Origin of the sequence: Streptomyces sparsogenes (genome assembly GCF_001704635.1) — a bacterium.
In the GTDB taxonomy this organism is placed as follows: domain Bacteria; phylum Actinomycetota; class Actinomycetes; order Streptomycetales; family Streptomycetaceae; genus Streptomyces; species Streptomyces sparsogenes.
On sequence record NZ_MAXF01000036.1, the window covers coordinates 1 to 41,855 of the forward strand.

The following is a 41,855-nucleotide window of genomic DNA, read 5'->3' on the forward strand; positions in this document are numbered from 1 at the left end:
AGGGCGCCCCAAGACGGGCCCTAGCAGCGGGCCCAAGCGGCCGGGGGCCTGGGCAGGAGGGGACGAGCGGCCGGCTCGGGCAGCGGGGGCGAGCGGCCGCACGTCGGGCAGGCCACCGCCGGGCATGGCCCCGCGCCCGGCGGCCCCGCACCCGGCGGCCCAGCACCCGGCGGCCCCATGCCGGGCATGGCCCCGTGCCGGGCGGCCGCGCGCCACGCGGCCCCGCGCCCAGTGCGGCCGCACGCCCGGCGCGCTGCCGCGCGCGGGAAGGGCGCACGGTAGGGCGCAACGCGGCGCGTGGCGACGGCGCGCGCACCGGTCGATGCGGCGCGTGCGCCCGGATTCGCGCCCGGCCGCCGTATCGTGCCGGAGCGCGACCCCACCGGTCCCGCGTCCGGTCCCCGCCCACTCCCGCATTGAAGGCCGAGTCTCTACCCTCGGTGACAGCCACCCCATCCGTCGAATCACCAGTACAGCCACCGATTCGGGCCGAGTCGCTTCCCGGTCCCCCACCTGTTTCCAGCCGGAAGGCGCACGCCATGCACCGGGCACTGATCGTCGTCGACGTCCAGAACGACTTCTGCGAGGGCGGCAGCCTCGCGGTCGCGGGCGGCGCGGATGTCGCCGCCGCCATCACCGACCTCATCGGGGAGGCGACCCCGGGTTACCGCCATGTCGTCGCCACCCGTGATCACCACATCGACCCGGGGGACCACTTCTCGGACCACCCCGACTACGAACGCACCTGGCCGCCGCACTGCGTCGCGGGCACCGAGGGCAGCGGCTTCCACCCGAACTTCGCGCCCGCCGTCGCCTCCGGAGCGATCGACGCGGTCTTCGACAAGGGCGCGTACGCGGCGGCGTACAGCGGCTTCGAGGGGGCCGACGAGAACGGCATGCCGCTCGCGCGCTGGCTGCGGGAGCGCGGGGTGACCGAGGTGGACGTGGTGGGTATCGCGACCGACCACTGCGTGCGGGCCACGGCCCTGGACGCGCGCCGCGAGGGGTTCGCGACGCACGTCCTGCTCGATCTGACCGCCGGGGTCGCCGAGACCACCACGGAGCGGGCCCTGGAGGAGCTGCGCGCGGCGGGCGTGGAGCTGTCGGGCAAGCCGGTGGTCTGAGGGCCGCTCGTTTCGCTCGTTTGTGGTGAGTATGGGACAGCGCCGTGACATCGGCGTGTCGCTGTCCCATACTCACCACAAATCGGCCGGCCCGGGCCTACGCCGTCGCGGGCGGCCGCAGCAGGGCCGCGATGGGGTGCCACAGCTCCCCCACCCCGTAGGGCGCCGTGCGCCACACCAGCCCGTCCGGGTGGTGCAGCACCGCCGTCACCTCGTCCGGGGTCGGCGGCGCGCTGTTCCCCCGCAGGTAGACCGCCCGCAGTCCGAGGTTGCGCAGCCTGGTCAGGGCGCGCTGGCGGTTCACGGCGTGCACCAGCACCCGTACGCCGCCCTCGCCGAGCGGTCGCGGCAGGGTCAGTGCCACGACCACGCTGCCGCCCGGCAGCTTGGTGAATCCTCCATCGGCCATGGGTCCATGTCCCCCGTGAGACGTCGTGTCAACAAGAAAGGTCGTAGGGGCATCTAAACGCGAACGGCCGCCGCCCGCTAGAGGGCGACGGCCGCTACCGCTGTGACCTGCGACGATGGCAGATCCGTCGATCTTAGGAGGCGGACCGGGAGACCTGCACGGTCATCGTGGAGGTGCCCGGGAACTCCTTCAGGATGGAGATCCGGGTGTTGGTGTCAGCAACCCGCACCCCACCCGTCGGGTTGGATTCGTACCAGTACGTACCCTTGTGATCGTCGAAGACCGGCGTGCCCCGCTTCGCCGGGACCTTCGCGGCCACACCGTTCTTGTGGAGCGTGAAGCCGTCCGTCGGGTACCAGCTGAAGGGCGAGTCGTAGGTCTGGACGCGGTTGCGCATCAGCGTGCCGTCGGCCCAGGTGTGCGGGGTGGCGTGCGCGTCGACGGGCAGGATCTGGCCGTAGCCGGGGTGCTCGCCGACGTTGTTGTCCGGCTGCGAGGTGTCCCACAGCCAGATCAGCAGGCCGTTCTGGTACGGGAAGTGCTCGACCCAGTCGGGCCGGCTGCCCAGCCAGCCGAAGTTGTACGGGCCGGTCTTGAGGGTCTTGTCGTAGGACACGTACTGGCGGTTCTCGGCGATGTAGTACTGCGGGTAGTCCTTGCTGAAGGACGCCCCGATGCGCGAGAAGCCGGCCGTGGTCCAGCCGTTGTCGTCGCCCTCGGCGCCGTCGGTCAGCACCGGCGCGCCGTCCGCCGTGAGGGTGATCGCGTCGGCCGCGAAGCCCCTCCCGGCGACGCCGCCGTCCGTCTGGTAGCGGAAGCGGAGCTGGATCTTCTTGCCCGCGTAGGCGTCGAGCGGGAAGGACAGCTTCTTGTACGCGCCCGAGGCCCCGGTCAGCGCGGGCTTGTCGGCGGCGTCGCGCGGAATGGCCTTGCCGTCCGCCGTGCCGTCCACCGGCGTCCAGTTGGCGCCGCCGTCCGTGGACACCTCGGTGTAGAGGTAGTCGTAGTTCTCCTCGATGTCCCACCAGCCCTTGAGGTCCAGGCTCGCCTTGGACTTGCCGGTGAGGTCCACGGACCGGGTCAGGGTGTTCTTGAGGTCGTCGCCCATGCCGCTCCACCACTGCTTGGAGCCCTCGGCGGGCGTGACGACCTCGGTGGTCACGGCCTTGTCGGGCAGCTGGACCACCAGCGCCTGCGGGTTCTTGGTGTTGTACTCGGCCGGCCCGAGGGTGTACCGGGACCTGGTGCCGGCCTTCGCCGTGTCGTAGTCCAGCCAGCCGAGCTGCAGCTTGTCCCAGGCGCTCATGTCGCCCGGCAGGTCGCCGATGGCGTCCTCGCCGGTGCCCAGCCAGGAGCCGGCGGACATCAGCGACCAGAAAGCGACCGCCGACTCGCCCTTGCCGGTGGTGTCGTACTCGTCCGGCAGGCCCAGGTCATGGCCGTACTCATGGGCGAAGACGCCGAGTCCGCCGTTCTCCGGCTGCATGGTGTAGTCGCCGACCCAGATGCCGGTGTCGCCGATCTGCGCGCCGCCGGCCTTGTTCCCGGCCGGGCCGGTCTGCCCCGCGTTCGTACCGTACGCGTACCAGCGGTGGGCCCAGATCGCGTCCGTGCCCTGGGTGCCGCCGCCCGCCGACTCGTCCTCGCCGGCGTGGACGATCTGGAAGTGGTCGATGTAGCCGTCGGGCTCGTTGAAGTTGCCGTCGCCGTCGAAGTCGTAGCGGTCCCACTGGTCGTACTTCGCCAGGTCCGCCTTGATGTCGGCGTCGCTGCGGCCGGCCGCCTTCTGGTCCTTGGCCCACTGGTTCACGCCGTCGCGGATCAGGTCCCAGGCGTTGGCGCAGTTGGTGTCGCCGCAGTAGTTGGAGCCGTAACGGGCCTCGTTCCAGTCGACTTTGACCCAGTCGGAGACCTCGCCGTCCACCGAGTAGCGGCCCGAGGACTGCTTCTCGTAGTACTTCTTCAGCGACTCCTTCCCCTTTTCGGCGGAGAAGTAGAGGTCCTGGAAGTGCTGCCGGTTGTAGTCCTTCTGCCAGGCGGTGCTGTTGTCGTCGGCCCGGTCCGGCTGGGGGATGGTGTTGTGCGCCGGGCCCGGCTGGCCGCCGTACTTCTTGACCGGCGGCTTCGGGCCGTCCGGGCCGTCCGGGTCGTACATGGTGGTGTCATCCACCTTGTCGCCGAACTCGACCAGGATCGTGAAGATCTTGTCGGTCTTCTCCCGGGCCAGCTCGACGTACTTGTCCTTGCCGAGCTTCACCACCCGCGACGCGCCGCGCCGTTCGGCCTTCGCGTCGCCGGATATGACCTGGCGCAGCGCCTCCTCGCGCTGAGCCTCCTGCTGCTTGCTGTAGGGCCCGGCCAGGTCGTGCTCGACATCGGTCTTCGCGGGCGCCGGGTCGCGGCGTTCGACACGCGTAGACGAACCCTCGTCCGCCTGGGCCGCACTCGTCGAGAGCGCCGCCGCGCCGAGCGCGGCGACCACGGTGGCGATGGCGGCCGCTCTGGCGGCCCTCCGTTGACTGTTCACTCTTCTCCAGTCCTCCCCAGTGACACCAGTGCGGGACATTTGACCGGAGAGGCAGGAGAAAAGACAGCCCTTGACTTGGACAGAGGGGACAAGTAGGTTTCCGGGCCCACCTCTACCGGATACCGGACGCCAACGGGCCCGCCGATCTCACCAGTTGGAATCGAGCACGGCTGTGTGCGCCCCTGCGCCCCCCGTGCAACGGCGCCGTGGGTCAGGTCACGCTTACTCGCGTTTCCCCTCGGGCATTCAGCACCGTAGAGTCATTTTGCCGGTGCACATCCGTGCGACTCCTGCCCCCCGCATAGTCGATGTCTCGAGGACGGATCCCGCCATGCCGCGCCCGACTCCTGCTCAGTTCGCCTACGGTTCGGCCACCGTCGTCTTGTCGACCTTCGCCATGCTGCTGCTGTCCCAGACGCGCGCGGGCCTCGGGGTCGCAGTGATCGCCGTGGCGGGGCTGGTGCTCGGACTCCTCGTCGCCGTCACGGTCCCCATGCCCGGCACCCCCCGCGCCGACCGGGCGACGGCGGCCCGTACGAACCGCGCGTCCCGGACCCCCGCACACGCACATGCCGAGCCGCTGGAGCCGCGGGTCAGCGAGCACTCGCTGCGCGGCTGAGGTCTCGGTCCTCGTCCGGCTAGGCCGCCACCACGACGGTCTTGGCCACCTTGTCGTGCAGGCACTGGCGCAGCGGCTGGTCCCAGGTGCACCACAGGACGTTGACCAGCCAGAACACGGTGCCCACCACCAGCGGGACCAGCATCCCCGGCAGCACGTACACCACGGCCCGCACCCAGCCCTGACCGTGCGGCACATCTCCGTCCGACAGCATCGCCACCCGGATGCGCAGCGCCTTCTTGCCGAGCGTCTGGCCGCTGCGGGCCAGCATCACGCCCTCGTAGACGAAGTAGACCGCCATGGTGATCACCAGGGCGAGGATCACCTTGGCCACGTCCTGTTCGCCCGGGTGGTCATAGGCGTAGGCGAGCGCGCCGGTCGCGGTGAGCGCCACGGTCCAGATGACGCCGAGGATCAGGGTGTCGACCAGCCGGGCGGCGAAGCGCTGACCGGGGGTCGCGGGGGGCGGCATTCCTTCGGGGCGGGTGTCGTGCTGGTACGAGAGCTGGTCGGGGGTCATGCCCCGATTACACCAGCAGGCGGTGGACGGCGGACAGCGCGGGGGCGGTGGGGCGGGCGGGCGGGCGGTCGGTCGGGCGGGCGGTGGGCCGGGCGGCGGATCAGGACGGGACGGAGACCACGACCGTCTTGGCGACCTTGTCGTGCAGGCACTGGTGGAACGGCCGGTCCCAGGTGCACCACAACACATTGACCAGCCAGAAGATGAAGCCGCAGCACGGCACGATCTCCGGCAGGGCGTAGGTGCCGGCGCGCAGCCAGCCCGGCTGGCCGGCCGGGATCTCCCCGTTCTCCAGCATGGCGACGCGGATCCGCATGACCTTCTTGCCCACCGTCTGGCCGTACTTGGTCAGCATCAGCCCCTCGTAGACGAAGTACACCAGGGCGTAGACGATCGTCATGGCGGTCGCCTCGTTGTTGTTGTTCACCGGGTCGTAGTCCCCCACGAGCACCGCCATCACCAGGCCCACCGGGATGCCGATGATCAGCGCGTCGACGATCCGGGCGACGAGGCGGCGGCCGCGGTTCGCGAGCGGGGGCATGCCCGCGAGCGGGTCGGCCGCCCCGTGCTCGCCGCCGTATGTGCCGCCGTAGGGCGAGCCGTACGAGGGCGGCGGCTGCCGCCCGGCGAACCGGTCGCCCTCCGGCTGCTCGGGCCGCGGCTCCTCCGGCCGGGGCTCCTCCGGCCGGGGTTCCCCGGGGCGGGGCTCGCCGTCCCGGGGCTCGTGGGGCCGGGGATCATCGGGCCCCGGCGTCGGCTGGTCGGTGCTCATGGCCCGAGTCGACCCCGGAGCCGGGGCAGCCGCATCCGGCGCGCTCCGTTCGGGCGACCGGGATGCACCGTACGTGTCAGCGCCCCGTACGGTGCCCGCGACCCGGCGGGCCGGGCCCGGCCCGGCCCCTCAGCCGCGACCCGCCACGAAGGTACGCGCCGCCTTGTCGTGCCAGCACTGCCGCCACGGGCGGTCGAACAGGCACCACAGCACATTGAGGACGCCGACCGCCAGCAGCCCGAGCACCCCGTACACCAGCCAGCGGCGCAGCGCGGCGCCGAACGAGGGGGTGTCGTGCTCCTCGATGTCCAGGACCCGCAGCCCGCACAGCTTCTTGCCCAGCGTGCCGCCCCACTTGGCGGTCGGCAGCGCCTCGTAGATCACGCCGACGAGGAGCAGCAGGCCGAGCACCGCGCCGAGGTAGGCGCCCGTGGTGCCGTCGAGCCAGTAGACGGTGACGGTCTCGCCGGTGAGCTTGGCGCGCTCCACCTTCTCGTCGAAGTGGTCGCTCGCCTTGGTCCACAGCGGGTACGCCGCCGCGCCGACGACGCCGAGGAGCACGGCGGAGTCGATGAGCCGGGCCAGGAGGCGCCGGCCGAGGGCGGCCGGCCGGCCTTGGGTCTGGGCGGCCCGCAGGAACGGGTTGTCGACGGGGGGCTTCCACGGGATGACGCCTTCCGGCGGGCCGCCGGGGGCGGCGCCGGGTGCCGGGGTCGTGCCGGGCGCACCGGGCCCGGGCTGCTGGGCGAGCTGCCGCACCTGCTGCTGCCAGCCGGGCTGCGGCTGTTGCTGCTGGGGCTGCTGGGGTTGTGGCTGTTGCTGGGGTTGTTGCTGCTGGGGCTGCGGGTGCGGCTGTTGTGGTGGCAGGGGCTGCTGCTGGGGCCGGGCTCCGGGCGCACCGCCCTGCGCGGGGACGCCGCCGGGGGGCGCGGCGGGGCCGCCGGCCGGCCCGCCCTGCGGGGGAGGGCCACCGGGAAGCAGGACGCCGCCCTGCGGGGGCAGCCCACCCGCGCCCTGCGCGGGAGCGGCCCCGCCGGGCCGGCCGGGAGCCGCCGCGCCGCCGCCCTGCTTGGCCGCGCCGCGCCCGAGGGCCCGGATCGTCAGCGTGCCGTCGTCGCGGGTGGGTGCGCCGCCGCTCGGCGCGCCCGCCGCGGGACCCGCCGCCTGGCCGCCGCCCGCCCCGGGGGCGGCCCGGCCGGGCCGGACCGCGCGGATGGAGATCGTGCCGTCGCCGCCGGTCGTACGCCCGCCGCCGGGCGCGGCCGCACCGCCGCCCGCGCCGGGGGCCGGCTGCCCCGAGGGCAGTTCGGCGGCGCGCCGCGCGGGCGGCAGCGCCTGGGCGGACGCGGGCGCGTCGGCGCCGACGGGGCCGCCGGAGCCGGGGCCGGTCACGGCCTGGCGCGGATCGGGCACCCCCGGCCCGGCGGGTCCGCCGGAAGCGGGGCCGCCGGCGCCCGCCGGGTCCGCGCCCCAGGAGACGCGACGGTCCTGGTCGCCGCCGAACCCGGACTGCCGGGACGCGTCGGCCTGCCAGGCCGAGGCGGGCTCCGGCCGGGAGCCGTGCAGCCGCTGCGGGTCGTTCCAGTCCATGGCGGCCGGGACCGCGCCGCCCGCCCCCGGGCTCGGGGCCGAGTTCGGGTTCGCGGCCGGCGGCACCGGCTCGGGCCCCCGCCCGCCCCGCGCGTCCCCCCGTACGTCCATCTCGCCGCGCGGCCGCAGCTCCGGCAGCGCCCGCCCGCCGTCCCCCTGCTCTCCGCTCCGCCCCGCGGCCGGGGGCTCCTCGTCCAGGAACATGGGACCGGTCTCGTCCGGCACCGGGGCCGTGACCTGAGTGTGGGTCACTCCGGGCGGCGGCGCGGGCATGGCCTCGCCGTCACTCGGCGCGGGCTGGCTGGTGCCGGGCACCCAGGCGGCGCCGTTCCAGTAACGGATGTAGCCAGGGATGGACGGATCAGGATAAAAGCCAGGAATGGAGCTGCCGTCCGCGGATCCTGAGGTAGGGGCGCTCATGATCTCCGATGTCCCGTATCTGCTCGGCCGTGCTGTGCTGCGCCGCGCCTGTGCGGTGCGTCGCGGTGGGGGGCGACAAGCAGTCTGCCGTACGAGGGCCGCAGTGCAACACGGAGCGCGCTGTCAAGGTCTATCAGACCGGCCCGCGGCCCGTACCCGCCCTCGGCACTCACCACTCTCCCGTGCGAGCGCGCCGCCGCCGTACGAGCGGATCCCCCGCGCCGTACGAGCGGGTCACCGATACGCGTCGGTGGGCGGCGGGGTGATGGTGTGGGTGGTCAGCTGGGGGTCCTCGCCGGCGGCGTCGGCTATGTCCACGCAGCGGGCGAAGCGTGTGCCGCGGTCCCGCATGTGGGTGATCAGGGCCCTGAGCGCTTCGGCCCGGCCCGGGCGTCCGGTGAGGGAGGGGTGGAGGGTGAGCATGAACAGGGCCTGGTGGCGGGCGTGGGCGTCGGCTTCGTCGCGCCACATGGTCAGGACGGTGTGCGGTGCCTGGATGATCGAACCGACGTGGGGGTCGGGCAGGAACGCGTACTGCTCCCAGTCGTCGAGCGACCAGTGCGGGGGCAGCTCGAGGAACTGGCCGCGGGGGGTGGTGACGCGGTAGGGGCGGTCGTGGCCCATGAGCGAGGAGTCGTACAGGCCATGTTCCGCGACCAGTTCGCAGGTCGCCGCGTTGGCCTGCCAGTTCGCCGCCCGGTATCCGGCGATGGGGACCTTTTGCCGGGCGAAGACCTCCAGGGTCCGGGTGAAGTCCGCGCGCTGTTCGGCGTCGGTCATGTCGGTCGGCGAGCGGTGGGCGTAGGTGTGGTGGGCGACTTCGTGGCCGTGTTCGAGGATGGTGGGGGCCAGTCGGGGGTGGTGTTCGGCGACCCAGCCGGGGATGAAGAACGTCGCGGACACCTCTTCCTCGCGCAGCAGCGCGAGCAGCCTCGGGACGCCGACGTCCAGACCGTACTGCTCGTGGGACATGGTGCTGGTGTGGGTGGCGTAGTGCCGGCCGCGGGCCAGGACGGGGGTGTGGGCGTCCACGTCGATGGTCAGGGCGGCGACGGTGCCGCCGCCGTGCCAGGCGGAGGTGGTGGGCATGGGCTGGGCTCCTTGCGGGCGGAGCCGCCCTGCGCGGTGGCGGGGGGCCGGCGCGCAGGGCGGGGCGGTGCTGGGTGGGGTCAGGGCCGGGGGGCGGGCTGCCGCTGCTGCCAGGCGGCGACGTTGGCGAGGGTGACGGTCGGGTCGAGCATGGCCGGGTCGAAGGGGTGGATGGGCCGGCCCTCGGCCAGTCTGCGAGGGTAGTCGGGGTTGGCGAGCGCGGCGCGGCCGAGGGAGAGCACGTCGGCGTGGCCGTCGTCGAGGACATGGGCGGCCAGGCCCGGGTCCGCCAGGCCGCCGTTGGCGATGACGGGCAGGCCGGTGACGCGGCGGGCCAGGGCAGTGAGGGTTTCGCCGGTTTCCAGGGTGGAGCCCTGCGCCCAGCCCGCGCCTTCGCCCGCGAGGTGGATGTAGGTGGCGCCGGCGTCGGCGACCGCGGTGAAGACGGTGACGGCGTCGGGGGCGCCGGCCCACCGGTGGTGGTGGTCGTTGACCTTGCCTTCGGACAGGCGTACGCCGACCCAGAACGCGGGGTCGTCGTTCTCCTTGCGGATCTCGCGGATGATCCGGGCGGTCAGCCGGATCCGGTTGGCGGTGGTGCCGCCATAGTCGTCGGTGCGGGTGTTGGTGTAGTCGGTGAGGAACTGGTCGAGGAGGTAGCCGTTGGCGGCGTGGACCTCGACGCCGGTGAATCCCGCGCGGCGGGCGCGGCCCGCGGCCGCGACGAAGCCTTCCACGACGGTGTCGATGTCGTCGCCGGTCATGGCGTGCGGCACCGGCCAGGGCCCCGAGCCGCCGTAGGCGGGCATCATCCGTCCTCGTGGCCGGACGGCCGAGGGGCCGGCGGTGCGCGCGCTGTACGGGTTGCCCTGGGAGAGGGCCCCGGCGTGCATGAGCTGCATCACGGGGTGGGCGCCGGCGTCGCGCACGGCGTGGGCGATGGACTGCCAGGCGTTCTCGTGGGCGGGGGTGATGACGCCGGGCTGGTCGAGGTAGCCCTGGCTGTAGTGCGGGTCGGTGTAGACGCCTTCGGTGATGACCAGTCCGAAGCCGCCGCGGGCGTAGGCGGCGTAGTAGTCGGCCATGTCGGGGGTGGGGGTGCCGTCCCCGGAAGCGGATATGCGCGTCATGGGCGCGACGGCGAGACGGTTGGGCAGGGTGGCGTCGGCCAGGCGGACCGGTTGCAGGGCCGGGTGGTCGCTCATGCGGGAACTCCGTTTGGTACTGGGGTGGTTCGGTGATGTCGGGAGGTGGCGTCAGGCGCCGGCGGGGCCGTCGGAGAAGACGGTGACCGACAGGGGGGTGGGGTCCCCGTCGTTGACCACCGGTGCGAGGTCCTGCGGGCAGGCGGAGAGCACGGCCAGGCAGTCGACGACGGCGGTGAAGGTGATGGAATCCCCCGGCCTGGTGGACGCGGGGCGCCGGACCAGTTGGTCCGCGTCCACCCGGACGTCCATGAAGACGTTGACGGGTTGGGGGATGCTGTCGGTGTGGATCCCGTGGGCGGCCAGCGCGTCGACGAGGTTCTGCGCGCAGGAGGCGTGCCGGGGCACCCCCAGCGCCCGGTAGCGTTCCGCGTCGCAGGCGGCGATGAGCATGTCGTGCCGGCCCGGCGAGGTGTCCTCGGCGAGGGTCAGGACGGGACGGCGCAGATTGGTGACGAACTGCTGGCCGACGGCGGGGAAGAGGCGGGAGGTCGCGGCCCGGGTGTGGGAGGCGCTCAGGTACTCGCCGGGGTCGTCGGTGCGGTAGACGAACAGGTCTCCGACCTGCCCGCCTTCCTGGTCGGTGATCCGCAGGTGCTGGCCGGCGGCGAGGGGGAACGCCTTCACGCCGCGCGCCGGAACGGTCACGGCGCTGGTGGTGGTGGCTGTCATATCGGGTACTCCATCAGGCGGTCCCGGCCGCCATCCAGGGAAGAACGACCACAGTTCCGGGGCAGTCGATGTGTGATCACACACCAGTGGGGACTTCCGGTGCGGCCGGTGTGCCGCCGCTGCGGGCCTTGCGGCGCTCCTGGCGCGCCAGGAGGTAGTGCAGACCGCCGGCGACCAGCCCGCCGGACAGCCAGGAGAAGTCGGTGTCGCCCAGCGCACGCGCCAGGGGGCCCTGCATGGCGGGGACCAGTCCGTACTGCCAGCACCAGCCCGCCACGATGCCCGCACCCAGCGCGGCCAGTGCCCGCGGGCGCCACGCCGGCCCGTCCTGCGCGTACAGGGACGCCACATCCACCCGGCCGCGGCGCAGGACGTAGTACTCCACGAGCATGACGCCGGCCCATGGGCTGATCCACACCAGGATGGACGCCATCCAGTGGTCGAACGACTCCGCGAAACTGGGGGACCGCATGAAGAGCAGCAGCGCGCCGGTGGCCACGGCCCCGGCCAGCAGCGTCACCTTCCAGCGCGCCACCCGCACCCCGACCGTCAGCGCCGCCAGGGAGCAGGAGTAGAGGTTCAGGATGTTGGTGGCGACGGGGCCGTGCATGATCAGGAGCAGCACCGGCAGGGCCATGGTGCCGAACGAGGCGATCACCAGTTGGGACGGGTCGCCGCCCTTGCCCGCGCCGGCCAGGCAGGCACCCAGCGCCGCCAGCCAGACGGTGGGCACGTACATGCCCAGTGCGGTGGCCCAGAACACCCGCCGGGCCGGCACCTGCGGAGCGACGAACCGCGAGTAGTCGGCCGAGTAGGGCACCCAGCTCACGCCCCAGCCCACGCCGATCGCGGTCAGCAGTTGGGTGATCGCGGTGAACTTCTCCCGGCCCCCTTCGGCGGTGCCACCGCTCCAGCGCAGGTCCACCTGCGTCAGCGACAGCACCGTCATCACGGCCATCACCAGCACGGTGGCGGGCACGGTGTACTTCTCGAAGGAGCGGATGGCGTAGAAGCCGACGACGGCCAGCCCCAGTTGCAGGGCCATGACCACCGCGGCCACCAGGTACTTGAGCCCGGCACCGCCGTGGATGCCCAGTTCGCCGAGCATGGCGACGGCAAGGTCCAGGATGACCCAGGTGTTGACCCCCACCCAGCCCATCGTCAACACCCCTTGGATCACCCCGGGGATGATCGCGCCACGCTGCCCGAACGCGGCCCGGCCCAGCACCATCTGGTTCACGCCGGTGCGGTGCCCCATGAGGTTGAACGCTCCGAACACCGCGCACCCGATCGCGTTTCCGGCGGCGATGACCACCAGCGTTTCCCACAGGCTCAGTCCCAGCGTGATCCCCAGCGCGCCCAGGACCCAGTTGATCGGCGCCACGTTGGCGCCCACCCAGATCCACCACTGGTCCATGGCCGAGGAGTCCCGGCCGTGCTCGGGTACGGGCTCCACCCCGTGCACATCGAAACTCGGCGGTTCCACGGCTGTGGGGTGCGAGGGGCTTGGTGGCGTCATGGCGACCTCCGGGGCTTGGCTCAGGAATGTGGCCAGGCCCACGTCATCACCGGACGGGGCGCTACCCCTAGTGGTCGGATTACTCCTTCTTGGCCGTGAGAAGTGGTGGAATATCCACCGTGCTCACCATCAGTGCCCTCGTCGCCCTCCCCCATCTCGGGCTCTCCGTCATCGTCCCCGGCCCGCCCGGCGCGCTCGACGCCGAGATCGCCTGGCTTCACAACACCGAACTGCCCGACCCCTCCGGCTACATCGGCCGCACCGAGCTGGTCCTGACCAACGGGCTGTGGCTGTCCTCGACCCCGGCCGGCGAGTTCGTCGCCCACTGCCGTGCCGCCGGCGCCGCCGGCATCGTCTTCGGCCTGCGCGACGCCACCCCCGCCACCCCGGCCGGCCTCGTCGAGGCATGCCGCACCGCCGGTCTCCCCCTCCTCCAGTTGCCGACCAAGGTGCCGTTCACCGCCGTCACCCAGGCCGCCGCCGATGTCCACGCCACCGAGAAACAGACCCCTCTGGCCGCCTCGCTGCGCCGGGGCACCGCCTTCACCAACGCCATCTCCGCCGGCGCGGGAGCCGACGGCGTCCTGGGCGTCCTGCGCCGGGAACACAACCTGCCCCTGGCCGTGGTCGACCGCACCGGCGCCGTCCTCGCCCACAGCGGGGGCGCCGCGCTGAGCGCCGAGGACGCGCACACCGCCGCCGTCTCCCTCGCCCGCACCCCGCCGCCCCTGGAACTCGCCCTCACCGAGGACACCACCGCGACGCTCCTGCCCGTCGGCACCACGGGCCGCCCCGACGCCGCCCTGCTGTGCCTGCGCGCCGCCGCCGACCTCACCGAGGCCCAGCAGCAGGCCCTGGGGCAGGCGGCCCACTACCTCGCCCTGGAAATCGCCCGCCGCCAGGCCATCCGGGCCGGCGAGGAGCGCTTCGCCGGCGAACTGATCGACATGATCGTCTCCGGGGTCGGATCAGTCGGCGACATCGCCCGCCGCCTGGGGGCGTTCGGGGTCGACCCCGACCAGCCCCTCGCCACCCTGGCCTTCGCCACCCGCGGCGACACCCCCATGAGCGACCTCGCCGCCGCGATCCGCACCGCGCTCACCGACCGCGGCATTCCCGCCATGGTGGCCACCGGCCACGCCGATGTCGTCGCGGTATGCGCCTGGCGCCGGCCCGGCACCGACCTGACGGACTGGTGCCGCCGTCTCGCCGAACACCTCGCCGAACACCTCCCGGACCACCGCACCGTCATCGGCATCGGCAGCCCCGTCACCGGCGCCACCCACCTGCGCACCGCCCTGCTGGAAGCCCGCCGCGCCGGCTCCGTCCTCGCCCAGACCAGCCGCCATCTCACCGTCGCCCGCCTGACCGACCTCCCCACCTACCACACCCTCCTCAGCCGGGCCGATCCCCAGCTGCTGCACCAGCTCACCACCGCCATCCTCGGCCCACTCCGCGACTACGACGCCGCACACGACGGCCGGCTCGAAGCTACCCTGCGCAGCTTCCTGGACCACCAGGCCAGCCCCACGGCCACCGCCCAGGCCATGCACCTGCACGTCAATTCCCTCTACAAGCGCCTCACCCGCATCAGCGCCCTGACCGGCCGCGACACCACCACACTCACCGGGCGCCTCGACCTCCTCCTCGCCCTCGAAGCGGACGCCCTCACCAGCCCCTGACGCCACGGTCGCGCACCGCGCCCGGCCGGGCCCCCGGGCCGTCAGCCTCTCCTTGATCGGCCTCCCTGGGTCGGCTTCTCCTAGGTCCAGCAGACCTACGCTGAGGCCGCCGCGAGCCTTTTCGGCCACGAATACTGGAAGCCATGGACCGCAACACCGAGCTCAGCGAGTTCCTGCGGACCCGCAGGGCCCGGCTGCGCCCCGAGGACGCGGGTGTGCAGGCGACCAGCCCCGGCCCCCGGCGAGTGCCGGGGCTGCGCCGGGAGGAGCTGGCGCACCTGGCCGGGGTGAGCACGGACTACTACACCCGGCTGGAACAGGGCCGTCACCTCAATGTCTCGGAGGCGGTGCTCGACGCGGTCGCCCGGGCCCTGCGCCTGAACGACACCGAGCGCGCGTACCTCTTCGAGCTGGCCAAGCCCCGGCCCCGCCGCGCGCTGCGCCGCCGGCCGCTCCGCCCCCAGCGGGTGCGGCCCGGTGTGCACCGCATGCTCCAGATGCTGGAGGGGGTCTCGCCCGCCTTCGTGCTCGGGCGCGGCGGCGATGTGCTGGCCGCCAACCGGCTGGCCCGCGCGCTGATCACCGACTTCGACGCGCTGCCGTACCGCGAGCGGAACATGAACCGCTTCATGTTCCTCGACCCGGCGGCCCGCGAGCTCTACGGCGAGTGGGACACCTACGCGGCGGAGATGGTGGCCTCCCTCCGGCTCCAGGCGGGCCGGCACGCCGACGACCCGGGCATCACCGAGCTGGTCGGCGAGCTGACGATCAAGAGCCCGGAGTTCCGTACGTGGTGGGCCGACCACAACGTGCGGGAGAGGTCGCACGGCGTGAAGATCTACCGCCACCCGGTGGTCGGGGAGATGACGCTGTCCTACGAGACCGTGACCTTCCCCGGCGATGACGACCAGTCGATGTGCGTGTACACGGTCGAGCCCGGATCGCCCTCGGAGGCGGCTCTGCAACTGCTCGCCAACTGGACCGCGGCCCCGCCCGACCGTCCCTCCTCCCCCTCTGCCCCCTTTTCCTCCCCCCCTTCCCCTTCCCCTTCCACGTCCCGACACCCTCTTCAGGGAGATCACTGACATGACCACCAGCGTCACCGCCTACGCCGCGCCCGCCCCCAAGGCCCCGCTGGAGCGCACCACCATCGAGCGCCGCGCCGTCGGGGAGCACGACATCCTGATAGAGATCGCCTACGCGGGCATCTGCCACTCCGACATCCACCAGGCCCGCGAGGAGTGGGGCACCGCCCAGTTCCCGATGGTGCCCGGCCATGAGATCGCGGGCATCGTCACCGAGGTCGGCCCGGGCGTCACCAAGTACGCCGTGGGCGACCGGGTCGGGGTCGGCTGCTTCGTCGACTCCTGCCGCGAGTGCGAGAACTGCCTGGCGGGCGAGGAGCAGTACTGCCTCAAGGGCGAGGTGGCGACGTACAACGGCAAGCAGTACGACGGCGAGCCCACGTACGGCGGCTACAGCACCCACATCGTCGTCGACGAGAACTACGCGCTGCGCATCCCCGACGGCCTCTCGCTCGACGTCGCCGCCCCGCTGCTGTGCGCGGGCATCACCCTCTACTCCCCCCTGGCCCACTGGAACGCCGGCCCCGGCAAGAAGGTCGCCATCGTGGGCCTCGGCGGCCTCGGCCACATGGGCGTGAAGATCGCCCACGCCATGGGCGCGGAGGTCACCGTCCTCAGCCAGTCGCTCCGCAAGAAGGACGACGGCCTGCGGCTGGGCGCCGACCACTTCCACGCGACCAGCGACGAGTCCACCTTCACGGAGCTGGCCGGGTCCTTCGACCTCATCGTCAACACGGTCTCGGCGAACATCCCCCTGGACTCGTATCTCTCGCTGCTGAAGCGGGACGGCACGATGGTGCACGTGGGCGGTCCGGAGTTCCCCAGCTCCTTCCACCAGTTCTCGCTGATCATGGGCCGTAAGTCGATGGCGGGCTCGAAGATCGGCGGAATCCGGCAGACCCAGGAGATGCTGGACTTCTGTGCGGCGCACGGCTTCGGCGCGGAGATCGAGGTGATCACGGCTGACCAGATCAACGAGGCTTACGACCGGGTCGTGAGCAGCGATGTGCGGTACCGGTTTGTGATCGACATCGCGTCCCTGAAGAGCTAGGGCCGTCGCTCGACTTAAGTCGCAGGGACGCAGACCATCGGCTGACGACAGGGCGAGCCGTCGTTCCCGAGACTGGTGAGGGGTCGCAGACAGCGACCCCGGACACCAGGGGGACGACAGTGACGACAGCGCGGAGCAAGCGGAGCCAGGGGATCAGCCGAGGGCGTTTTCTGGCGGGCGCGGGGGCCGTGGGGGCCGCGGCGGCCTCGGGAGCGCTGCTGACACCGGGCGGCCGGGCGGAGGCAGCGGACCGGCCCGGCCGGCCTGACCAGCCCAACCGGCCTGATCGGTCCGCTCGGTCTGATCGGCCCGGTCTGACGTACCGGGGGGTGTCGTACGAGGTCATCGACGGCGAGACGCCGGCGACGAGCTGGAGCATGGCTCGGATGCGCGGGGACATCCGAGCCATCCAGCAGGATCTGCACGCCGGCTCGGTCTCGGTCTTCGGCACGGGCGTCGAGCGGCTCGCGGCCACCGCCTCGGAGGCGGCGGAGCGCGGGCTGCACATCTGGCTCCAGCCGCGCCTGGCCGATGTGCCCCACCGGGACATCCTGGATCACCTGGCCGAGACCGGCCGGCACGCCGAGCGCCTGCGGCGCCAGGGCGCCCGGGTCCTTCTCAGCGTGGGCGCGGAGTTCGTGCTGTTCGTCCCGGGCATCGTGCCGGGGGACAACGCTCTGGAGCGCGTCCAGAACATGCTCAGCGGAAACTTCGACCCCGAGAAGATGGTGCGCCGGCTGCGCGAGTTCACCGCCCGGGCAGCGAAGGTCGGCAGGTCCGTCTTCAAGGGGCGGATGACGTATGGCGCCGCGCAGGACGAAGAGGTCGACTGGGACCTGTTCGACCTGGTCAGCGTCAATTACTACGCGTACTTCCCGCGCAAAGCCGACTACGTCCGCGAGCTCACCCCGTTCCTGCGCTGGGGCAAGCCCGTCGTCATCTCCGAGTTCGGCTGCTGCACCTTCAAGGGCGCCCCCGAGCAGGGCGGCATGGGGTGGAGCGTGGTGGACTACGACAAGGAGCCGCCGGAGATCATTGGCGACCTGGTCCGCAGCGAGCGGACCCAGGCGGCCTATCTGACCGATCTGCTCGACGTCTTCGAGTCGATGAGCCTGTACGCGGCGCTGGTGTACCAGTTCGTCACCCCCGACGCCCCGCACCGGGCCGACCCCCGCTACGACCTCGACCTGGCGAGCTACGGCCTGGTCAAGCCCCTCTGGAAGACGTTCGAGGACCCGACCCCCGACTGGCACTGGGAGCCGAAGGAGGCCTTCCACGCCCTGGCCGGGCACTACGCCCGAGCGGGGTCGCCCCGGCTCAGCCCGCGGAGTGCGTCAGAAGCGTCCGTACCCCACCGCCCGTGAGCGTCACCGCCTCCGGCGCGCCCGCGTCGATGGCCAGGGACAGCTCATCGGAGGGCCAGCCCTCGGCGAGGGCGCCCAGCGGGACCCGGTGGTAGCGGTGGATCTGCGGCAGGGCCTGGTGCATACGGTCCGGGGTGGTGAAGACGGGCACCAGCTGGGCGCCGTCCTCCTGCTCGAAGACGGGGAGGGTCACGGCTTGGGGATCCGTGTCCTCCGTCGCTTCCGGCGCGGGAAGCAGCACCTCGCTGTTGGCGAGGGTGTCCAGCGCCGAGGCGTCCGCGCGGGCGGCGGCGAGCTCGCCGAGGGCGTGCTGGGTGGCGGAGACGGTGTTGTCGTCGGGGAGGTCAGTCATGATTCCGTCCAGCGATCGGTTGGGTATGTGGGCTGGCATATGGCCGAGGGCCGAAGCCGTAAAGCCGGTCGAGTACCCGACCGCATGCCGTTGACACACCCCGCCGGCCCGCGACCCCCGCCCGGCCCCGAAAACGTGCTCGTCAGGCCAGGTCGCGGAAGAAGGCGCGGATGTCCGTCACCAGCAGCTCCGGCTGCTCCATGGCCGCGAAGTGCCCGCCCCGGTCGTGCTCCGTCCACCGCACGATGTTGTTGGTCCGCTCCGCGATGTGCCGCAGGGGGATGAAGTTGTCCCGGGGGAAGTCGGCGAAGGCCGTCGGCACGGTGGACGGCTCGGGGCCCGTGGCGGGGGCGTGGGCCCGTTCGTAGTAGATGCGGCCGGAGGAACCGGCGGTGCCGGTGAGCCAGTAGAGCATGACGTTGGTGAGGAGCTGGTCGCGGTCCACGGCGTCCTCGGGGCGGTCGCGGGAGTCGGTCCACTCCTTGAATTTCTCGGCGATCCAGGCGAGCTGGCCGACGGGTGAGTCGGTGAGCGCGTAGGCCAGGGTCTGGGGGCGGGTGGTCTGGATGTCGGCGTAGCCCTGGCGGTCGCGGAGCCATTCCCGGTGCCGCTCCCAGGAGGCGAGGGTGCGGTCGCGTTCGGCCGGGGTCAGGGTGGCCAGGTGGGCGGGGTCGGGCTCCTCGGCGGCCTGCGCGCCGGGGATCAGGTTGAGGTGGACGCCGATGAGCCGGTCGGGGTGGAGGCGGCCGAGCTCCCGGGAGATCGCGGCGCCCCAGTCGCCGCCCTGCGCCCCGTAGCGCTGGTAGCCGAGGCGCTCCATCAGCTCGGCGAACGCGGCGGCGACCCGGTGGTACTCCCAGCCGGTCTCCCGCGTCGGTCCGGAGAGAGTGAACCCCGGGATGCTCGGCAGGACGAGGTGGAACGCCTGGGAGGGGTCGCCGCCGTGGGCTCGTGGGTCGGTGAGGGGGCCGGCGACCTGGGTGAATTCCACGATGGAGCCCGGCCAGCCATGCGTCATGATCAGCGGGGTGGCGTCGGGTTCGGGGGAGCGGATGTGGGCGAAGTGGATGTTCGCCCCGTCGATCGTGGTGGTGAACTGCGGCCACTCGTTCAGCCGCGCTTCGGCGGCGCGCCAGTCGTAGGTGTGGCGCCAGTACCGCACCAGCTCCCGCAGATAGTCGCGTGGGACGCCGTACGACCAGCCCACCCCGGGCAGTTCATCGGGCCATCGCGTGCGATCCAGCCGGGCGTGGAGATCGTCCAGCTCGGCTTCGGGGATGTCGAGGCGGAAGGGGCGAATGGTCTCGGCCAGGTCGGTCATACCGCCGCATGCTAGGTTCGCCGACTTTATACAGCGAGCAAAATACGGCCGCCGACTCGCCCGGCTGTGGCAGTGACCTCGTCTTATGTGAATACTTTCGCCCAGTACCAGAGGCTTGGCGAAGAGGGCGGGGGCGTCATGGCGTTGCGGGGGCAGATGGCCGGATGGTGGCGTACACCGCCCTTCGGAGTGACCCTCTGATGGGGTGGGATCTGACGCCCGACTGGCTCGACGACGCGGTCGAGTCGGGCACGGAGGCCGTCGGGGACGGTGTCGAGTGGCTGGGGAACAAGACCGCGGAGGGCCTGGACAAGGTCGGCTGGGAGAGCGGGGCCGACTGGGTCCGCGACAAGTCCCGCTCCGCGGCCAACGCCCTGGGCGCCGACGTGGCCGAGATGCGGCTGGACGAGACCGAGGACTCGAGGAAACTGGTCTTCGGCAGCGCGGGCAAGCTGCGGTCCACGGCCACCCACCTGCGCGACTTCCAGAAGGCGTTCGACCAGGTCGGCAAGGGGCTGAAGGGACTGGACGCCTCCCATCTGAAGGGTCAGAGCGCGGACACCTTCCGCGAGAAGGTGTCCGTCGAACCGCAGAAGTGGTTCAAGGCGGCCGACGCCTGCGAGAAGGCCGCGGCGGCCCTGGAGGGCTTCGCCGGCACCGTGGAGTGGGCACAGGGCCAGGCGGCAGAGGCCGTCGAGGCGTACAAGGCGGCGAAGAAAGCGTCGGAGGAGGCGCGGTCCGCGCACAACGCGAAGGTGGAGGCATACAACACGGCGGCCGACACCTACAACGCCGCCGTCAAGGACGGCAAGGACCCGGGGCCCGAGCCGAAGAAGCCGGGGGCCTTCCACGACCCGGGCCCGGCGAAGGCCAAGGCCGCGCAGGAGATCCTGGACGAGGCGCGGCGGCAGCGGAACAAGGCGGAGGAGACGGCGCGCAGGGCGGTGGAGCAGGCGCGGGACGCGGCCCCGCCCAAGCCCTCCTACAGCGAGCAGGTCAAGGACGGGCTGGACGGCCTGTCACTGGATCTGGACCACTTCGCCGGCGGGGTGGTCAAGGGGACGGCTGGGCTGGTCAACTTCGCGCGTCAGCTCAACCCCCTGGACCCGTACAACCTGACCCATCCAGCCGAGTATGTGACGAATCTGAACAGTACGGCGGCGGGTCTGGTCACGCTGGCCAACGACCCGATGGGCGCGGGCAAGAACATGCTCGACGCCTTCGCCAAGGACCCCGGCGAGGGGCTGGGCCGACTGGTGCCCGAACTGATCGGCACCAAGGGACTCGGCGTGGCCCGGGAGGGCCTGACGGCCGCCTCGTACGCCCGGCGCGGGACGGAGGCCGCGCGGGCGACCCGGGCCGGAGAGGACGCGGCGCGGGCGGCGCTGCGCAAGGAGGGGCGGCACCCGTTCGCGCGGGAGGACGCCCGGAAGACCTGCAAGGGCACCGATCCGGTGGATCTGGCGACGGGCAAGATGTTCCTGCCGCAGACGGACGTGGCCCTGCCCGGTGATCTGCCGCTGGTGTTCCGCCGCCGGGTGGAGTCCGGCTATACGGCAGGGGGCTGGTTCGGCCCGTCGTGGTCGAGCACGGCCGACCAGCGGCTGGAGATCGACGCCGAGGGCGTGGTGTTCATCAGCGAGGACGGGCTGCTGCTGCCCTATCCGCACCCGGCCCCCGGCCTGCCCACCCTCCCCGAAGCGGGCCCCAGGTGGCCGCTGGAACGGGACCCCGACGGCGACTACACCCTCACCGACCCCGCCACCGGACACACCCGCCACTTCACCGGACCACGGGGCGGAGGCGACGGGGTCGCGCGGCCGGCGCGGATATCCGACCGCTCGGGCCACGTCATCGCCTTCGAGTACGACGCCGACGGAGCGCCCGCCGCCCTCGTCCACTCCGGCGGCTACCACCTGAAGCTGACCACCCAGGACGACCGGATTACCGCCCTGCACCTGGCCGGCGGCGCGCCCGACGGCTCCGACCAGGAGATCGTCCGCTACGGCTACACCGACGGCAACCTCACCGAGGTCGTCAACTCCTCCGGTCTGCCGCTGCGGTTCGAGTACGACGACGAGCGCCGGGTCATCTCCTGGACCGACACCAACCAGCGCCGCTACGACTACGTCTACGACAACCGCGACCGCTGCATCGCCGAGGGCGGCGAGGCGGGCCACGTCTCGGTGCGGCTGGACTACGACCGCGTCGACCAGGCCACCGGCCACCGGATCACGACCGTCACCACCCCCGACGGCCACACCACGCGCTACCTGGTCAACGGCCTCTGCCAGGTCGTCGCCGAGACCGACCCGCTGGGCCACACCACCCGTACCGCCTACGACCGCCACCACCGGCCGCTGACCCGCACCGATGCCCTCGGCCACACCACCACCCACACCTACGACGAGGCCGGGCGCCTCGTCGCCGTCACCCGCCCGGACGGCCGCCGGGCCACCGCCACGTACGACGCGTTCGGCCTGCCCCTCACCCTGACCGGCGCGGACGGCGCCACCTGGCGGCAGACCTACGACGAGGCGGGCCGCCGCACCGCCCTGACCGACCCGGCGGGTCACACCACCCACTACACCTATGACGCCCGGGGCCACCTGGCCGCCGTCACCGACGCGCTGGGCGCCACCACCCATGTGCGCTGTGACGCGGCGGGCCTGCCCGTCGAGATCACCGACCCGCTGGGCGCCACCACCCGCTACGAGCGCGACGCGTTCGGCCGCCCCGTCGCCCTCACCGATCCGCTCGGCCGCACCACCCGGCTGGAGTGGACGGTCGAGGGCAAGCTCGCCACCCGTACCCACCCGGACGGCAGCCGGGAGTCGTGGACGTACGACGGCGAGGGCAACTGCACCAGCCACACCGACCCGGGCGGCGCCACCACCCGTTGCGAGTACACCCACTTCGACCTGCCGGTGGCCCGCACGGGCCCGGACGGGGTGCGCTACGAGTTCAGCCACGACAGCGCGCTGCGGCTGACCCAGGTCACCAACCCGCAGGGGCTGACCTGGTCCTATGAATACGATCCGGCGGGCCGCCTGGTGGCCGAGACCGACTTCGACGGCCGCACCCACACGTACGCCCACGACGCGGCCGGATGGCTCACCGCCCGCACCAACCCGCTCGGCCAGACGATCCACTACGAGCGCGACGCGCTGGGCCGCACGGTCCGCAAGACCGCCGACGGCCGGACCACCACCTTCACCTACGACCCCGCCGGACACCTGGCCACCGCCACCGGACCCGACGTCGAGGTGGCCTACCACCGCGACCGCATGGGCCGCGTCAAGTCCGAAGTGGTGGGCGACCGGGTCCTCACCCACGCGTACGACGCGCTGGGCCGCCGGGTGCGCCGCACCACCCCCACGGGCGCCACCACCACCTACGCCTACGACCCGGCGGGCAACCGCACCACCCTCACCGCCTCCGGCCACACCCTCGCCTTCGACCACGACGCCACAGGCCGCGAAACCACCCGCCACATCGACGACACCCTCACCCTCGCCACCGCCTGGGACCCCCTCGGCCGGCTCACCGCCCAGACCCTCACCGGCCACACCCTCACCGGCCAGGCGGCCGCCGCCCCCCTCCACCACCGCACGTACACCTACCGTCCCGACGGCCACCTCACCGGCATCGACGACCACCACACCGGCCCCCGGACCTTCACCCTCGACACGGCGGGCCGCGTCACCACCGTCCGCGCCGAGGGCTGGACCGAGACCTACGCCTACGACGAGGCCGGCAACCAGACCCACGCCACCTGGCCCGAGCCCCACCCCGGCACCGACACCGACGCCCACGCCGACGCCGATGCCGACGCCTCGGGAGACCGTGCGTACACCGGCACCCGCATCACCCGCGCCGGGCGCGTCCGCTACGAGCACGACGGCGCGGGCCGGCTCACCCTCCGTCAGAAGACCCGCCTCTCCCGCAAGCCCGACACCTGGCGCTACACCTGGGACGCCGAGGACCGCCTCACCGCCGTCACCACCCCCGACGGCACGGTGTGGCGCTACCTGTACGACCCCCTCGGCCGCCGCACCGCCAAACAACGCCTCGCCGACGACGGCGAAACGGTCGTCGAGCAGACCGACTTCACCTGGGACGGGCCCACCCTCGTCGAGCAGACCACCACCACACCCGGCCTCCCCCACCCCACCACCCTGACCTGGGACCACCAGGGCCGCCACCCCGTGGCCCAGACCGAGCGCACCACCGACACCGCCACCCAGCGCGAGATCGACCAGCGCTTCTTCGCCATCGTCACCGACCTCATCGGCACCCCCACCCATCTCGTCGACGAGACCGGCGACATCGCGTGGAAGGCCCGCACCGCCCTGTGGGGCACCACCACCTGGGCCGCCGACAGCACCACGTACACGCCGCTCCGCTTCCCCGGCCAGTACGACGACCCGGAAACCGGCCTCCACTACAACCACCACCGCTACTACGACCCCGAAACCGCCCGCTACCTCACCCCCGACCCCCTGGGCCTGGCCCCCGCCCCCAACCCCGCCACCTACGTCCACAACCCCCACACCTGGGCGGACCCGTTGGGCCTGGGCCCGTACCCCGGCGGCGAAACCCGTTCCGGGGTCGGGAAGTTCCTCGGCAAGCTCTTCACCCGCCAGCCCTCTGCCGAGGAATTGTCCGACGCGGCCATCAGGGCCAAGCGGGTGCCCATGAGACTGGAGGACCTGCAAGACGTCGTTCTGCACGATCGCACCGAGCCGGAGAAGTTGGCGGCCATGCGCGGAATGGATGACGAACGCCTCCTGGAGTCGATCAACAACCCGGACGAGCTGGGCGGCAGCATCGTCATGGGCAACGGAGAGCTGGTCAATGGGAACCACCGCATCGGCGAGGCCCTGGATCGCATGCACGACCCGTACTCTCCAGGAATCACCCCCGACACAGAGGTTTGGGTTGTCCCATGAGGAACTGGCTGAGGAGATCCAGCCGAGTCCAGTCGTATTTCGGCTGGCCCGTCCCCGCCGCCGTCAGGATGGCGTCGCGTTCCCGGATGCGGGAGCTGGTGGAGACGGCGCGGACGAGCGGCTTCAGCAGGAAGGGTGTCGGCCTCGACCTGGAAGCCGGGGAAACCTTTGTGGTGGTCCCGTATCTGCCGGAGCTCACACCCGTCAAGAGCTGGATCTGCCTCATCGCGGCCTTTCCTCACGCCATGGACTTGCCGGTCGGAGAGAGGCCGCGATGCGACTTCGCCAGGCTCGACATCGCTGAAGCGGACTTCAACTCACTGTCTCCGGCCAAGGCGAAGGTCAGAGATCAGCTCCTGCACTGGCTGGCGTGGGAGGCGCACCAGGGCCACAGAAACCGCGACAAGAAGTGATCACGCGAAGAGCTTGCCCGGGTTCAGCAGGCCCAGCGGGTCGAAGACCTGCTTGATGCCCCGCTGCATCTCCACGCCCACCGGGCCGAGTTCCCGGGCCAGCCATTCGCGCTTGAGGACCCCCACCCCGTGCTCCCCCGTGATCGTGCCGCCCAGTTCGAGGCCAAGCGCCATGATCTCGTCGAAGGACTCCCGCGCGCGCCGTGACTCGTCCGGGTCCGAGGCGTCGAAGCAGACGGTGGGGTGGGTGTTGCCGTCGCCGGCGTGGGCGACGACGCCGATGGTCAGGCCGTACTTCTCGGCGATCGCGGCGGTCCCGTCGATCATCGCGGCGAGCCGTGAGCGCGGGACGCAGACGTCGTCGATCATCGTGACGCCCTTGACCGCCTCCAGGGCCGGGAGGGTCAGCCGGCGGGCCTGGAGCAGCAGATCGGACTCGGCGGCGTCCTCGGCCGGGACGACCTCGGTGGCTCCGGCGGCGGTGCACAGCTCGCCGACGGCGGCGAGGTCGGCTGCCGGGTCGGGGGTGTCGAAGGCGGCCAGGAGGAGGGCTTCGGTGGTGTCCGGGAGGCCCATGTTGGCCAGGGCGTTGACCGCGTGGACGCTGGTGCGGTCCATGAGTTCGAGCAGCGAGGGGGTGTGTCCGCGCTCCATGATCTGGCAGATGGCGTCGCTGGCGGTCGCCGTGGAGGGGAACTCGGCGGCGAGGACGAGCTGCTCGGGCGGGGCGGGCTTGAGGGCGAGCACGGCGCGGACGACGATGCCGAGGCTGCCCTCGGAGCCGACGAACAGCCGGGTCAGGTCGTAGCCGGCGACGCCCTTGGCGGTGCGGCGGCCGGTCTTCAGCAGGCGGCCGTCGGCGAGGACGACGTCCAGGCCCAGCACGTATTCGGCGGTGACGCCGTACTTCACGCAGCACAGGCCGCCGGAGGCGGTGCCGATGTTGCCACCGATGGTGCACTGCTCCCAACTGGAGGGGTCCGGCGGGTAGTACAGGCCGCGCTCCATGACGGCGCGCGACAGGACGGCGTTGACCACGCCCGGCTCCACGACCGCGATCCGGTCCACCGGGTTGATCTCCAGGATCCGGTCCATCTTCACGAGGGAGAGGACGATGCAGCCGTCGGACGCGTTGGCGGCCCCTGACAGGCCCGTACGAGCGCCCTGCGGCACGACCGGGACGCGCAGGCGGGTCGCGGTGCGCATCACGTGCTGCACCTGCTCGACGCTGCGCGGGAGGACGACGACGGCCGGGGTGCCCGCCTCGCAGAAGCTCGCCATGTCGTTGGCGTACGAGCCCATGACGTCGGGGTCGGTCACGACGGCCTCGGAGGGGAGGCCCTCCCGCAGCGTTTCGATCAGGTCAGCCATGGCTCCAGATTCGCACCCGGCGGTCCGGGAGGGAAGATCGGCGTGGCCGGGCGACCCACCGGGCGACCTGCCGTGGACCTGCCCGGCGAAGCCCGGGGGCGGGTGTGCCGGGCTACGGCTGTTCCTGAGGCGTCAGGGCGGGCAGCTCCCGGGGGTCGCCCTCGATGGGGGGTGTCTCGCCCCCGGCCGCGTCGGGCGCGGGGACGGCGAGCACTCCCAACGCCCCCGACGCGGCCGCCTTTCCTCCTGCCAGGGCGAACCTATTTCTGGTCAGCCGCCCCTTCGCATAGATGCCTTGCACGTCTTGCGCCATTCGAACCCCAACAACTCCCCATACACCACATGGCGTTGTAACGGATAGCAACGCGCCGAGTGTAGACGGTCCGAAGTTCGTAACAGCTTTAGTTCGTACTTTCTCGCAAGGGGCACGCGAGGGGCTGGGGGGGGTGGGGCGGCGGTCAGAGGTTGCCGCGCCTGGCCTGCTCGCGCTCGATCGCCTCGAACAGCGCCTTGAAGTTGCCCTTCCCGAAGCCCATCGAGCCGTGTCGCTCGATCAGTTCGAAGAAGACGGTCGGCCGGTCCTGCACCGGCTTGGTGAAGATCTGCAACAGGTAGCCGTCCTCGTCGCGGTCGGCGAGGATCTTCAGCTCGCGCAGCGTGTCCAGGGGCACCCGCGTCTCGCCGACCCACTCGCCGAGCGTGTCGTAGTACGAGTCGGGGGTGTCCAGGAAGCGGACACCGGCCGCGCGCATGGCCCGTACGGTGGCGACGATGTCGTTCGTGGCGAGCGCGATGTGCTGGACGCCGGGTCCGCCGTAGAACTCCAGGTACTCGTCGATCTGGGACTTCTTCTTGCCGACGGCGGGCTCGTTGAGCGGGAACTTCACCTTCCGGGTGCCGTCCGCGACGACCTTCGACATCAGGGCGGAGTACTCGGTGGCGATGTCGTCGCCCACGAACTCCTTCATGTTGGTGAAGCCCATGACGTCGTTGTAGAAGGTCACCCACTCGTTCATCCGGCCCAGCTCGACATTGCCGACGCAGTGGTCGATGGCCTGGAAGTTCCTGGTGGCGGGCGGCTCGACCAGCGGTTCGGCGGGCGCGAAGCCGGGGAGGTAGGGACCGCTGTAGCCGGAGCGGTCGACCAGGGTGTGGCGGGTGTCGCCGTACGTGGCGATGGAGGCGAGCACCACCGTGCCGTGCTCGTCCTTGACCTCGTGCGGCTCCTCGATGCCGGAGGCGCCGTGGGTGGTGGCGTAGTCGTACGCGGCCCGGGCGTCCGGCACCTCGATGGCCAGGTCGATGACGCCGTCGCCGTGGGCGGCGACGTGCTCGGCGAGGAAGGAGCCCCAGGCGGTCGTGGGCTTGATGACGGAGGTGAACACGAAGCGGGCGCCGCCGGAGACGAGCACATAGCTCGCGGTCTCCCGGCTGCCGTTCTCGGGCCCCGCGTAGGCGACGAGCTTCATGCCGAACGCGGTGGAGTAGTAGTGCGCGGCCTGCTTGGCGTTGCCGACGGCGAAGACGACCGCGTCCATCCCCTTCACCGGGAAGGGGTCCGCCCGACGCGCGCCTTCTCCTGTCACGGCCAGGGTGTGATCCAGGGTCTCAGTCATGTCTTCACCGTGACCCCATCACTCAGGATGCGCAATAGTTCGCTGATTTGCTGGGCAACCTGCCTAGCCATTCCGGCATTCCGTCGAGCATTCTGTACACAGTGACCACCCTCACAGCACTCGCACAGCACTCGGACAGCACTCGCACCGGAGGCCGCCTTGGGGATCGACCGACTCGACGCCCGACTGATCGAACTGCTCGCCGAGGAGCCCCGGATCGGCGTGCTGGAGGCATCGCGCCGGCTCGGCGTCGCGCGCGGCACGGCGCAGGCGCGGCTGGACCGGCTGCTGGCCCAGGGGGTGATCCGGGGGTTCGGACCCGAGGTGGACCCGGCGGCGATCGGCTATCCGGTCACCGCGTTCGCGACCCTGGAGATCAAGCAGGGCCAGGGGCCGGACGTCCGCAGCCATCTGGCCGGCGTCCCCGAGGTGCTGGAGCTGCACACCACCACCGGCCACGGCGACATGCTCTGCCGCCTGGTCGCCCGCTCCAACGCCGATCTCCAGCGGGTGATCGACCGGGTGGTGGGCTTCGAGGGCATCGTGCGGGCCTCGACGACGATCGTGATGGAAAACCCGGTGCCGCTGCGGATGATTCCGCTGGTCAAGCAGGCGGCGGAGGACTGATCTCGCGACGCAAAGGCTCGGCTGCAAAGACTCCCTTGCAACGGAGTCTTTGCAAGATTAGGCTGCTACCCATGGCCGAGAACGAGAAGCCGCTGCCCGACGACGTGCGGGTGCTCGACCCCCGCTCCCTACGCGGACTCGCGCACCCGCTACGGATACGCCTGCTCGGCGCGCTGCGCGAATACGGCCCGGCCACCGCCTCCCAACTCGCCGACCGGCTCGGCGAGTCCAGCGGCGCCACCAGCTACCACCTGCGACAACTGGCCACGCACGGCTTCGTCGTCGACGACCCGGAGCGCGGCAAGGGCCGTGAGCGGTGGTGGAAGGCGGCGCAGCGCGCCACGCACGTGGGCGCCGAGGAGATGCTGCACGGCGCGGACCCGTCCCTGCGGGGCGCGATGAGCACGCTGCTGCACGAGTGGGCCACCATCCACAGCCAGGAGCTGTCCACCTGGCTCGGCACCTGGCAGGAGTGGCCCGAGGAGTGGCGCCGCGCCTGGGACATCAGCGACTGGTCCATGCGTCTCACCCCTGAACTCGCCGCCGAGTTGCGCGACAAGGTGCAGAAGCTGATCGAGAGCTACCGCGAGAAGGAAGTCGACAAGAGCACCGAGCGCTCGGCCCCCTTCCGTATCCATCTGCACGGTTTCCCGCGCAACAAGGACTGACCGACCCCTGGGGGAACACACCATGTACGGCGACGACATCCATCTGCGGCTGCACCGCATCCGGGCCGAGCGGCTGCGCCACGAGGCCCCGCGCGCCCGCCCGGCCCGCCCGGCCAGCTCACCTCACGCGGCCCGCCGCGCCCGCCGGCTGCGCAGCCGTCTCGGCTGGACGCTGGTCGAGGTGGGCCTGCGCCTCGCGACCCCCCGCCCCCGGCCGGCGCCACGGCCGGGCCTCGCGGCCCGGCTGTGACCGAGGGACCAAGTGACCGAGGGGCCGAGGACAGCCATTCAGCCGGGGGAAAACCCGCTCAGCAGTGCGGCACCGTGCCGCCCGACTTCAGTGCCACCAGCGCTTTCACCGCGCCCTTGAGCGTGGTGACGGGGATCAGCCGGAGCCCCTTGGGGAGTTCGGCCTTGGCGTCCGAGCACTCCTCCTTGGGGACCAGGAAGACCGTCGCGCCGTCCCGCCTGGCGGCCTGGGTCTTGAGCGGGACCCCGCCCACCGCGCCCACCTTGCCGTCCGCCGTGATCGTGCCGGTGCCCGCGATGGTGCGGCCGCCGGTGAGGTCGCCGCCACGGCCGTCGCCGTCGAGCTTGTCGACGATGCCCAGGGAGAAGAGCAGCCCGGCGCTCGGGCCGCCCACGTCCGCGAGGCTCAGCTTGACCCCGACCTCGCGGGGGGAGCGGTGGAGATAGCCAAGCGCGGCGCTGGTGGCGCTGTTCTGGGACTCCCGCATCTCCTTGACGTTGTGCGCCTCGATCTCCTTGGTCGTATTGCCGACGGGGTAGACGGAGTCGCGCGGCATCACGGCGCGGTCGGTGTCGAACCAGCCGCCGATGACGTCCTTCAGCCGGACCGTGGCGTCCGGCCCGGTCGCCACGATCGTCGTCATCCTCAGCTGCCCGGTGGTCTTGCGGGGCTTCGCCTTGGAGATGCTGATCACCGGCCCGCCCTGGTGGGAGCCGAGGACGTTCACGGTCGAGCCCGGCTCGGCCACCGAGAAGGGCAGCGGGGCGAAGACGGCGACCGCGAGAAGGGCGAGGACGGGCGCGGAGCAGATCGCGAGGATCCGGGCGCGCGGGGAGACGGCAGGCATGGATGTGAATCTAGTTGACCGCCGGGGCCCGAGGCGCGCCACCCCGCGCCGGGTCTCAGCGCAGGGCGTCCGCGACCTCGCGGGCCGCGTCCATCACACGCGGGCCCACCCGCTCAGGCACCGCGTCGCAGAGCATCACCACGCCCACGCTGCCCTCGATCCCGGTGACCCCGGTCAGCGGCGCGGCGGCGCCGCTCGCGCCCGCTTCCAGCTCACCGTGGGTGAGGACGTAGCCGGGGTCGTTGGCGTGGCCCGAGCGGGCGGCCAGGATCGCCCGGCCCGCGGCGCCGCGGTCCAGCGGGTGGCGGAAGCCGGCCCGGTAGGCGACGTGGTAGTCGGTCCAGGTCGGTTCGACGACCGCGACCGCGAGCGCCTCCGTGCCGTCGACCAGGGTGAGGTGCGCGGTGGCGCCGAGGTCGTCGGCGAGGGCGCGCAGCGCGGGCAGGGCCGCCTCCCGCAGCAGCGGGTGCACCTGGCGGCCGAGTTGCAGCACGCCGAGCCCGACCCGTGCGCGGCCGCCGATGTCACGGCGTACGAGGGAGTGCTGCTCGAGCGTGGCCAGCAGGCGGTAGACCACCGTGCGGTTGACGCCGAGCTTGTTGGACAGCTCGGTCACGGTCAGCCCGTGGTCGGTGTCGGCCAGCAGTTTGAGGACGCGCAGTCCCCGGTCGAGCGTCTGGGAGGTCTCCGCGGTCACGACGCCCCCTCCTCCGTCATGAGTGGCGGCTCTTCGAGGAGGGCGCCGCCGGTCCCGACGGCGGCGCGCCAGAGGCCGCCGGTCGTGGTCGCACGCACCGGCCGCGCTCCGCGGCGGCGCTGCCACGGGGCGTGTGCGTTGGCCGGAACGGTAGCGAGCCGGTCCGCTCAGCGGAAGAGTTTGTCCATAATCCGAGCGGAACTTCCTGGTCGCCTCCTCGGCGCGGCCACCTCATCGCCCGGTCACCCCCTCCGCACGGCCGCCCCATGGCCTGGTCACCTCGCGGTACCCCACCCGCGCGGCCACCCATGGCCTGGTCACCTCATCCGCGTGGCCCACTCCCGGACCTTCTTGATCCGCTCCCGGATCTGCCCGGCCGTCGCCTCCGCGCTCGGCGGCCCGCCGCACACCCGGCGCAGCTCGGTGTGGATCACCCCGTGGGGCTTGCCGCTCTGGTGGACGTACGCCCCCACCAGGGAGTTGAGCTCCTTGCGCAGCTCGAGCAGCTCCTTGTGGGTGACCACCGGCCGCCGCTCCGCTGGGAGTTCCAGCAGGTCGGCCTCCGTGTCCGGCTTCTTGCGGCTGTGCGCGATCTGCCGCGCCTGCCGCCGCTGGAGCAGCAGTTGCACCTGGTCGGGCTCCAGCAGCCCGGGGATGCCGAGGTAGTCCTGCTCCTCCTCGCTGCCCGGGTGGGCCTGCATGCCGAACTCGGCACCGTCGTAGAGCACCCGGTCGAAGACCGCGTCCGACTCCAGTGCCTCGAAGGGCAGCGTGTCCTGCTCGCCGGTGTCCTCGTCCTGCTGCTTCTCGGCCTCCTGGAGGAGCTTCTCCTCCTCGGCGTACGGGTTCTCCTCCTCGCCCTCCTTCTTGGGCTTGTCGAGGACGTGGTCGCGCTCGACCTCCATCTCGTTCGCGAAGCCGAGCAGCATGGGGATGGTGGGCAGGAAGACGGAGGCCGTCTCGCCGCGCCGCCGGGACCGTACGAAACGGCCGACGGCCTGCGCGAAGAACAGCGGGGTGGAGATGGTGGTCGCGTAGACGCCGACGGCCAGGCGCGGCACGTCCACGCCCTCCGACACCATCCGCACCGCGACCATCCAGCGGTCGTCGGAGTGGCTGAAGTCCTCGATGCGCTGGGAGGCCCCCGAGTCGTCGGACAGCACGACGGTGGCCTTGGTGCCGGTGATCTCGCGGATGAGCTTGGCGTACGCGCGCGCCGAGTCCTGGTCGGTCGCGATGACGAGCGCGCCCGCGTCCGGGATGGACTTGCGGACCTCGGTGAGCCGCTGGTCGGCGGCGCGCAGCACATTGGGCATCCAGTCGCCGCGCGGGTCGAGCGCGGTGCGCCAGGCCTGCGAGACGGCGTCCTTGGTCATCGGCTCGCCCAGCCGGGCCTCGAGCTCGTCGCCCGCCTTGGTCCGCCAGCGCATGTTGCCGCTGTAGGAGAGGAAGATCACCGGCCGGACGACACCGTCGTTCAGCGCGCTGCCGTAGCCGTACGTGTAGTCGGCGGCCGACCGCCGGATGCCGTCGTTCCCCTCCTCGTAGGCGACGAAGGGGATCGGGTTGGTGTCGGACCGGAAGGGGGTGCCGGTCAGCGCCAGCCGCCGGGTCGCCGGCTCGAACGCCTCCAGGCAGGCCTCGCCCCACGACTTGGAGTCGCCGGCGTGGTGGATCTCGTCCAGGATGACCAGCGTCTTGCGCTGCTCACAGCGGTTGCGGTGCAGCATCGGCCGCACGCCGACGCCCGCGTAGGTGACGGCGACGCCGTGGTACTCCCGCCCGAGGGGCCCGGCGCTGTACTCCGGGTCCAGCTTGATCCCTATCCGGGCCGCGGCCTCCGCCCACTGCTTCTTCAGGTGCTCGGTCGGCGCCACGACCGTCACCTGCTGCACGACGTGGTGGTGCAGCAGCCAGGAGGCGAGCGTCAGCGCGAAGGTGGTCTTGCCGGCGCCGGGCGTGGCGACCGCGAGGAAGTCGCGGGGCTGCTCCTGGATGTACTTCTCCATCGCGCCCTGCTGCCAGGCGCGCAGCTTGCTCGCGGTGCCCCAGGGGGCGCGGCCGGGGAAGGCGGGCGAGAGGTGATGGCTGGTGGTGGAGGAGGCGGTAGTAGTCACGGTCTCCGTCGGGCTGGATCGGCGGGGGTTGGAGGACCGCGTCAGCCTACCGGTGCCGTCCTTCACGCTTGGGGGCTACGCCCCCGGACCACCCGGAGGTGGGATTCAGCTCACACCGGGCGCCGTGAACCGGGCCAGCCCCTCCGCGATCTTCGGTACGTCCAGTTCACCCTGGCAGACGGACAGGACGAATCTCTCCGCCTCGTCGACATCGAAGTCCGCGCTGAGCGGATGACCGTTGATGTGGAGGAAGACCCAGGTGGCGTACCAGGAGAGGCGCTTGTTGCCGTCCACGAGGGCGTGGTTGCGGGCCAGCGACTCCATGAGCGCCGCGGCCTTCTGCCAGACGTCCGGGTAGGCGTCTTGCCCGAAGACGCTCGCCTGAGGCCGGGCCAGGGCCGACTCCAGCAGGCCGTAGTCGCGCACTTCGCTCTCCCCGAGCCGCTCGGCGAGGTTCAGCAGCTCGGGAAGCGTGAGGTAGTGCATCAGGCGAGCCTCCGGTTCAGCTCTTCGCTCACCTTGAGCACATGGGCCGCGGCCTCGTTGAACAGGCGGGAGTGCTCGTTGATCGCCGCGATGACGGCGTCGTGGGCGAAGGACTGCATGCTGCGGCCCTCCTGCTCGGCGCGGCGCCGCAGCGCGTCCAGCTCTTCATCGGTGAATCTCACATTCAAGGCACCCATGAAGGCGATGGTACCGCGTGGTACCACACGGTACTAAGGCTTTTCCGTGACGGGCCGCAGCCGCGCCGTCACCGCCGCCCCCACCAGCGCCACCGCCGCCATCGCCACGTACACCGCCGCGAACGCCCCCGCGTGCCCCGTCCCCGCCGAGGCGGACCCCGCGGCCTCCGCCCCCGCGTGGCCCGCCGCGACCGAGCCGCCGCCGAAGGCGACGAACAGGACCCCGCTCAGCCCCACCAGCGTGATGTTGCCGAGCGCGTCGGAGACCTGGAGGGAGGCGGAGTTGCTGCCCGCCTCGTCCGGGCCGGAGAGCTTGAGCAGCAGCACGCTGCCGCTGGAGATCACCAGCCCCATCCCGTAGCCGCCGATCACCCACGCCACGGCGACCACCCACGCCGGGACGGAGTCGAGGAGGGCGAGCGGCACCAGGGCGATGGCCGTCGCCATCAGCACCATGCCCGCCGACATCAGCCGCTCGCGGTAGGGCTCCAGGCGCGGCCGGCTCTGGGTGTACGAACCGAGCGCCCAGGTCAGCCCGCCGCCGGTGAGCGAGAGCCCGGCCGCGGTCGCGGACAGGCCGCGCTCGGTGACCAGCATCAGCGGTACGAAGCTCTCGGCGCCCAGGAAGGAGCCCGCCGCGATGCCGCGCAGCAGCACCACGGACGGCAGCCCGCGGGCGGCCCGGAAGGTGCCACGCGGTAGCAGCCGCAGGACGCACGGGACGAGCAGCGCGAGCCCGGCCGCGGCTGGGACCAGGGAGATCCAGGCCAGGTCCTGGCCCGCGTACTGCAGCAGCCCGGCGCCGGACGCGACCGCCAGCGCGAGGAGGATGCGGCGGCGGTTCATGGCCGGGGAGGTCCGGCCCCGCTCGACCTTGCGCAGGGCGGGGAGCATCACCGCGAGCGGCAGCAGGATCAGCACCGGGATGGACAGGAAGACCCAGCGCCACCCGGCCTGCTCGGTGACCGTCCCGGCGACCAGCGGGCCGACGATCACCGGCAGCACCCAGGCGGCGGAGAAGGACGCCAGCACGGCGGGCTGCAACCGCTGCGGATAGGCGCGGCCGACCAGCACGTACAGCGAGACGACCACCAGCCCGCCGCCGATCCCCTGCACCGCGCGACCGCCCACGAACGTCCACATGTTCTGCGCCGAACCGGAGACCACCAGGCCCGCCCCGAACGCCGCGATCCCGGTGAACAGCGGCACGAGCGGCCCCCGGCGGTCGCACCACTCGCCCGACAGCGCCATCGCGAACAGGCTGGCGGTGAAGTACGCGGAGAACGCGTAGGCGTACAGCTCGACCCCGTCGAGGGCGCGGGCCGCGACCGGCATGGCCGTGTTGACCGCGCTCGCCTCGAACGCGATGAGGGAGACGACGGACACGATGCCGAGGGTGAGGGCGCGGTAGCGCCGGCCGAGCACGGAGCCGCCGTCGTCGCCGCCTTCGCCGCCGTCAAGATCACCGGAGAGGCCGCCGTCGAGATCACCGGCGGGGCCGCCGTCGAGGTCGGCAGCCGGCGGGGTGACGGGGGCGGGGGGCGCGAGGGGTGCGAGGGGACTGTCCGCGACGTCGGTGTCGCGCGGGTCGAGAGCGGTCATTACGCCAGCGTAAGAGGCGTTTCGTGGAGTGACACCTGGCGGGGGACGGAGATCCCTTCCGCCCTCTGCCCTAGGACCGACACGCCGCGCGCGGTCATCGTCACAGGTTGGAAACCGCTCTCTCAGTATTCGGTAAGCAACGAGCAAATCGTCATGCTCACGCCCCTAAGCTTTCGGCCAGGCCGGCATACCGCACGACGAGCGACGTACGGCCTCACTCTTGCTACCCAGCCTGGTCACCGACGTCCAGGCCCGCACCATCGGGGGAAATGTTGTCCTTCAACCGTTCGTTTTTCGCCACCGCCGTGCTCGTCTCCGCGGCCCTCACCCTCACCGCCTGCGGTCCCAAGGACACCGGCTCCACCGGCTCCAAGCGCGGATCCAGCGCCTCGGCCGGCCACTCCACGAAGAAGGTCGGCAAGGAGAACAGCAAGAAGGCCAAGAAGGCGAAGAAGACCACCGGCGACTGTCCCACGATCGGCACGGGGCACAAGATCATCTGGGTCAACAACGTCGAGGGCGCGATGAACAACATCATCGCCAAGGACGCCAGGATGCACTGCGACCCGAAGTCGCGGGCGGGGGCGTCCTACCAGCCCATCGGGCAGCCGAACACCTACTCCGTCGCCTCGGGCGCCACCAAGGTGACGATCATCAGCAAGAAGGACTCCCGGCAGAAGGCCCTCACCGCCCAGAGCGGCGGCATCGCCCACGTCAAGACGTGCGCCGACCCGGACGGCAAGAGCTACGACGGCGGCCAGACGAAGGCGGACACCAGCGACTGCTGGGGGCAGAACTTCTACGACGTCGCGGTCGACAAGAACAACAAGATCACGCAGATGACGGAGATCTACGGATCGTGACGGCGGTGGGGCCCGGCTGCCACGCCAGGCCCCACTCGGCCGTCACCGCACCGACCCGCTACGTCGTGAGCAACACCCCGCCGTAGCCGACGCCCGCCACCACCACCCACGCGCACAGCCCGAGCGCCGCCACCCGCCCGCCGGTCCGGGCCAGCGAGGGCAGGTGCACCGCGCTGCCGAGGCCAAAGAGGGCGGCGGCGAGGAGCAGCTCCTGGGCGGTCGCGGCGGTCTCCAGCGCCGCGGAGGGCAGCCGGTCCGTACTGCGCAGGGCGACCATGGCCAGGAAGCCGAGGACGAACAGCGGTACGAGGGGCGGCCGCCGCGCGCCCGCGCCGGTCTCGCCGCCGCCGGCCGCGCTGCCCGCCCGCGACGCCCGCCGCGCCCGTACGGACACGGCCACCGCCGCGACCAGCGGCGCCAGCAGCGCCACCCGCATCAGCTTCACCAGCACCGCCTCGCCGAGCGCGGACGGCCCGGCCGTCTGCGCGGCCGCCACCACCTGCCCCACGTCGTGCACGCTCGCCCCGACCCACCGGCCGAACCGCGGGTCGTCGAGGCCGAGCGGGTGCTGGAGCAGCGGCAGTACGGCGATGGCGAGCGTGCCGCAGAGCGTGACCAGCGCGACGGACGTCGCCACGTCGCGCTCGTCGCTGTCCGACACCTCGCTGACGGCGCCGATCGCGGACGCGCCGCAGATCGCGTAGCCGGTGGCGATCAGGAGGGGCTGGTCGCCGCGCAGGCCCATGCGGCGGCCCAGCCACCAGGTGCCGAAGAAGGTGGCCGCGACCACGCCGCACACCATCGCCACGCTCGCCCAGCCGAGCCCCAGTACGTCGTCCAGGCTGAGCTTGAGCCCGAGCAGCACCACGCCGAGCCGCATCAGCCGCTTCCCGGCGAACGACAGCCCGGCCCGCCCGGACCCCCGTACGAGCCCGCGCGTGCCCGGCAGGTGCGCGGCGACGACGCCGAGCACGACGGCGACGGTCAGCATCGGCACCCCGCCCACCAGGAGGTGCACGCCCCACGCGACCCCGACCCCCAGCACCCCGAGCGCCAGCCCGGGCACAAGCGCGCCGACCCGCGCCCAGCGGCCGGGCGCCGGGCGCGCGGACGCGGGGGGCGCGGAGGGCGCGGGAGGCGCGGACGCGGCGGGCGCGGAGGGCGCGGGCGTCCCGGCCGTGCGTGTCGGGCCGGGCGTCCCGGACGCGGCGGCCGGGCCGGGCGGCCCGGACGCACGTGCCGGGCCGGGGGTGCCGTCGGGGGCGTTGCGGCCGCCGCGCGCGTCCGTCAGCGCCATGGGGCGGCCCATCCGCGAGAGGCCGGGCCGGCGGCCGGCTCCGGGGTCACAGCTCCTCGCCCTTCGGGGACTCGTACACGCGCCGGACGCTGCTGCCCAGGCGGCTGACGTCCGCGCCGTAGACGTGGATGGAGATCGCCCTGTCCGCGCCCGCGTTCCACACCCTGTGGATATCGCCGGGCGGCGCGAAGCCGGCGGCCGAGCCGCGTGGGTTGGTCACCTCCGCCACCGCGACCAGGCGGGAGGTGGTGCCGTCGGGGACGAGGTGGTAGCGGCGCTCGCGCTCCTGGCCCTCGTGGACGCCGGCCACGCACCACGAGACGTGGTCGTGGATGGCGGTGCGCTGGCCAGGCAGCCAGACGAGGGCGACGACGGAGAAGCTGCCGTCGGGTTCGGCGTGCAGGAGGTGCTGGCGGTAGGTCTCGGGGTCGCCCTGCCGCTGGTCCGGCGTGAGCAGGTCGGGCGCGCCCAGGTGGGGGGCGAGGCGCTCGGCCACCAGATGGGCGGTGAGGTCCGGCGCCAGGCCACGCCGGACGGCCTCGCGTACCTCGTCGACGAACGCGCTGACGCGCGGAGTGGCGTACAGGATGGGCGGCGCGGAGGCGGTCGGAGTGGTCATGGACGCAGCGTCCTGCCGCCCCTTCCACCGCGTCCAACGACGGTTTCTTCGCGGACCTCAAGAGGTGCTTATGGGTCTCGCCTCCGGCGATCGCTCAGCACCCGACCCGGTTCGCCGCCACCGCCTTCAGCTCCTCCAGCACCACCTCCGTCGCCGGCACCCGCAGATGCTCCCGCAGCACGTACGCCGAGACGTGACGGCGGGAGGCGGGCTCCAGGGCGCGGCCGGTGACCTTCCGGTGGCAGAGGAAGGAGAGTACGAGCCCGGGCATCATCGCGACGCCGAGCCCCGCCGCGACCATGCTCTGGACGACGAGGTTGTCGTCGCTGGTGAAGGCGATGTCGGGGGCGAAGCCCTGCTCCGCGCACTCGTGCAGGAAGTTGGCGCGGCAGCGCAGGCAGCCCGCGATCCAGCGCTCCCCGCTCAGCTCGGCGAGCTTGACGGCCCGCCGCCGGGCCAGCGGGTGGCCGGTGGGCAGCAGCACCGTCAGCTGGTCTTCGAGGAGGGGGATCTCGACCAGTTCGGCGGGGGCCTCCTCGCGCAGGCCGGGGTAGGTGAAGGCGAGCGTGATGTCGCACTCGCCGCGCGCCACCCGTGCCAGGGACTCCGGGGGCTCGCCTTCGAGCAGCTCCACGCGCACGCCGGGGTGGGCGGCGGCGAGGCGGGCCATCGCCTCGGGGATGAGGGTGGCATTGGCACTGGGGAAGCCGCAGAGGCGCACCCGGCCGGAGCGCAGCCGGGTGATGGCGTTCAGCTGCTGCCGGGCGGAGGAGATCGAGTCGAGGATGATGTCGGCGTGGCGAGCCAGGGTCTCCCCGGCCTCGGTAAGCCGCATGCCGCGGCCGACGCGGACGAAGAGGGGGCTGCCGACCTCCCGCTCGAGCGCCCTCATCTGCTGGGTGATCGCCGGTTGCGTATAGCCGAGGGCACGGGCGGCCGCGGAGTAGGAACCGGCGCGGATCACCTCGCGGAACGTCTTGATGTGCCGGGAATCGAACACCTCCGAATCATAAGCGGAACTTGGAGTCCAGGCACATCTCCCCTCCACCGCTTTTGGATCTCCCCCATCTCCCTCACCGGCACCCACGAGTCAGTACGCCTTGACACTGCGACCCGCACTCCACCTCACCCCAGCTCCATCCGCTCGATCCGCTCGTTGTGGGTATCCGGGTCCCCAGGAGGGACCCGGGCCTCGGCGCGGGACACGGAAGCCGGACCGAGAGAACAGGCAAGCTGGACCAATGCCCCATTACGCCTCGTACGACGCCGCCGAACTCGCCTACCGCGTCCTCGGGCCCCGCACCGGCGAGGGAGCCGCCCGGCCGCCGCTCCTGTGCCTGGCCGGCGGGCCGGGGCGGGACGCCGCGTACCTGGGCGACCTGGGCGGGCTCGACACCCACCGCACCCTGGTCCTCCCCGACAGCCGCGGCACCGGCGACTCCCCGCCCGCCGCCGACCCGATCGGCTACGCCTTCCCCCGCCTGGCCGAGGACGTCGAGGCGCTCCGCCGCCACCTCGGTCTCGAGCGGTTCGCGCTCCTCGCCCACGACGCGGCCGCCGCGACGGCCCAGGCGTACGCCGCCGCCCACCCCGAGCGGCTGACGCACCTGATCCTGGTCTGCCCCGGCGCCCGGATGCAGGGCGAACTCCCCCAGGACGCCCGCGAGATCTTCGAGTCCCGGGCCGACGAGCCGTGGTGGCCCGACGCCTACGACGCGGTCCAGACGCTGCCCGACACCACCGACCTGGGCGAGGTGCGCAGGCTCCTGCTGCGGGCCGCCCCCATGGCGTACGGGCGCTGGGAGGAGCCCCAGCGGGCCCACGCGGCGAGCGAGGGCGAGCAGTTGGGGCCGGTGCCCCGCGCGGGCTTCTGGCAGGGCGTGGACGAGGCGGCACGGCGGGCGGTCCTGGCCCGGCTGCGGGAGGTGCCGTGCCCGGTCCTCGTGGTGACCGGCAACCGCGACGCGGTGACCGGCATGCGCGCCGGCGAGCTGGTCGCGGAGTCCTTCCCGAACGGCCGGGTACGGCCGCTGCCCGGCGTGGGCCACTACCCGTGGGTCGACGAGCCGGACCTCTTCCGGTCGGTGGTCGAGGAGTTCCTCACCGGCGCCTGAGACTCCTGACACTCCTGAGGGCCGCCCCGGCCCATCATGAACGCCGTATGTCAGTCACGTGGCGGCCCCCGCCGCACCATTGTGGGCCCCGACCCCCGCCCCTAATCTCAAGGGCACGAGCACGACCTTGGCCGTGTGCCCGAGTGGTTCAGGGACTCGCCTGCAAAGCGAGTTACGCGGGTTCGATTCCCGCCACGGCCTCCATGAACATCGAGAACATGGTCCAGATCCCCGCCGGGGAGATCGTCCTGCGGGACGAGGGCACGCGGACGGACTGGCGGGTCGAGGTCGCGGCCTTCCGGCTGGCGCCGCACCCGGTGACCCACGAGCTGTACCGCTCCGTACGAGGCGAGGCCCCGGCGAGCCCGGCGGGACCTGGTTCTGCCGAGGGGTCCGCCGACGGATCGCGGACGCCGGTGACCGAGGTGTCCTGGCGGGACGCGGTCCGGTTCTGCAATCTGCTCTCCGAGGCAAGCGGCCTCACGCCCTGCTACGAGCTGGGCGAGGGCGGCCCCGACGCGCAGGACGTGCGCTGCGACTGGGCGGCCGACGGCTATCGCCTGCCCTCCGAGGCGGAGTGGGAGTACGCCTGCCGGGCCGGGACCTCCGGTGTGCGCTACGGCGAGCTGGACGAGATCGCCTGGTATCGCGGGAATTCCGGCGAGCGAGTGCGCGAGGTCGCGGGCAAGGCGCCGAACGCGTGGGGTCTCCACGACATGATCGGCAATGTGTGGGAGTGGTGCTGGGACCTGTACGACCCCGGCGTCTACGGCCCGTACCGGGTCTTCCGGGGCGGAGGGGCGTACGACCCCCCGCGCGGCTGCCGGGCGTCGTGCCGCCGCAAGAGCCACCCGACCCTGCGCATCGACGACCTCGGGTTCCGTCTCGCCCGGTCGGTGTGACCGACTACATGGCCACAGCAGGCAACCTGAACCCCCGCTGAACCATCTCCATCGTGTGTATAAACGTAAGAACATATCGACGGACCGGAGGCGCGGGGCAAAGCCGATAGCCGGGATCCTGGCGGCCGCCTCCCTCGCGCTCGCGCTCGCCGGCTGCGGCACCTCGTACGACACCACCGCGCCGAGCAGCGTCCGCGACCGAGCCCTGGCCGACGGCAAGGACGTCAAGGCCGGGTCCGTCGACTGCTCCAAGGCCAAGTGCGTCGCCCTCACCTTCGACGCCGGGCCCAGCGAGAACACCCCCCGCCTGCTGGACATCCTGAAGAAGGAAGACGCCCACGCGACCTTCTTCATGCTCGGCAAGAACCACGTCCTCAAATACCCCGACCTGGTGCGCCGCATCGCGGCCGAGGGCCATGAGCTGGCCAATCACACGTGGACCCACAAGATCCTGACGAAGGCCGACGACGACGAGGTGCGCGACGAGATCACCCGCACCCAGGACGCCGTATCCAAGATCACCGGGTCGAAGAAGCCCCTCCTGATGCGCCCGCCGCAGGGCCGCACCGACGACCGGGTCACCAAGATCTGCCGCGAGCTGGGCATCGCCCAGGTGTTGTGGAGCGTCACCGCGAAGGACTACCAGACGACAGACTCCGCGCTCATCACCAAGCGGGTGCTCGACCAGGTGGACCGCGACGGCATCATCCTGCTGCACGACATCTACAAGGGGACCGTGCCCGCCGTCCCGGGGATCCTCGAAGGACTCAAGAAGCGCGGCTACACGGTCGTCAGCGTCTCCGAGCTGATGGCCCCCGCGAAGCCCGAGGCCGGCACGATCTACAAGCCTTGAGCCCAGCTTTGTGGTGAGTATGGGACAGCGACACGCCACGCCG

38 protein-coding genes and 1 tRNA gene are annotated in these 41,855 nt (G+C 72.1%); 16 read left to right on the forward strand and 23 right to left on the reverse strand.

What is annotated here, in order from left to right; all coding sequences use genetic code 11:
- Nucleotides 1-539 precede the first annotated feature (539 nt).
- A complete protein-coding gene (locus tag BBH68_RS07615; protein WP_065960041.1) occupies nucleotides 540-1,124 on the forward strand; it encodes an isochorismatase family protein in 585 nt (194 codons plus the stop codon).
- A gap of 97 nt (nucleotides 1,125-1,221) precedes the next feature.
- On the opposite strand, the gene BBH68_RS07620 is transcribed toward BBH68_RS07615, so the two are convergent.
- Both BBH68_RS07620 and BBH68_RS07625 read right to left on the reverse strand, forming a co-directional pair.
- Complete coding sequence (locus tag BBH68_RS07620) at nucleotides 1,222-1,533, reverse strand: hypothetical protein (protein ID WP_065960043.1); 312 nt, start codon at nucleotides 1,531-1,533, stop codon at nucleotides 1,222-1,224.
- Between the two features lie 133 nt (nucleotides 1,534-1,666).
- The gene (locus BBH68_RS07625) at nucleotides 1,667-4,060 is read right to left on the reverse strand and encodes an immune inhibitor A domain-containing protein (RefSeq protein WP_065960044.1); all 2,394 of its coding nucleotides are present in this window, start codon (nucleotides 4,058-4,060) and stop codon (nucleotides 1,667-1,669) included.
- A 331-nt stretch (nucleotides 4,061-4,391) separates the two neighbouring features.
- On the opposite strand from BBH68_RS07625, the gene BBH68_RS07630 reads away from it, so the two are divergent.
- Complete coding sequence (locus BBH68_RS07630; RefSeq protein ID WP_065960045.1) at nucleotides 4,392-4,679, forward strand: hypothetical protein; 288 nt, start codon at nucleotides 4,392-4,394, stop codon at nucleotides 4,677-4,679.
- 19 nt (nucleotides 4,680-4,698) lie between these two features.
- On the opposite strand, the gene BBH68_RS07635 is transcribed toward BBH68_RS07630, so the two are convergent.
- The 7 genes from BBH68_RS07635 to BBH68_RS07665 all read right to left on the reverse strand — a co-directional run bounded on the left by BBH68_RS07635 (nucleotide 4,699) and on the right by BBH68_RS07665 (nucleotide 12,433).
- Nucleotides 4,699-5,199 carry an RDD family protein gene (locus BBH68_RS07635; RefSeq protein WP_065960047.1) on the reverse strand — a complete coding sequence of 167 codons (501 nt, stop codon included), beginning with the start codon at nucleotides 5,197-5,199 and terminating at the stop codon, nucleotides 4,699-4,701.
- A 100-nt stretch (nucleotides 5,200-5,299) separates the two neighbouring features.
- Entirely contained in the window at nucleotides 5,300-5,971 is a 672-nt protein-coding gene (locus tag BBH68_RS07640; protein WP_065960048.1) for an RDD family protein, read from the reverse strand.
- A gap of 129 nt (nucleotides 5,972-6,100) precedes the next feature.
- Nucleotides 6,101-7,981 (reverse strand): RDD family protein, encoded by a 1,881-nt coding sequence (locus BBH68_RS07645; RefSeq protein WP_065960049.1) that lies wholly within the window; start codon nucleotides 7,979-7,981, stop codon nucleotides 6,101-6,103.
- Between the two features lie 234 nt (nucleotides 7,982-8,215).
- Complete coding sequence (locus BBH68_RS07650) at nucleotides 8,216-9,070, reverse strand: polysaccharide deacetylase family protein (protein ID WP_065960051.1); 855 nt, start codon at nucleotides 9,068-9,070, stop codon at nucleotides 8,216-8,218.
- 80 nt (nucleotides 9,071-9,150) lie between these two features.
- Nucleotides 9,151-10,275: an oxidoreductase gene (locus tag BBH68_RS07655; RefSeq protein ID WP_065960053.1), complete on the reverse strand. Its 1,125-nt coding sequence runs from the start codon at nucleotides 10,273-10,275 to the stop codon at nucleotides 9,151-9,153.
- 51 nt (nucleotides 10,276-10,326) lie between these two features.
- The gene (locus BBH68_RS07660) at nucleotides 10,327-10,947 is read right to left on the reverse strand and encodes a DUF1989 domain-containing protein (protein ID WP_065960054.1); all 621 of its coding nucleotides are present in this window, start codon (nucleotides 10,945-10,947) and stop codon (nucleotides 10,327-10,329) included.
- Nucleotides 10,948-11,023: 76 nt separating this feature from the next.
- Nucleotides 11,024-12,433: a purine-cytosine permease family protein gene (locus tag BBH68_RS07665; RefSeq protein WP_245737946.1), complete on the reverse strand. Its 1,410-nt coding sequence runs from the start codon at nucleotides 12,431-12,433 to the stop codon at nucleotides 11,024-11,026.
- Between the two features lie 152 nt (nucleotides 12,434-12,585).
- On the opposite strand from BBH68_RS07665, the gene BBH68_RS07670 reads away from it, so the two are divergent.
- The 4 genes from BBH68_RS07670 (at nucleotide 12,586) to BBH68_RS07685 (ending at nucleotide 17,648) form a co-directional block, all read left to right on the forward strand.
- A complete protein-coding gene (locus BBH68_RS07670) occupies nucleotides 12,586-14,148 on the forward strand; it encodes a PucR family transcriptional regulator (RefSeq protein ID WP_065960057.1) in 1,563 nt (520 codons plus the stop codon).
- A gap of 143 nt (nucleotides 14,149-14,291) precedes the next feature.
- A complete protein-coding gene (locus BBH68_RS07675) occupies nucleotides 14,292-15,233 on the forward strand; it encodes a helix-turn-helix transcriptional regulator (RefSeq protein ID WP_065960059.1) in 942 nt (313 codons plus the stop codon).
- Nucleotide 15,234: 1 nt separating this feature from the next.
- The gene (locus BBH68_RS07680) at nucleotides 15,235-16,284 is read left to right on the forward strand and encodes an NAD(P)-dependent alcohol dehydrogenase (protein WP_065960060.1); all 1,050 of its coding nucleotides are present in this window, start codon (nucleotides 15,235-15,237) and stop codon (nucleotides 16,282-16,284) included.
- A 188-nt stretch (nucleotides 16,285-16,472) separates the two neighbouring features.
- Nucleotides 16,473-17,648 carry a glycoside hydrolase family 113 protein gene (locus BBH68_RS07685; protein WP_065960062.1) on the forward strand — a complete coding sequence of 392 codons (1,176 nt, stop codon included), beginning with the start codon at nucleotides 16,473-16,475 and terminating at the stop codon, nucleotides 17,646-17,648.
- Here the strand turns inward: BBH68_RS07685 and BBH68_RS07690 are convergent.
- Together BBH68_RS07690 and BBH68_RS07695 are read right to left on the reverse strand one after the other, a co-directional pair.
- A complete protein-coding gene (locus BBH68_RS07690; protein WP_065960064.1) occupies nucleotides 17,602-18,000 on the reverse strand; it encodes an SseB family protein in 399 nt (132 codons plus the stop codon). The two genes, BBH68_RS07685 and BBH68_RS07690, sit on opposite strands and share 47 nt — an antisense overlap.
- 142 nt (nucleotides 18,001-18,142) lie before the next feature.
- The gene (locus tag BBH68_RS07695; RefSeq protein WP_065960066.1) at nucleotides 18,143-19,321 is read right to left on the reverse strand and encodes an epoxide hydrolase family protein; all 1,179 of its coding nucleotides are present in this window, start codon (nucleotides 19,319-19,321) and stop codon (nucleotides 18,143-18,145) included.
- A gap of 200 nt (nucleotides 19,322-19,521) precedes the next feature.
- Between BBH68_RS07695 and BBH68_RS07700 the strand changes: the two genes are divergently transcribed.
- A complete protein-coding gene (locus tag BBH68_RS07700) occupies nucleotides 19,522-24,273 on the forward strand; it encodes a putative T7SS-secreted protein (protein ID WP_245737947.1) in 4,752 nt (1,583 codons plus the stop codon).
- Nucleotides 24,270-24,686 carry a hypothetical protein gene (locus BBH68_RS07705; protein WP_065960067.1) on the forward strand — a complete coding sequence of 139 codons (417 nt, stop codon included), beginning with the start codon at nucleotides 24,270-24,272 and terminating at the stop codon, nucleotides 24,684-24,686. The genes BBH68_RS07700 and BBH68_RS07705 overlap by 4 nt, the downstream gene beginning before the upstream one ends.
- Here BBH68_RS07705 and BBH68_RS07710 read toward each other — a convergent pair whose 3' ends face one another.
- The 3 genes from BBH68_RS07710 to hppD all read right to left on the reverse strand — a co-directional run bounded on the left by BBH68_RS07710 (nucleotide 24,687) and on the right by hppD (nucleotide 27,673).
- Nucleotides 24,687-26,057, reverse strand: coding sequence for an FAD-binding oxidoreductase (locus BBH68_RS07710; RefSeq protein WP_065960069.1), 1,371 nt, complete (start codon nucleotides 26,055-26,057; stop codon nucleotides 24,687-24,689).
- Between the two features lie 112 nt (nucleotides 26,058-26,169).
- On the reverse strand, nucleotides 26,170-26,370 hold the full coding sequence (locus BBH68_RS40485; RefSeq protein ID WP_104531242.1) for a hypothetical protein: 201 nt from the start codon (nucleotides 26,368-26,370) through the stop codon (nucleotides 26,170-26,172).
- 145 nt (nucleotides 26,371-26,515) lie between these two features.
- Nucleotides 26,516-27,673, reverse strand: coding sequence for a 4-hydroxyphenylpyruvate dioxygenase (gene hppD, locus BBH68_RS07715; RefSeq protein ID WP_065960071.1), 1,158 nt, complete (start codon nucleotides 27,671-27,673; stop codon nucleotides 26,516-26,518).
- 159 nt (nucleotides 27,674-27,832) lie between these two features.
- Here hppD and BBH68_RS07720 point away from each other — a divergent pair, with 159 nt between their 5' ends.
- From BBH68_RS07720 to BBH68_RS40490, 3 genes are all read left to right on the forward strand, one after another.
- A complete protein-coding gene (locus BBH68_RS07720) occupies nucleotides 27,833-28,300 on the forward strand; it encodes an Lrp/AsnC family transcriptional regulator (protein ID WP_065960073.1) in 468 nt (155 codons plus the stop codon).
- A gap of 71 nt (nucleotides 28,301-28,371) precedes the next feature.
- Nucleotides 28,372-28,968 (forward strand): ArsR/SmtB family transcription factor, encoded by a 597-nt coding sequence (locus BBH68_RS07725; protein WP_065960075.1) that lies wholly within the window; start codon nucleotides 28,372-28,374, stop codon nucleotides 28,966-28,968.
- A 22-nt stretch (nucleotides 28,969-28,990) separates the two neighbouring features.
- Nucleotides 28,991-29,218 carry a hypothetical protein gene (locus BBH68_RS40490; RefSeq protein WP_065960077.1) on the forward strand — a complete coding sequence of 76 codons (228 nt, stop codon included), beginning with the start codon at nucleotides 28,991-28,993 and terminating at the stop codon, nucleotides 29,216-29,218.
- 58 nt (nucleotides 29,219-29,276) lie between these two features.
- On the opposite strand, the gene BBH68_RS07735 is transcribed toward BBH68_RS40490, so the two are convergent.
- The 6 genes from BBH68_RS07735 to BBH68_RS07760 all read right to left on the reverse strand — a co-directional run bounded on the left by BBH68_RS07735 (nucleotide 29,277) and on the right by BBH68_RS07760 (nucleotide 35,164).
- Complete coding sequence (locus BBH68_RS07735; RefSeq protein ID WP_065960078.1) at nucleotides 29,277-30,065, reverse strand: S16 family serine protease; 789 nt, start codon at nucleotides 30,063-30,065, stop codon at nucleotides 29,277-29,279.
- 55 nt (nucleotides 30,066-30,120) lie between these two features.
- On the reverse strand, nucleotides 30,121-30,762 hold the full coding sequence (locus BBH68_RS07740; RefSeq protein ID WP_065960080.1) for an IclR family transcriptional regulator: 642 nt from the start codon (nucleotides 30,760-30,762) through the stop codon (nucleotides 30,121-30,123).
- 317 nt (nucleotides 30,763-31,079) lie between these two features.
- A complete protein-coding gene (locus BBH68_RS07745; RefSeq protein WP_065960083.1) occupies nucleotides 31,080-32,879 on the reverse strand; it encodes a DEAD/DEAH box helicase in 1,800 nt (599 codons plus the stop codon).
- Between the two features lie 105 nt (nucleotides 32,880-32,984).
- Nucleotides 32,985-33,365: a type II toxin-antitoxin system death-on-curing family toxin gene (locus tag BBH68_RS07750; protein WP_065960085.1), complete on the reverse strand. Its 381-nt coding sequence runs from the start codon at nucleotides 33,363-33,365 to the stop codon at nucleotides 32,985-32,987.
- Complete coding sequence (locus BBH68_RS07755) at nucleotides 33,365-33,562, reverse strand: Arc family DNA-binding protein (protein ID WP_065960099.1); 198 nt, start codon at nucleotides 33,560-33,562, stop codon at nucleotides 33,365-33,367. Before BBH68_RS07755 ends, BBH68_RS07750 begins: the two co-directional genes overlap by 1 nt.
- Nucleotides 33,563-33,595: 33 nt before the next feature.
- Complete coding sequence (locus BBH68_RS07760; RefSeq protein ID WP_065960087.1) at nucleotides 33,596-35,164, reverse strand: MFS transporter; 1,569 nt, start codon at nucleotides 35,162-35,164, stop codon at nucleotides 33,596-33,598.
- 269 nt (nucleotides 35,165-35,433) lie between these two features.
- On the opposite strand from BBH68_RS07760, the gene BBH68_RS07765 reads away from it, so the two are divergent.
- Complete coding sequence (locus tag BBH68_RS07765; RefSeq protein WP_065960088.1) at nucleotides 35,434-36,027, forward strand: hypothetical protein; 594 nt, start codon at nucleotides 35,434-35,436, stop codon at nucleotides 36,025-36,027.
- Between the two features lie 58 nt (nucleotides 36,028-36,085).
- Here the strand turns inward: BBH68_RS07765 and BBH68_RS07770 are convergent, their stop codons facing one another.
- The 3 genes from BBH68_RS07770 to BBH68_RS07780 all read right to left on the reverse strand — a co-directional run bounded on the left by BBH68_RS07770 (nucleotide 36,086) and on the right by BBH68_RS07780 (nucleotide 38,943).
- Nucleotides 36,086-37,324, reverse strand: coding sequence for a YeiH family protein (locus BBH68_RS07770; RefSeq protein WP_245737948.1), 1,239 nt, complete (start codon nucleotides 37,322-37,324; stop codon nucleotides 36,086-36,088).
- 46 nt (nucleotides 37,325-37,370) lie between these two features.
- Nucleotides 37,371-37,943, reverse strand: coding sequence for a cysteine dioxygenase family protein (locus BBH68_RS07775; protein WP_065960091.1), 573 nt, complete (start codon nucleotides 37,941-37,943; stop codon nucleotides 37,371-37,373).
- A gap of 94 nt (nucleotides 37,944-38,037) precedes the next feature.
- Complete coding sequence (locus BBH68_RS07780; RefSeq protein WP_065960094.1) at nucleotides 38,038-38,943, reverse strand: LysR family transcriptional regulator; 906 nt, start codon at nucleotides 38,941-38,943, stop codon at nucleotides 38,038-38,040.
- Nucleotides 38,944-39,184: 241 nt separating this feature from the next.
- On the opposite strand from BBH68_RS07780, the gene BBH68_RS07785 reads away from it, so the two are divergent.
- The 4 genes from BBH68_RS07785 (at nucleotide 39,185) to BBH68_RS07800 (ending at nucleotide 41,812) form a co-directional block, all read left to right on the forward strand.
- The gene (locus tag BBH68_RS07785; RefSeq protein WP_065960096.1) at nucleotides 39,185-40,057 is read left to right on the forward strand and encodes an alpha/beta fold hydrolase; all 873 of its coding nucleotides are present in this window, start codon (nucleotides 39,185-39,187) and stop codon (nucleotides 40,055-40,057) included.
- Between the two features lie 129 nt (nucleotides 40,058-40,186).
- Nucleotides 40,187-40,261: transfer RNA gene (locus BBH68_RS07790), tRNA-Cys, on the forward strand.
- Nucleotides 40,261-40,959, forward strand: a complete 699-nt coding sequence (locus BBH68_RS07795; RefSeq protein ID WP_065960097.1) for a formylglycine-generating enzyme family protein — start codon at nucleotides 40,261-40,263, stop codon at nucleotides 40,957-40,959. The genes BBH68_RS07790 and BBH68_RS07795 overlap by 1 nt, the downstream gene beginning before the upstream one ends.
- A gap of 55 nt (nucleotides 40,960-41,014) precedes the next feature.
- Nucleotides 41,015-41,812, forward strand: a complete 798-nt coding sequence (locus BBH68_RS07800) for a polysaccharide deacetylase family protein (protein WP_079150860.1) — start codon at nucleotides 41,015-41,017, stop codon at nucleotides 41,810-41,812.
- Nucleotides 41,813-41,855 lie beyond the last annotated feature (43 nt).

Excerpts from the sequence above, each read along its gene's own strand:
- BBH68_RS07725 (WP_065960075.1), top strand. The coding sequence starts at position 28,372 with ATGGCCGAGAACGAGAAGCCGCTGCCCGACGACGTGCGGGTGCTCGAC.
- BBH68_RS07615 (WP_065960041.1), top strand. The coding sequence starts at position 540 with ATGCACCGGGCACTGATCGTCGTCGACGTCCAGAACGACTTCTGCGAG.
- BBH68_RS40485 (WP_104531242.1), bottom strand. The coding sequence starts at position 26,370 with ATGGCGCAAGACGTGCAAGGCATCTATGCGAAGGGGCGGCTGACCAGA.
- BBH68_RS07705 (WP_065960067.1), top strand. The coding sequence starts at position 24,270 with ATGAGGAACTGGCTGAGGAGATCCAGCCGAGTCCAGTCGTATTTCGGC.
- BBH68_RS07695 (WP_065960066.1), bottom strand. The coding sequence starts at position 19,321 with ATGACCGACCTGGCCGAGACCATTCGCCCCTTCCGCCTCGACATCCCC.
- BBH68_RS07635 (WP_065960047.1), bottom strand. The coding sequence starts at position 5,199 with ATGACCCCCGACCAGCTCTCGTACCAGCACGACACCCGCCCCGAAGGA.
- BBH68_RS07655 (WP_065960053.1), bottom strand. The coding sequence starts at position 10,275 with ATGAGCGACCACCCGGCCCTGCAACCGGTCCGCCTGGCCGACGCCACC.
- BBH68_RS07690 (WP_065960064.1), bottom strand. The coding sequence starts at position 18,000 with ATGACTGACCTCCCCGACGACAACACCGTCTCCGCCACCCAGCACGCC.
- BBH68_RS07620 (WP_065960043.1), bottom strand. The coding sequence starts at position 1,533 with ATGGCCGATGGAGGATTCACCAAGCTGCCGGGCGGCAGCGTGGTCGTG.
- BBH68_RS07680 (WP_065960060.1), top strand. The coding sequence starts at position 15,235 with ATGACCACCAGCGTCACCGCCTACGCCGCGCCCGCCCCCAAGGCCCCG.
- BBH68_RS07630 (WP_065960045.1), top strand. The coding sequence starts at position 4,392 with ATGCCGCGCCCGACTCCTGCTCAGTTCGCCTACGGTTCGGCCACCGTC.
- BBH68_RS07650 (WP_065960051.1), bottom strand. The coding sequence starts at position 9,070 with ATGCCCACCACCTCCGCCTGGCACGGCGGCGGCACCGTCGCCGCCCTG.
- BBH68_RS07795 (WP_065960097.1), top strand. The coding sequence starts at position 40,261 with ATGAACATCGAGAACATGGTCCAGATCCCCGCCGGGGAGATCGTCCTG.
- BBH68_RS07675 (WP_065960059.1), top strand. The coding sequence starts at position 14,292 with ATGGACCGCAACACCGAGCTCAGCGAGTTCCTGCGGACCCGCAGGGCC.
- BBH68_RS07785 (WP_065960096.1), top strand. The coding sequence starts at position 39,185 with ATGCCCCATTACGCCTCGTACGACGCCGCCGAACTCGCCTACCGCGTC.
- BBH68_RS40490 (WP_065960077.1), top strand. The coding sequence starts at position 28,991 with ATGTACGGCGACGACATCCATCTGCGGCTGCACCGCATCCGGGCCGAG.
- BBH68_RS07645 (WP_065960049.1), bottom strand. The coding sequence starts at position 7,981 with ATGAGCGCCCCTACCTCAGGATCCGCGGACGGCAGCTCCATTCCTGGC.
- BBH68_RS07770 (WP_245737948.1), bottom strand. The coding sequence starts at position 37,324 with ATGGCGCTGACGGACGCGCGCGGCGGCCGCAACGCCCCCGACGGCACC.
- BBH68_RS07760 (WP_065960087.1), bottom strand. The coding sequence starts at position 35,164 with ATGACCGCTCTCGACCCGCGCGACACCGACGTCGCGGACAGTCCCCTC.
- BBH68_RS07710 (WP_065960069.1), bottom strand. The coding sequence starts at position 26,057 with ATGGCTGACCTGATCGAAACGCTGCGGGAGGGCCTCCCCTCCGAGGCC.
- BBH68_RS07640 (WP_065960048.1), bottom strand. The coding sequence starts at position 5,971 with ATGAGCACCGACCAGCCGACGCCGGGGCCCGATGATCCCCGGCCCCAC.
- BBH68_RS07750 (WP_065960085.1), bottom strand. The coding sequence starts at position 33,365 with ATGCACTACCTCACGCTTCCCGAGCTGCTGAACCTCGCCGAGCGGCTC.
- BBH68_RS07735 (WP_065960078.1), bottom strand. The coding sequence starts at position 30,065 with ATGCCTGCCGTCTCCCCGCGCGCCCGGATCCTCGCGATCTGCTCCGCG.
- BBH68_RS07660 (WP_065960054.1), bottom strand. The coding sequence starts at position 10,947 with ATGACAGCCACCACCACCAGCGCCGTGACCGTTCCGGCGCGCGGCGTG.
- hppD (WP_065960071.1), bottom strand. The coding sequence starts at position 27,673 with ATGACTGAGACCCTGGATCACACCCTGGCCGTGACAGGAGAAGGCGCG.
- BBH68_RS07765 (WP_065960088.1), top strand. The coding sequence starts at position 35,434 with ATGTTGTCCTTCAACCGTTCGTTTTTCGCCACCGCCGTGCTCGTCTCC.
- BBH68_RS07775 (WP_065960091.1), bottom strand. The coding sequence starts at position 37,943 with ATGACCACTCCGACCGCCTCCGCGCCGCCCATCCTGTACGCCACTCCG.
- BBH68_RS07755 (WP_065960099.1), bottom strand. The coding sequence starts at position 33,562 with ATGGGTGCCTTGAATGTGAGATTCACCGATGAAGAGCTGGACGCGCTG.
- BBH68_RS07700 (WP_245737947.1), top strand. The coding sequence starts at position 19,522 with ATGGGGTGGGATCTGACGCCCGACTGGCTCGACGACGCGGTCGAGTCG.